45 protein-coding genes (1 of these 45 cut by a window edge) are annotated in these 57,055 nt (G+C 74.0%); 22 read left to right on the top strand and 23 right to left on the bottom strand.

What is annotated here, in order from left to right; translation table 11 throughout:
* Positions 1-45 precede the first annotated feature (45 nt).
* Positions 46-1,395, top strand: a complete 1,350-nt coding sequence (locus ACGFMM_RS18260) for an FAD-dependent oxidoreductase (RefSeq protein ID WP_393647371.1) — start codon at positions 46-48, stop codon at positions 1,393-1,395.
* Between the two features lie 113 nt (positions 1,396-1,508).
* Here ACGFMM_RS18260 and ACGFMM_RS18255 read toward each other — a convergent pair whose 3' ends face one another.
* Positions 1,509-1,910 (bottom strand): RidA family protein, encoded by a 402-nt coding sequence (locus ACGFMM_RS18255; protein ID WP_393647370.1) that lies wholly within the window; start codon positions 1,908-1,910, stop codon positions 1,509-1,511.
* A gap of 98 nt (positions 1,911-2,008) precedes the next feature.
* Between ACGFMM_RS18255 and ACGFMM_RS18250 the strand changes: the two genes are divergently transcribed.
* Positions 2,009-3,010 (top strand): helix-turn-helix transcriptional regulator, encoded by a 1,002-nt coding sequence (locus ACGFMM_RS18250; RefSeq protein WP_393647369.1) that lies wholly within the window; start codon positions 2,009-2,011, stop codon positions 3,008-3,010.
* Between the two features lie 24 nt (positions 3,011-3,034).
* Here ACGFMM_RS18250 and ACGFMM_RS18245 read toward each other — a convergent pair whose 3' ends face one another.
* Positions 3,035-3,379 (bottom strand): ArsR/SmtB family transcription factor, encoded by a 345-nt coding sequence (locus ACGFMM_RS18245; RefSeq protein ID WP_393647368.1) that lies wholly within the window; start codon positions 3,377-3,379, stop codon positions 3,035-3,037.
* A 126-nt stretch (positions 3,380-3,505) separates the two neighbouring features.
* On the opposite strand from ACGFMM_RS18245, the gene ACGFMM_RS18240 reads away from it, so the two are divergent.
* Together ACGFMM_RS18240 and ACGFMM_RS18235 are read left to right on the top strand one after the other, a co-directional pair.
* A complete protein-coding gene (locus tag ACGFMM_RS18240) occupies positions 3,506-4,585 on the top strand; it encodes an NADH:flavin oxidoreductase/NADH oxidase (protein ID WP_393647367.1) in 1,080 nt (359 codons plus the stop codon).
* A gap of 87 nt (positions 4,586-4,672) precedes the next feature.
* Positions 4,673-5,818, top strand: a complete 1,146-nt coding sequence (locus ACGFMM_RS18235) for a WD40/YVTN/BNR-like repeat-containing protein (RefSeq protein ID WP_393647366.1) — start codon at positions 4,673-4,675, stop codon at positions 5,816-5,818.
* Positions 5,819-5,891: 73 nt separating this feature from the next.
* Here ACGFMM_RS18235 and ACGFMM_RS18230 read toward each other — a convergent pair whose 3' ends face one another.
* Complete coding sequence (locus tag ACGFMM_RS18230; RefSeq protein WP_393647365.1) at positions 5,892-6,569, bottom strand: uracil-DNA glycosylase; 678 nt, start codon at positions 6,567-6,569, stop codon at positions 5,892-5,894.
* 63 nt (positions 6,570-6,632) lie between these two features.
* Here ACGFMM_RS18230 and ACGFMM_RS18225 point away from each other — a divergent pair, with 63 nt between their 5' ends.
* Both ACGFMM_RS18225 and ACGFMM_RS18220 read left to right on the top strand, forming a co-directional pair.
* Positions 6,633-7,625 carry an N-acetylglucosamine kinase gene (locus ACGFMM_RS18225; protein WP_393647364.1) on the top strand — a complete coding sequence of 331 codons (993 nt, stop codon included), beginning with the start codon at positions 6,633-6,635 and terminating at the stop codon, positions 7,623-7,625.
* 95 nt (positions 7,626-7,720) lie between these two features.
* Complete coding sequence (locus ACGFMM_RS18220; protein ID WP_393647363.1) at positions 7,721-8,638, top strand: sirohydrochlorin chelatase; 918 nt, start codon at positions 7,721-7,723, stop codon at positions 8,636-8,638.
* Positions 8,639-8,711: 73 nt separating this feature from the next.
* On the opposite strand, the gene ACGFMM_RS18215 is transcribed toward ACGFMM_RS18220, so the two are convergent.
* Positions 8,712-9,977 (bottom strand): lactonase family protein, encoded by a 1,266-nt coding sequence (locus tag ACGFMM_RS18215; protein WP_393647362.1) that lies wholly within the window; start codon positions 9,975-9,977, stop codon positions 8,712-8,714.
* A gap of 63 nt (positions 9,978-10,040) precedes the next feature.
* Entirely contained in the window at positions 10,041-11,546 is a 1,506-nt protein-coding gene (locus tag ACGFMM_RS18210) for an FUSC family protein (RefSeq protein WP_393647571.1), read from the bottom strand.
* A gap of 386 nt (positions 11,547-11,932) precedes the next feature.
* On the opposite strand from ACGFMM_RS18210, the gene ACGFMM_RS18205 reads away from it, so the two are divergent.
* The 6 genes from ACGFMM_RS18205 to ACGFMM_RS18180 all read left to right on the top strand — a co-directional run bounded on the left by ACGFMM_RS18205 (position 11,933) and on the right by ACGFMM_RS18180 (position 20,456).
* Complete coding sequence (locus ACGFMM_RS18205; RefSeq protein ID WP_393647361.1) at positions 11,933-12,262, top strand: hypothetical protein; 330 nt, start codon at positions 11,933-11,935, stop codon at positions 12,260-12,262.
* Between the two features lie 119 nt (positions 12,263-12,381).
* Positions 12,382-14,658, top strand: a complete 2,277-nt coding sequence (locus tag ACGFMM_RS18200) for an FUSC family protein (RefSeq protein WP_393647360.1) — start codon at positions 12,382-12,384, stop codon at positions 14,656-14,658.
* A 51-nt stretch (positions 14,659-14,709) separates the two neighbouring features.
* Positions 14,710-15,348, top strand: coding sequence for a LysE family translocator (locus ACGFMM_RS18195; RefSeq protein WP_393647359.1), 639 nt, complete (start codon positions 14,710-14,712; stop codon positions 15,346-15,348).
* 117 nt (positions 15,349-15,465) lie between these two features.
* Positions 15,466-15,717 carry an EF-hand domain-containing protein gene (locus ACGFMM_RS18190; RefSeq protein WP_393647358.1) on the top strand — a complete coding sequence of 84 codons (252 nt, stop codon included), beginning with the start codon at positions 15,466-15,468 and terminating at the stop codon, positions 15,715-15,717.
* 82 nt (positions 15,718-15,799) lie between these two features.
* Positions 15,800-16,276 carry an Lrp/AsnC family transcriptional regulator gene (locus ACGFMM_RS18185; RefSeq protein ID WP_393647357.1) on the top strand — a complete coding sequence of 159 codons (477 nt, stop codon included), beginning with the start codon at positions 15,800-15,802 and terminating at the stop codon, positions 16,274-16,276.
* A 58-nt stretch (positions 16,277-16,334) separates the two neighbouring features.
* Positions 16,335-20,456 (top strand): HEAT repeat domain-containing protein, encoded by a 4,122-nt coding sequence (locus tag ACGFMM_RS18180; RefSeq protein WP_393647356.1) that lies wholly within the window; start codon positions 16,335-16,337, stop codon positions 20,454-20,456.
* A gap of 4 nt (positions 20,457-20,460) precedes the next feature.
* On the opposite strand, the gene ACGFMM_RS18175 is transcribed toward ACGFMM_RS18180, so the two are convergent.
* Together ACGFMM_RS18175 and ACGFMM_RS18170 are read right to left on the bottom strand one after the other, a co-directional pair.
* Positions 20,461-21,213 carry a hypothetical protein gene (locus ACGFMM_RS18175; RefSeq protein ID WP_393647355.1) on the bottom strand — a complete coding sequence of 251 codons (753 nt, stop codon included), beginning with the start codon at positions 21,211-21,213 and terminating at the stop codon, positions 20,461-20,463.
* A gap of 127 nt (positions 21,214-21,340) precedes the next feature.
* Positions 21,341-21,622: a hypothetical protein gene (locus ACGFMM_RS18170; protein WP_393647354.1), complete on the bottom strand. Its 282-nt coding sequence runs from the start codon at positions 21,620-21,622 to the stop codon at positions 21,341-21,343.
* Positions 21,623-21,778: 156 nt separating this feature from the next.
* Between ACGFMM_RS18170 and ACGFMM_RS18165 the strand changes: the two genes are divergently transcribed.
* Together ACGFMM_RS18165 and ACGFMM_RS18160 are read left to right on the top strand one after the other, a co-directional pair.
* Positions 21,779-22,945 (top strand): PP2C family protein-serine/threonine phosphatase, encoded by a 1,167-nt coding sequence (locus ACGFMM_RS18165; protein ID WP_393647353.1) that lies wholly within the window; start codon positions 21,779-21,781, stop codon positions 22,943-22,945.
* A 77-nt stretch (positions 22,946-23,022) separates the two neighbouring features.
* Complete coding sequence (locus ACGFMM_RS18160; RefSeq protein WP_393647352.1) at positions 23,023-23,991, top strand: tellurite resistance/C4-dicarboxylate transporter family protein; 969 nt, start codon at positions 23,023-23,025, stop codon at positions 23,989-23,991.
* A 30-nt stretch (positions 23,992-24,021) separates the two neighbouring features.
* Here the strand turns inward: ACGFMM_RS18160 and ACGFMM_RS18155 are convergent, their stop codons facing one another.
* Positions 24,022-25,761: a hypothetical protein gene (locus tag ACGFMM_RS18155; protein WP_393647351.1), complete on the bottom strand. Its 1,740-nt coding sequence runs from the start codon at positions 25,759-25,761 to the stop codon at positions 24,022-24,024.
* 11 nt (positions 25,762-25,772) lie between these two features.
* On the opposite strand from ACGFMM_RS18155, the gene ACGFMM_RS18150 reads away from it, so the two are divergent.
* Positions 25,773-26,306 (top strand): exo-alpha-sialidase, encoded by a 534-nt coding sequence (locus ACGFMM_RS18150; protein ID WP_393647350.1) that lies wholly within the window; start codon positions 25,773-25,775, stop codon positions 26,304-26,306.
* On the opposite strand, the gene ACGFMM_RS18145 is transcribed toward ACGFMM_RS18150, so the two are convergent.
* The 4 genes from ACGFMM_RS18145 to ACGFMM_RS18130 form a co-directional block, all read right to left on the bottom strand.
* Positions 26,228-28,141: an ABC transporter ATP-binding protein gene (locus ACGFMM_RS18145; RefSeq protein WP_393647349.1), complete on the bottom strand. Its 1,914-nt coding sequence runs from the start codon at positions 28,139-28,141 to the stop codon at positions 26,228-26,230. The two genes, ACGFMM_RS18150 and ACGFMM_RS18145, sit on opposite strands and share 79 nt — an antisense overlap.
* Positions 28,138-28,644 (bottom strand): hypothetical protein, encoded by a 507-nt coding sequence (locus ACGFMM_RS18140; RefSeq protein WP_393647348.1) that lies wholly within the window; start codon positions 28,642-28,644, stop codon positions 28,138-28,140. The genes ACGFMM_RS18145 and ACGFMM_RS18140 overlap by 4 nt, the downstream gene beginning before the upstream one ends.
* Before the next feature lie 14 nt (positions 28,645-28,658).
* A complete protein-coding gene (locus tag ACGFMM_RS18135; protein WP_393647347.1) occupies positions 28,659-29,189 on the bottom strand; it encodes a MauE/DoxX family redox-associated membrane protein in 531 nt (176 codons plus the stop codon).
* A 74-nt stretch (positions 29,190-29,263) separates the two neighbouring features.
* Positions 29,264-29,449 carry a hypothetical protein gene (locus tag ACGFMM_RS18130; protein WP_393647346.1) on the bottom strand — a complete coding sequence of 62 codons (186 nt, stop codon included), beginning with the start codon at positions 29,447-29,449 and terminating at the stop codon, positions 29,264-29,266.
* 246 nt (positions 29,450-29,695) lie between these two features.
* Between ACGFMM_RS18130 and ACGFMM_RS18125 the strand changes: the two genes are divergently transcribed.
* Entirely contained in the window at positions 29,696-30,136 is a 441-nt protein-coding gene (locus tag ACGFMM_RS18125; RefSeq protein WP_393647345.1) for a S26 family signal peptidase, read from the top strand.
* Positions 30,133-32,037 (top strand): BTAD domain-containing putative transcriptional regulator, encoded by a 1,905-nt coding sequence (locus ACGFMM_RS18120; RefSeq protein WP_393647344.1) that lies wholly within the window; start codon positions 30,133-30,135, stop codon positions 32,035-32,037. Before ACGFMM_RS18125 ends, ACGFMM_RS18120 begins: the two co-directional genes overlap by 4 nt.
* Before the next feature lie 60 nt (positions 32,038-32,097).
* On the opposite strand, the gene ACGFMM_RS18115 is transcribed toward ACGFMM_RS18120, so the two are convergent.
* Positions 32,098-32,952, bottom strand: a complete 855-nt coding sequence (locus ACGFMM_RS18115) for a DMT family transporter (protein ID WP_393647343.1) — start codon at positions 32,950-32,952, stop codon at positions 32,098-32,100.
* Between the two features lie 109 nt (positions 32,953-33,061).
* Between ACGFMM_RS18115 and ACGFMM_RS18110 the strand changes: the two genes are divergently transcribed.
* Positions 33,062-34,165: an AI-2E family transporter gene (locus ACGFMM_RS18110; protein ID WP_393647342.1), complete on the top strand. Its 1,104-nt coding sequence runs from the start codon at positions 33,062-33,064 to the stop codon at positions 34,163-34,165.
* 22 nt (positions 34,166-34,187) lie between these two features.
* Here the strand turns inward: ACGFMM_RS18110 and ACGFMM_RS18105 are convergent, their stop codons facing one another.
* The 4 genes from ACGFMM_RS18105 to ACGFMM_RS18090 form a co-directional block, all read right to left on the bottom strand.
* Positions 34,188-34,616 (bottom strand): heme-binding protein, encoded by a 429-nt coding sequence (locus tag ACGFMM_RS18105; protein ID WP_393647341.1) that lies wholly within the window; start codon positions 34,614-34,616, stop codon positions 34,188-34,190.
* Between the two features lie 99 nt (positions 34,617-34,715).
* A complete protein-coding gene (locus ACGFMM_RS18100; RefSeq protein ID WP_393647340.1) occupies positions 34,716-35,939 on the bottom strand; it encodes an MFS transporter in 1,224 nt (407 codons plus the stop codon).
* A gap of 205 nt (positions 35,940-36,144) precedes the next feature.
* The gene (locus tag ACGFMM_RS18095; RefSeq protein WP_393647339.1) at positions 36,145-36,561 is read right to left on the bottom strand and encodes a VOC family protein; all 417 of its coding nucleotides are present in this window, start codon (positions 36,559-36,561) and stop codon (positions 36,145-36,147) included.
* A gap of 102 nt (positions 36,562-36,663) precedes the next feature.
* On the bottom strand, positions 36,664-37,005 hold the full coding sequence (locus ACGFMM_RS18090) for a GNAT family N-acetyltransferase (protein ID WP_393647338.1): 342 nt from the start codon (positions 37,003-37,005) through the stop codon (positions 36,664-36,666).
* Positions 37,006-37,131: 126 nt separating this feature from the next.
* On the opposite strand from ACGFMM_RS18090, the gene ACGFMM_RS18085 reads away from it, so the two are divergent.
* Positions 37,132-37,614 carry a carboxymuconolactone decarboxylase family protein gene (locus ACGFMM_RS18085; protein ID WP_393647337.1) on the top strand — a complete coding sequence of 161 codons (483 nt, stop codon included), beginning with the start codon at positions 37,132-37,134 and terminating at the stop codon, positions 37,612-37,614.
* A 2-nt stretch (positions 37,615-37,616) separates the two neighbouring features.
* On the opposite strand, the gene ACGFMM_RS18080 is transcribed toward ACGFMM_RS18085, so the two are convergent.
* From ACGFMM_RS18080 to ACGFMM_RS18060, 5 genes are all read right to left on the bottom strand, one after another.
* The gene (locus ACGFMM_RS18080) at positions 37,617-39,635 is read right to left on the bottom strand and encodes a sigma-70 family RNA polymerase sigma factor (protein WP_393647336.1); all 2,019 of its coding nucleotides are present in this window, start codon (positions 39,633-39,635) and stop codon (positions 37,617-37,619) included.
* Between the two features lie 185 nt (positions 39,636-39,820).
* Positions 39,821-40,333, bottom strand: coding sequence for a hypothetical protein (locus tag ACGFMM_RS18075; RefSeq protein WP_393647335.1), 513 nt, complete (start codon positions 40,331-40,333; stop codon positions 39,821-39,823).
* 10 nt (positions 40,334-40,343) lie between these two features.
* Positions 40,344-49,406 (bottom strand): DNRLRE domain-containing protein, encoded by a 9,063-nt coding sequence (locus ACGFMM_RS18070; protein ID WP_393647334.1) that lies wholly within the window; start codon positions 49,404-49,406, stop codon positions 40,344-40,346.
* A 179-nt stretch (positions 49,407-49,585) separates the two neighbouring features.
* Positions 49,586-51,613: a prolyl oligopeptidase family protein gene (locus ACGFMM_RS18065; protein ID WP_393647333.1), complete on the bottom strand. Its 2,028-nt coding sequence runs from the start codon at positions 51,611-51,613 to the stop codon at positions 49,586-49,588.
* Between the two features lie 17 nt (positions 51,614-51,630).
* Positions 51,631-52,773 carry a monodechloroaminopyrrolnitrin synthase PrnB family protein gene (locus tag ACGFMM_RS18060; protein WP_393647332.1) on the bottom strand — a complete coding sequence of 381 codons (1,143 nt, stop codon included), beginning with the start codon at positions 52,771-52,773 and terminating at the stop codon, positions 51,631-51,633.
* Between the two features lie 92 nt (positions 52,774-52,865).
* Here ACGFMM_RS18060 and ACGFMM_RS18055 point away from each other — a divergent pair, with 92 nt between their 5' ends.
* Positions 52,866-54,338, top strand: coding sequence for a PLP-dependent aminotransferase family protein (locus tag ACGFMM_RS18055; protein ID WP_393647331.1), 1,473 nt, complete (start codon positions 52,866-52,868; stop codon positions 54,336-54,338).
* Here ACGFMM_RS18055 and ACGFMM_RS18050 read toward each other — a convergent pair.
* The gene (locus ACGFMM_RS18050) at positions 54,319-54,798 is read right to left on the bottom strand and encodes an Lrp/AsnC family transcriptional regulator (RefSeq protein WP_393647330.1); all 480 of its coding nucleotides are present in this window, start codon (positions 54,796-54,798) and stop codon (positions 54,319-54,321) included. The two genes, ACGFMM_RS18055 and ACGFMM_RS18050, sit on opposite strands and share 20 nt — an antisense overlap.
* Before the next feature lie 139 nt (positions 54,799-54,937).
* Here ACGFMM_RS18050 and ACGFMM_RS18045 point away from each other — a divergent pair, with 139 nt between their 5' ends.
* Together ACGFMM_RS18045 and ACGFMM_RS18040 are read left to right on the top strand one after the other, a co-directional pair.
* Positions 54,938-55,906 (top strand): DMT family transporter, encoded by a 969-nt coding sequence (locus tag ACGFMM_RS18045; RefSeq protein WP_393647329.1) that lies wholly within the window; start codon positions 54,938-54,940, stop codon positions 55,904-55,906.
* Positions 55,899-57,055, top strand: the 5' portion of a protein-coding gene (locus tag ACGFMM_RS18040; protein WP_393647328.1) for an aromatic amino acid transaminase. It continues 43 nt past the right edge of the window; only the first 1,157 of its 1,200 coding nucleotides appear in the window; the start codon lies at positions 55,899-55,901; its stop codon lies off the right edge, out of view. Before ACGFMM_RS18045 ends, ACGFMM_RS18040 begins: the two co-directional genes overlap by 8 nt.

The following is a 57,055-nucleotide window of genomic DNA, read 5'->3' as shown; positions in this document are numbered from 1 at the left end:
GCTCGCGGTGCGATCCTGGAAACCCCGGCGGGAAGGAGACGTTCCGTGCTTCGCGTCGCAGTCGTCGGCTCGGGTCCGAGCGGGGTGTACACCGCGCAGGCCCTGGTCCAGCAGGACCTGGTGCCCGGCGTGCACGTGGACGTCCTGGACCGGCTGCCGTGCCCGTACGGCCTGGTGCGCTACGGAGTCGCCCCCGACCACGAGAAGATCAAGTCGCTCCAGGGCACCCTGCGCGCCGTCCTGGAGGACGAGCGGATCGGCTTCCTCGGCAACGTCGAGGTCGGCGCGCGCGGGCTGACGCCGGCCCGGCTCCTGGAGCTGTACCACGCGGTCGTGTACTGCGTGGGCGCGGCCCGCGACCGGCGGCTCGGGATCCCCGGCGAGGACCTCGCCGGCAGCCGGTCGGCGACCGAGTTCGTCGCCTGGTACAGCGCCCACCCCGACGCGGCGGGCGACGGCTTCGGGCTCGGCGCGCGCTCGGCCGTGGTGATCGGCGTGGGCAACGTGGCCGTCGACGTGACCCGGATCCTGGCCCGCACCGGGCACGGGCTGCGGCCCACGGACGTGCCGCAGGGCCCGCTCGCCGCGCTGGAGCACAGCGGGGTGCGCGAGGTGCACATGGTGGGCCGGCGCGGCCCCGGGCAGGCCAGGTTCACCACCAAGGAGCTGCGCGAACTGGGCACGCTGCCGGGTGTGTCGGTCGCGGCGGACCCGGCGGACCTGGCGCTCGACCCCGCGTTCGCGGACCCCTCGGACCTGCCGGCGGTGAACCGGCGCAACGTGGAGGTCCTCCGCGGCTGGGCGGCGCAGCCCGAGGGCGGCGGGCGGGGGCGGCGCATCCGGCTGCGGTTCTTCCTGCGGCCGGCGGAGCTGCTCGGCGAGGACGGGCGGGTGACCGGGGTGCGGTTCGAGCGCACCGAGCCGGACGGCTCCGGGGGCGTGCGGGGTACCGGCCGGTACGAGGACGTCGAGGCCCAACTGGTGCTGCGGGCCGTCGGGTACCGGGGACTCGCCCTGCCCGGGCTGCCGTTCGACGAGGCGCACGGGACCGTGCCGCACGACGCGGGGCGGGTGCTGCGCGACGGGGTCGTCTCGCCCGGGGAGTACGTCGCCGGGTGGATCAAGCGGGGCCCGACCGGGGTGATCGGCACCAACCGGCCCTGCGCCAAGGAGACCGCGGCCTCGCTGCTCGCGGACGCCCCGACGCTGGCGGCGCGGGAGGCGGCCCCGGACCCGGTGGCCGCGCTGCGGGCGCTCGGACACGAGCCGGTCGCCTGGACGGGCTGGCTGGCGATCGAGCGCGCGGAGGCCGAACTGGGCCGCTCGCTGGGCCGGCCGCCGGTGAAGATCCCGGACTGGGACGGGCTGCGGACGGCGGCACGGTCGGCGGCGTAGCCGCGGCGGCGGGAGGCTCTGTATGTGCCGTCGCCCGGCCGCCTACCGCCTGCGCCGTCCGGCGCCTCGCGGGCGAGCGGTGCGCGCTCGCCCGCGAGACGGACCTCCCCCCGTCAGGGCCGGGCGGCGAGGGCCTCCACCTCGAACAGCACGTCGGGCGTGGCCAGGCTCGCGACGCCGATCAGGCTCTGCGTGGGCGGCTTCGCACCCCAGTGCTCCTGGACGGCGCCGGCGATCGGCCCCAGCTTGCCGACGTCATGGTTCACCACGTACGTCCGCAGTTGGACGACGTGACTGAAGTCGAGCCCGTGCGCGGCAAGGGCGACGCCGATGTTGTGGAAGGTCCGCTTCACCTGCTCGCCGAAGTCGGCCGAGACGACGGCGCCGTCCGGGTCCGATCCGTACTGGCCCGCGATGAGCACCAGTTCCGTCCCGGCGGGGACGGTGGCGGTGTGGCTGTAGCCGAACGGGACCGGGTCGTGCAGGCCGTCCGGATTGACAAGGTCGTGCGCCATGCGGGTCACCTCTCGTGTACGACGGATCTGTGTGGTGCGGCTCCAGCCTCGCAACGAATCACGACATCCCACGTCACGTATTCCCGTAGAGTTTTCGCATGCGCGCCGATCGGCTGGTCTCGCTGGTGCTGCTGCTGCGGCAGCACGGGCGGCTGTCCGCGCCCACGCTGGCGCGCGAGCTGGAGGTGTCCACCCGCACCGTGCTGCGGGACATCGAGGCGCTGTCCGCGGCCGGCGTCCCGGTCTACGCGGAACGCGGCCGGCACGGCGGTTTCGCGTTGCTGCCCGGCTTCCAGACCGAGCTGACCGGACTGAACCACGACGAGGCGCTCGCCCTGCTGGTCGCCGGATCGCGGCGCGGCGCGCAGGCGTTCGGCCTCGGCTCGGCGCTCGCCTCGGCCATGCGCAAGGTGGTGGACGCGCTGCCCGAGAGCGATCGGGCCACCGCGGCCGGGGCGGCCCGGCGTCTGCTGGTCGACCCGGACACCGACCTGCTCGCGCGCCGGCTGGTTCCCGAGGAGCTGCCGGACGCCGTCGTGGCCGAGGTCCGGCGCGCGGTGCTCGCCGGGCACAAGCTGCGCATCCACTACGCGGCGGTGGACCAGACGGCGAAGTGGCGCACGGTGGACCCGATCGGCCTGGTCACGGCGCGCGGCCAGGGCTACCTGCTGGCCACGCGGTCCGGCGCGGACCGCACCTACCGGCTGTCCCGGATCCTGGCCGCCGAGGCGCTCGCCGAGCCTGCGCAGCGGCCGGAGCGGGTCGATCTGGACCGGGCCTGGCAGGAGCGCAGCACACGGTTCCGGACCGGCGGCGAGCAAGTCGCCGTGCTGGCACGGCTGAACCCGGTGCGGCGCGGGGAACTGGTGGGCACCGCGCTGGCCGTCCGTACCGAGGAGACCGACGCGGACGGCCGGCTGCGCCTCGAGGTGACCTTCCAGGATCCGAGGCACGCCCAATGGGCGTTGTGGCAGCTCGCCACGGACGCGGAGGTCCTGGCCCCGCAGTGGCTGCGCGACTCCCTGCGCGACCGCGCCGTCGCGCTCGCCGCCTGCTACGGGGTGGCGGAGTCCGGAAGCGCGGAGTCCGGAAGCGCGTAGTCCGCGAGCTGGGCGGCGGCGCCCCTAGGAGGCGACGCGGGCGTCCTGGGCGGTGGCCGCGGTGAGGACGCCGTCGAGCAGGCCGGGGAAGAGCGCGTCGAGGTCGGCGCGGCGCAGGTCGCTCATCTTCGCCGTGCCGCGGTAGCCCTGCTGGATCACGCCGCTCTCCCGCAGGACCCGGAAGTGGTGCGTCGTCGTCGACTTGGTGACCGGCAGGTCGAAGTGGGAGCAGCTCAACTCGCTCCCGGTGTCCGCCAGTTCGCGCACGATCCGCAGCCGGACGGGGTCCGAGAGCGCATGCAGAACGGCCTCCAGGCGGATCTCCCCGCGAGTGGGGTGCTCGAGGGCGCGGGGGTCGGCGGCGGTCACGGCGGCTCCAGTTCGTCCGGGGTCGACGGCTTCATGGTACGAGACTCCTCGTAGTTTGACAGACGTCGTACTACGATGTCTATCGTATGAAGCGTCGTCGAGACCCCTCCCGAGATGGAGTCCTCCATGAGCGCCGCCCTGTTCCAGCCGTACACCCTCCGTTCGGTGACCGTCCCGAACCGCGTCTGGATGTCCCCGATGTGCCAGTACTCGGCCGAGGTGTTCGGACCGAACGCCGGCGTCGCCCACGACTGGCACTTCGCCCACTACGCGGCGCGCGCCGCCGGCGGGACCGGCCTGATCCTGGTCGAGGCCACCGCCGTCACCCCCGAGGGGCGGATCAGCCCGGCGGACCTCGGCATCTGGAACGACACCCAGGTCGCCGCGCTGCGCCGGATCACCGCGTTCCTCAAGGAGCACGGCACGGTCCCCGGCATCCAGATCGGCCATGCGGGCCGCAAGGCCTCGACGGACCGCATCTGGAAGGGCTCCGGCCCGGTCGGCACGGCCGCCCACGGCTGGCAGCCCGTCGGTCCCAGCCCTCTGGCGTTCGCCGAGGGCTACCCGGTGCCCACCGAACTGACCACCGTCGAGATCCGGCAGATCGTGACCCGGTTCGCCGACGCCGCCCGCCGGGCCCTCGACGCCGGCTTCCAGGTCGTCGAGATCCACGGCGCCCACGGCTACCTCGTCGGCGAGTTCCTCTCCCCGCACTCCAACCGGCGCACCGACGAGTACGGCGGCTCCTTCGAGAACCGCACCCGCTTCGCGCTGGAGGTCGTCGCCGCCGTCCGCGCCGTCTGGCCGGAGGAACTCCCCCTGTTCTTCCGCATCTCCGCCACCGACTGGCTGGACGAGAACGGCTGGACCGCCGACGACACCGTCCGTTTCGCCGCGCTCCTGAAGGACCACGGAGTGGACCTCCTCGACGTCTCCACCGGCGGCAACGCCCCCGCGGCCCGCATCCCGGTGGGCCCCGGCTACCAGGTGCCGTTCGCCGCGCGTGTCAGGAACGAGACGGGTCTCCCCGTCGCGGCGGTCGGCCTCATCACCGACCCCGCCCAGGCCGAGAAGATCCTCTCCAACGGCGAGGCCGACGCGGTCCTCCTCGGCCGCGAGCTGCTGAGGAACCCGTACTGGGCCCGCCAGGCCGCCCGCGAGCTCGGCGGCGAGATCCGCACCCCGGACCAGTACACCCGCGCCTGACCCTCGCGACCGCGCGGCACGACCCGCGCGAGAGCGCCGGAACACGCCCGCGACCTGCGCGGACGCCCGGCCGGGACGCCGTTGTCAGTGGGCGGGTGCAGACTTGCCCGTATCCACGACAACGGCGTCGTTCCGGAGGTTTCGGCAATGTCCGACGTACTGCTCACCGTAGGCACGCGCAAGGGTCTGTTCATCGGCCGCCGGCGCGGCGGGCGATGGGACTTCGACGGTCCCCACTTCAACGCGCAGGCCGTGTACTCGGTCGCGATCGACACCCGCAGCGGCGCGCCCCGCCTGCTCGTCGGCGGCGACAGTTCGCACTGGGGCCCGTCGGTCTTCCACTCGGACGATCTGGGCACGACGTGGACCGAGCCGAAACAGCCGGCCGTCAAGTTCCCGCTGGACACCGGGGCTTCGCTGGAGCGCGTCTGGCAGCTGCAGCCGGCCGGCCGCGACGAGCCGGACGTGGTGTACGCGGGGACGGAGCCGGCCGCGCTGTTCAAGTCGGTCGACGGCGGCGAGTCCTTCGAGCTGGTCCGGCCGCTCTGGGAGCATCCCACCCGCTCCAAGTGGGTCCCCGGCGGCGGTGGCGAGGCGGTGCACACGGTGATCACCGACCCCCGGGACCCCGAGTCGGTGACGGTCGCGGTGTCGACGGCGGGGGTGTTCCGCTCCCGGGACGGCGGCGCGAGCTGGGACCCGTCCAACAAGGGGGTCTCGGCGGTCTTCCTGCCCGACCCCAACCCCGAGTTCGGCCAGTGCGTGCACAAGGTCGCGCGCGACGCCGTCGACGAGGACCGGCTCTATCTGCAGAACCACTGGGGCGTGTACCGCAGCGACGACGCGGGCGCGAGCTGGTCGGACATCGGCGCCGGGCTGCCGTCCACCTTCGGCTTCGCCGTCGCCGCCCACCCGCACCGCGGGGACACCGCCTACGTGTTCCCCATCAACGCCGACGAGGACCGCGTCCCGGCCGGCCGGCGCTGCCGGGTCTACCGGACCTCCGACGCCGGCGCGAGCTGGGAGCCGCTGTCCGCCGGGCTGCCGCAGGGCGACCACTACGGCACCGTGCTGCGCGACGCGCTGCGCACCGACGACGCGAACCCGGCCGGCGTCTACTTCGGCAACCGCAACGGCGAGGTGTACGCCAGCGCGGACGACGGCGACACCTGGCAGCTCCTCGCCGAGCACCTGCCCGACGTGCTCTGCGTCAGAGCGGCGGTGATCGGCTGAGGAGCGCCGCCCGCACGGTCCGCGCGCAGGGTCCGCGGGGGCGGACGGGATCCTCCAGGACAGGCGTGATCCCCTACGGCAGGCGCCAGTCGATGGGCTCGGCTCCTTGTCGCGCCAGGAGTTCGTTGGCCCGGCTGAACGGGCGCGAGCCGAAGAAGCCGCGGTCCGCGGACATCGGCGAGGGATGGGCGGACTCGATCGCCGGCAGGTCGCCGAGGAACGGCCGCAGATTGCGGGCGTCCCGGCCCCACAGGATCGAGACCAGCGGCTTGCCCCGGGCGGCCAGGGCGCGGATCGCCTGCTCGGTGACCTCTTCCCAGCCCTTGCCGCGATGACTGTTGGCCTTGCGCGGTTCGGTGGTCAGCGACCTGTTCAGCAGCAGTACGCCCTGGGTGGTCCAGGGGGTGAGGTCGCCGTTCGACGGACGGGGCAGGCCCAGATCGGAGTTGAGCTCCTGGTAGATGTTCTCCAGGCTGGGCGGCAGCCGGCGCACGTCCGGCGCCACCGCGAAGCTCAGGCCGATCGGCATCCCCGGCGTGTGGTACGGATCCTGACCCACGATCAGTACCCGTACATCGGCGAAGGGTTGTTGGAAGGCGCGCAGGATGTGCTGCCCCGCGGGCAGATACTGCCGACCCGCGGCGATCTCCGCCCGCAGGAAGTCGCCCATCGCCGCGATGCGGCCCTCGACGGGACGCAATGCCTCAGCCCAGCCGGGCTCCACCAGTTCGTTCAACGGTCGTGCTGCCACGGCGCGTCACTCTACCGGCCCACACCGACACAGCCCGACCGCGCCGGGGATAGGGTGCGCGGCGTGGACAGTGCCGTGAGCGAGTGGGTGGTCGGGGTCGATTCGGGCGGTTCCGGGCTGCGGATCGCCTGCGCGGACCTGGCGGGCCGCGGGCCGGCGGAGACCGAGTCGACGCGCGAGCCGGTTCGCACCGGGCCTCGGGGAATCGACGCCGGTCATCTGCTGGAGCAGCTGCTGCCGGTCGTGGACGGCTTCCTGGGACGGCACGGCGGCCGGGTGGCCGCGGTGGCGGTCGGCGCCGCCGGCATGGCGACGCTCGGGGACGCGCTGCGGGCCGAGCTGCCCGGCGCCCTGGAGAAGGCGCTCGGGGTGCGCCGGCTGGTGCTGGCGGCCGATGCGGTCACCGCGTACGCGGGCGCGCTCGGGCAGCGGCCCGGGGCGGTCGTGGCCGGCGGGACGGGGCTGGTGGCGCTCGGCACCGATCTGCGCGGCTGGCGGCGGGCGGACGGCTGGGGCCATCTGCTCGGGGACTGCGGCAGCGGCGCGTGGATCGGCCGGGCCGGCCTGGAGGCGGCGCTGCGGGCGCACGACGGGCGGCGGGGCGGTTCGCCCGCGCTGCTGGCCCGCGCCGAGGAGCGGTTCGGACCGGCGGCCGGGCTGCCGGGCGCGCTGTATCCGCGTACCGACCGGCCCGCCGTGCTGGCCTCGTTCGCGCCCGACGTCGCGCGCTGCGCCGCGGACGGCGACCCGGTGGCGGCCGACGTGCTGCGGCAGGCGGCGGCGCACATCGCCGAGGCGGCGGCCGCGGCGTGCCCGGCGCCGGGCGACGAGCGGGCGGGCGGTGTCGAAGTCGCGCTGACCGGTGGGCTGTTCAGGCTGGGCGAGCCGCTGCTCGGCCCGCTGGAGGAGGAGCTGGCGGCGCAACTCCCGCACGCCCGGCGGGTGGCCGCGGCCGGCGATCCGCTGTCCGGCGCGGTCGCGCTCGCCGTGGCGCTGGCAGCCGGAGAGCTCCGGCTGCCGATGGACCCGAGACTGCTGTACGTACCCGAGCATTGACCCCGTAACAGGCAGGTCGGACAAACGCGGGCATCCGACGCCCAGTCGCACCTCACCGAACAGCCCGACGGTCAAAACCAGTAGCATGCGGCGCCATGAGCTCCCCCACTGGGCCCACTCCCGGGCTGCCCGTACGAATGCCGCGCCCCCGCCAGACCGGGCGGCACCGCCGACCCGAACCCGTGGCGGCGCCCGAGGGCGCTCCGACGCTTGTCCTGGCGGTTCCCGGCACGCCCTCACCGGCCATACGCTCCCTGGCCGAGGAAGTCGTCAGCATCGCCCGCTCCGAGCTGCCCGGCCTGGAGGCCGCGATCGGCTACGTGGACGGCGACGACACCGAGTACCCGACGCTCGGGACGGTCCTGACGCACGTCTCGGCCCTGCGCGCCCAGCGCTACGAGCTGGCCATGGCCGCGGGCCGCGAGGTCAGCGCACCCGACGGCCCGCCGGCGGTCGTGGTCCCGCTGCTCGCCGGCCCGGAGAGCGCGCTGATGCGCCGGATCCGCGAGGCCGTGCTGAGCAGCGGCTCGGGCGCGGAGCTGACCGATGTGCTCGGCCCGCACCCGCTGCTCGCCGAGGCGCTGCACGTGCGGCTCTCCGAGGCCGGTCTGGCCCGCGCCGACCGCGCCCGGCTGTTCACGGTGGCCACGGCCGCCGACGGCATCATCCTGGCGACGGTCGGCGGCGAGGAGGCCGTCCAGGCCGCCGGCATCACCGGCATGCTGCTCGCCGCGCGGCTGGCCGTCCCGGTGATCGCCGCCGCGCTGGACCAGGAGGGCTCGATCGCCTCCGTCGCCGAGCAGCTGCGCGGCGCGGGCTCGGCCCAGCTGGCGCTGGCCCCGTACCTGGTCGGCCCGGAGCTGGCCGAGGGCCTGCTCGACGAGGCCGCGAAGGAGGCCGGCTGCGCCTCCTCGGAGCCGCTCGGCGCGTACCCGGCGATCGGCAAGCTGGTGCTGTCGCAGTACGCGGCGGTCCAGGGCATCACGCTGCAGCAGGGGTCCCCGGCCCTCTGACGTCCACCGCACGACTGCCGCAGGGCCCGCGCCGGAAGTCTCCGGTACGGGCCCTGCGGCGTTCGTCGGCGCGTCAGGCGAGGACCACGCAGGTCGCCGCCGACACCGGGAGGGCGCCGGCACGGGCCGGGAGGCCCGTCGCCGGGTCGAGGTCGAACCAGGTCACGTCGCCGGAGCGCTCGTTGGCGACGTACAGCCGCCGCCCGGCGGGGTCCAGCGCCAGGTCGCGCGGCCAGTGGCCGCCGCACGGCACGGTGGCGACGAGCTCCGCGGCGTCCCCGGCGGCCGACAGGGCCAGGACCGCGAGGGCGTCACGGCCGCGGACCGCCACCCACGCGAACCGTCCCTCGGGGGCGACGACGATCCCGGACGGGTACCCGGGCGTCGCGAGCGCGGTCTCCCCCAGCGGCTCCAGGACGCCCGCCTCGGCGTCCCAGCGGCAGACGGTGACGACGGGGTCCAGCTCGTGCACGACGTACGCGTACGCGCCCGAAGGGTGGAACGCGAGATGGCGGGGCCCGCTGCCGGGTCGCAGGCCACACTCGTGGTGGAGCCGCAGGGCTCCCGTCGCCGGGTCGAGCGCGCAGACGCGGACGGAGTCCGTACCGAGGTCCACGGAGAGGATCCAGCGTCCGCCGGGATCCGCCACCACCTGATGCGCGTGCGGCCCGGCCTGCCGTTCCACGACGGGCCCGGACCCCTCGTGCCGCAGGACCTCCACGGCGGCGCGGGGCGAGCCGTCGGCGGCGAGCGGCAGCACGCTGACGCTTCCGGACGTGTAGTTGGCGGTCACCACGTGACCGGCGGCCACGCACAGATGGGTGGGCCCGGCCCCGCGTACGGGCGCGGCCGCGCCGAGGAGGCCCGGCGCGGCCCCGGAGACGTCGAAAGCGGCCACCGCCCCGTCGTCGGCCTCGGAGACGGCGTACAGGACGGCGTCGCGTCCGCCGGCGAGGAAGGACGGGTCCGCGACGGCGTCCGTCGCACCGGTCTCCTTCAAGGCCCCGGTGCCGGGGTCGACGTCGGCAACGACGACGCCCCGGCCGCCGGCCGAGGTGAACGATCCGATGAACGCCCGGACGGCGCCGGGCCGGGGTGGCGTGTGGGCGGCCGGTGCGGGCGCTCCGGCGCGCACCGCCGAGCCCGCGTCGGTCACGGGGCGGTCTCCCGGAGCGGTACCGGCGGCCGTACCGTCCTCGCCGGCGGCGCGGGCCGCGCCGCCCGCCATCGCCGCTTCGCCCGCCCGGCCTGCGGCGGTCGGGCGGTCGCCGGCGGACTCCTGCCCTCCGCCTGCTTCCCGCTCGCCGTCGGCCCGCCCTGCCGCGTCCTGGTCCGTCACAGCCTCTCCCCTCCGTGCGCCCGGTCTGCGGGCGACGGTAGCAGGCGGTCTAGACCAACGGGGTCAGGCGGCGACCCGGGGGGCGCGGGGCGAGGAGTTCAGCGGGGTCGCCAGCTCGGCCAGGGCCTTCTCAAGGCCGTGCAGATGGGCCAGGGCGGGCTCGCCCCGGTCCTTTGCGGCCTGCCCGTGGGCGGGGGCGGTCTCGTCCACGCGGCAGCAGCCCAGCTCGTCGGCCGTCAGGGCCTCCACGGCCTCCTCGACGCGCCAGCAGGCCGCAGCCAGGCGAGCGTCGTGCGCGGCGGAGGGGTCGGCCGCGACGGCCACCAGGCCGCGTACCTCGCGGGCGCAGTCGTCGAGCAGCTCGATCACGTGGCGGGCGCGGGCCTTGCGGGCACGGAACGGATTCAGCGGGTGCAGCAGCGGGGCGAGCGCCATCCGCACCCGGACCAGCAGCTGCTCCAGTTCGGCCGCGTGCGGGGCCGGGTCACCCTCGCGGTCGCCGGCCAGCCGGGCGATCGCCTCGGCGGTGGCGGCGTGCATGCTGTGCAGCGCCCGCTGGATCCAGGCGTGGTTGGTGGCGTGCGTGGTGATCGGCAGCACCAGCGCCACCGCCAGGGCGGCGCACACCGCGCCGACGCCCGTCTCGGCGAGCCGCAGCACCAGCAGCCCGGTGTCGAGGACGCCCAGCAGGCCGTACAGCGAGCTGGCCATGACCGTGACCGCGAGCATCATCCACGAGTACGAGACGGCCGCGGTGTAGAAGATCCCGAACACGCAGACCGCGACGAGAATCGCCGTCGGCGCGGGAGCGCCGTGCAGCGGGATGGCCATCAGCAGGCCGAACACGATGCCGACGACGGTGCCGAGGACCCGGCGGAAGCCGCGGACCAGGGTCTCGCCGCGCGAGGTCGTGTTGACGAAGATCCACCACACGGTGCCGACGGCCCAGTACCAGCGCTCGTCGGAGAGGAACTGCCCCACGACCAGCGCGACCGCGGAGGCGGCCGCGGCCTGGACGGCCTGCCGGGTGGTGGCACGGGCCAGGCCCGTGCCGGGCAGCGCCGGCGGGGCGGCCGCGGGCGGGGTACGGCGCTCGATCGGCCAGAGGACGAAGCGCGTCGCACTGGACGCGACGAGCGCCAGGACCACGGCCGCGTACAGCTCCGGGAGCTGGGCGGGCACGGCGTGCAGGAACTGCGTGCTGAAGAAGTTCATGAACGCGAAGATCCCGAGGGCATGGCCCCGGGGCCCCCAGCGCCGGGCGTAGACGCCGCAGAACACGACGAGCACGAACGCGGCGTCGCGCAGCTGCGGGAGGCCGTGCAGCGCCGTGGCCAGCGCCAGGACGGGGAAACCGGCCGCCGGAAGCAGCGCGGTCGTGACCGCCTGGGCGCGCACGCTCGCGTCGGTGACGGTGAACAGGGCGAGCAGCGCGGCGAGGCCGGCGACGATCGAGGCGACCAGCGACAGTCCCGCCGCCTGGGCGGCCCCGACGGAGAGGACGACGCCGAGCACGGCGCGCAGCGCGGTGCGCAGTCTCAGGAACCCCGGGTCCGGAGCCACGAACATCTTCTTCACGGCGGTGCGCCGCCCCCCTTGCAGTGGTGCGCGCCGTCCCGCTGCCGCCCGGGGTGGTGGGCCGCGCACGGACACGACGAAGGCACCGCGGTCCGGAGGCGGCGTCGTTGCCGTCCGGCGCTGCGGCGCCAGGAAGTGGTTGGATGCCCCGAGGATAACGGCGGGGACACAACTGGCTCAACACGAGCGTGGACCGCTGGGCCAATGGCCCAGCGGATGCCTGCGCCGTCCGGCCACGAGTGGGCCATTGGAATGCGTCGGGCGGCACGGCGGCGCGTGCGGGCCGGACGGCGCGGGGCGCGCTTATCCTCGACATTGAGCGGCGCGCCGAATGCGGACGGACGCCGAACCCCCGGGGTCTGAACGGCAGGTGGGCCATGATCATCAGCCATGTCTTCGACGGCGACGGCGTCCTGCGCGTCACGATCCTCAAAGACCTCGACATCACCAATCGCGCGGCCGCCGCGCTGCAGATCGAGGCGCTGGTCTCGGCCCACCGCCCGAGCTCCGTCACCGTCGAACTCCCCGCCGGCACGCCCTCCCCGGCCACCCTCAGCGCCCTCGCCCGCGCCCAGCGGATGTGCCAGAGCCTGGCGATCCCGCTCACCGCCGGCGGCCCGGACGCGTCGGAGCCGCCGCTGGAGGGCATCGGCACCCGGAGCCCGGGCACACGACGGCTGACGTTCGGGGCACGGCAGGACAGGTGACGGCGCGGGCGGCCCAGCGGTGACGGCGCAGGCTGTCCAGCCGTACGCGGCGCACGCCGTTACGCCTGGGCGGGGGACGCCCGCGCGCGAGGGTCGCCGGTCCGGGTGATGCTGGTGGCATGGCCGGTGTCCCGAAGGCGCCGAGCGGGCCGGAGACGCCCCGGGCGTCGCGGCCCGCGGTGCCTGCCGGGTACCGCCGCGCGGCCCGCGGGGCGGTGCGCGTCACGGCCGCCGCGGGCGGCGGCTTCTACCTCTTCCTGTACGGCTCCGACTCCGTCACCGCCGCCACGTACGCGCTGTTCGCGCCGATCGCCCTCGGCGGGCTCTCGCGCATCCCCGGCACCGGGCGGCAGCGGGCCGCCGTGATGCTCCGGGCGGCGCCCTGGTCCTGGGCGCTGATCACGCTCGGCACGTTCCTCGCGGTGCGGACGTGGAGCGCGGTGGTGGGGATGCTGGTCGTCGGGTTCGCGCTGGCCTTCCTCGCGGTGTGCGGTCCGCGGCCGGCCGGGGCGGCGCCCGGCCTCCAACTGCTGTACATCCTGCCGTGCTTCCCGCCGTACGATCCCGGCTCCCTCGGGGAGCGGCTCGGCGGTGCGGCGGTGGGGCTCGGCCTGCTGATCCTGGCCGAGGCGTTCCTGTTCCCGGAGCCGGCCGCGCCGTCGTACGCGGAACGCGTCGCGGCGGCCGCAGGGCTCGCGGGGCGGTGCGCACGGGCCCTGGGCGCGCCGCCGTACGCGCTGACCGCGGAGGACGCGCGGGCGGCGCACGCCGCGGCGCAGTCACTGCGGCCGTCGCAAGTGCCGGAACAGGCCCGGCCCGCCGGGCCGGGCCTGCGGGACCGGGCCCTGGCGCACGCGGGCCTCGCGGCCCGCGCGGTGCTGAGCCGGCTGGCGCAGCTCGGGCCGCCGCCCCCGGGCAGCCGCCCGGCCGGGCCCGACGTGCCCGACGTGCTCGACGCGGTGGCGCGGGTGACGGAGCAGACGGCCTTGCGCCTGACGGACAGGCGGACGGGGAAGCCGGGCGGCGCGCAGGCGGACGGGCGGACGGACGCCCCCGGGCGGTGGCACGAGGAACTGGGCAGGGTCCGGACCGAGCTGGTCGCCGAGCCAAACCCCGCGTCCGGAGCCGGCGCCGCCCCGGCGCTCCGGCGGCGCGCCTCGCTGCTCGCCGTCGTGGACGCCACGCTGGCCCTGTCGATGGCCGCCTCGCTCGCCGTGCGCGGGCGCGCCGCCGGGGCGGTCGCCTCACCGGGCCGCTTCTGGTACGCGTCCAAGCGCGCCCCGGAGCTCTGGTGGCACCGGCTCGCCGGCAACGTGGGCCAGCGGTCGGTGCACTTCCAGAACGCGGTGCGGATCAGCCTGGCGCTGGCGGCGGCCCGGCTGATCGCCGGGGTGGACACGCTGCCGCACGGTTTCTGGGCGCTCCTCGCGACGCTGACGCTGACCCGGACCACGGTGACGGAGACACGGGTGACGGTGCGGCAGGCGCTGACCGGGACGCTGTGCGGGGCCGTGGTGGCGGCCGGGCTGCTGATCGCGGCGGGCTCGGACACGACGGTGTACGCGGTGATCATGCCGTTCGTGATGCTCTGCGCGTTCACGGTGGGCCCGGTCAAGGGCGTGGGGTGGGCGCAGGCGCTGTTCACGGTGGTCGTGTCGCTGGCGTTCGCGCAGTTGGCCCACTCGACGTGGCAGCTGGCCGAGTTCCGGATCCTGGAGGTGCTGGCCGGCAGCGCCATCGGGGCGGTGTTCGGGCTCCTCGCGTGGCCGCGGGGCGCGCACGACGAGCTGCGGCGGTCGGGCGCGGCGCTGGTACGGGCGACGGCGGAGATCGTGGTGGCCACGGTCGCGGCGGTGGTCGCGGGCGGGGTCCGCGAGCCGCGGGCCACCGCGCCGGGGCACCGGTCGCTGCAGCACAACCTGATCCTCGCGGAGTCGGCGTTCGCCCAGTTCCAGAGCGAACCGGACGGCGCCGGCCACGGCGGCGGGCCGGCGCAGGCCGGGGCGGGGCCGGCCGCGGAACCGGACTGGCAGGCCGGCCTGATGATGGGCCACCACACCCTGTGGGGCTCGGACCGGCTGCTCGTACCGCCCCCGCCGCCCGCCGGACCGGACGGGCCGACGGTGGCGCCTCCGCTGGGCCGGGAGGCCGCGGCGGGGCTGCTGCGGCTCGGCGACCGGGTCGCGGGGCGGATGCTGCTGGTCTCGGCGGCGGCCGACCCGGGCGGCGACACCCCCGAGACCCCGGTCCAGCTCCGCGACCCGGCCGTCGCGAGCTTCGAGGCGGAACCGGCGGACGCCTCACCGGCGTACTACGTGGCCGTGTCGTGGCTGGACGGCCTGGTCTCCGACCTGGAACGCATCACGGGCGGCGGACGGGGCGGCGACGCGACTTAGGAGCCCGATACGCCGGGCGCCAAGAACACGGCGTCGCATAGGGTCTCGGCCATGGAAACCGGTACCGCGCTCTGGTCGTTCGCCCTCGTCGTCGGGCTGCTCACCCTCACGCCCGGTCTCGACACCGCGCTCATCCTGCGCACCTCGGCGGTCGGCCACCGCCGCCGCGCCTGGGGCGTGGTCCTCGGCATCCAGGCCGGCACCCTCACCTGGGGCGCGCTCACCTCGCTGGGCGTGACCGCCCTGCTGACCGCCTCCCAGCTCGCGTACGAGCTGCTGCGCTGGGCGGGCGCGGCGTACCTGGTGTGGGTGGGCGCGCGCATGCTGTACGACACGGTGCGCCGCGGCCTGCCGGACGTGCCGGACGAGTACGCGCCGGACACGGCCGCCGACTCGCTGGGCGCCGGTTTCCGTCAGGGCGCCCTGACGAACCTGCTGAACCCGAAGGTCGGCGCGTTCTACGTGGCCGTCCTGCCGCAGTTCATCCCGCCGGGCGAGGGCCACTTCACGATGGGCCTCCTGCTGACGTCCGTCCACATCGCGCTGGGCCTGGTCTGGTCGGCCGCCCTCATCGCCTGCGCCCGCGCCTTCCGCACCTGGCTCAGCCGTCCCCGCGCCCGCCTCGTCATGGACCGCGTCACCGGCACGGTCATCGCCGGCTTCGGCATCCGCCTGGCCCTGTCGGACTAGGCTTTCGGGTGGGGTGGGAGAGGTGTGGGGCGTGGTTCGCAGCGGATCACGTGTGAACCTCACGCCGCTGGGGCGCGTCCTTCCCGACGAGCCCGTGAAACCCGAAAGGAACCCCCGATGAGCGAGAAGGCCCGCAAGCTGTTCGACGCGCTGGACCTCGACAGCGACGGCACCCTCACCCGGGTCGAGGTGATCACGGCGCTGCGGTCCAAGGGTCCGACGCTGGCCGCGCAGGGGATGCTGCCGTTCTGGGGGCTCGGCGACCCCGACGCCGCCTCCGCGCTGTTCGACGCGGCGAACCAGGACGGCGACGACGTGCTGAGCTTCGAGGAGTTCGCCAAGGAGATCGACCGGCGCTTCGGCTGGTGAGCCCGCGTCCGCGCGGCGTCCCCGCTGGGCCATTGGTACGGTCGAAGGGCCGGAAACCTGGCCATGAGGAGGACCGCGCACCGTGGCCGTCGACACGCTGGACACCCGCATCCTGCGGCTCCTGATCGAGCAGCCGCGCACCAGCGTGCGCGAGTACGCGCGGATCCTCGGCGTCGCCCGGGGCACCCTCCAGGCCCGTATCGACCGCATGGAGCGGGACGGCGTGATCACCGGGACCGGCCCCGTCCTGTCCCCCGCCGCCCTCGGCCACCCGGTGCTCGCCTTCGTGCACATCGAGGTGACGCAGGGGCGTCTCGACGAGGTCGGCGACGCCCTCGCCGCCGTCCCGGAGATCGTCGAGGCGTTCTCGATCACGGGCGGCGGCGATCTGCTGACCCGGGTCGTCGCCCGCGACAACGGGCATCTGGAGGACGTGATCCAGCGGCTGATCAACCTGCCCGGTGTGGTCCGCACCCGCACCGAGATGGCCCTGCGTGAACGGGTCCCGCACCGCCTGCTCCCGCTGGTCGAGGCGGTCGGCCGGGACGCCGGCACATGAGCCCGGTCCCGTCGAAAAGCTCGTGTCGCCCCTGCGGCGTGGATCGTACGATCCCGGGGTGATCGATCCCCCGCGCCCGTCCTCGTCCGGCCTTCCTCCCGTCACCCCCGAGCAGGCGCTGGCCGTGGCCGGGACCGACGCGGAGACGCTTCCCGACTGGCGGGAGTGGCCCTCCGAGGTGCTCGTCCCGGCGGTGCGCGTCGCGCTGCTGCGCGCCGAACTCGCGCGGGACCCCGGGGTCTTGGGGCGCGAGCAGCGCGGGGAGGCGCTGTATCAGGCCGTCCGGTCCACGGACCTGGGCGCGGTGCGCGGGCCCGCCGGGCTCGTCGAGGGGCTCGCGGGCAGCGGGGACCCCGTCCTGGAGGGCGAGGCGCTGCGGCTGGCCCGGGAGGGACTGCGGGCGCAGGTGCTCGGCCCGGAGCGCGTGCGCGGGGTGCTGCTCCGGCTGCTGGACTCGGCCGCAGCGGCCGTCGTAGCGGGCGCCCTGGCCGAACTCACCGAACCCTGGGCCGCGTTGGAGCCGCTGCCGGCGGCCCGGCCGGCCGCCCTGCTCGACGGGCCGACCCCGATCGCGGAGGCCGCGCTCGCGGCCGCCGCCGCGCACGGCCACGGCGAACTGCTGCTCCGGACCGCGGCGGACCGGGACCGGCCGGGCCTCGTACGACAGCGGGCGCTCGCGCAGTACGGGGAGACCGCTCGGCGGGACGACGTGCCGGGCGTACTGGCCCTCGCCGCCGAGGATCCGCTGCTGCTGGGCGCGGCGGCCGTGGACTGTCTGCGCGCCCTGCACCGGCGCGGCCACTTCGCCACCGACGCCGACGTCCCGGCCGTACTCGCCCTCGCCCTGGCCGACCACGGCATCCCGGCGCGCGCGGTCGCGACGGTCCTGTACACAAGCCGGCACACGCTCCTCCGCCTGCTGCTCGACACCGCACCGGACGACCCGAGCCTGCCGCGCCGCCTCGACCTGCTGGTGGCGCTCGACGCGCAGGGGGCGACCGGCCTTCCGGCCGCCGCGGAAGTCGCCGCGCTGCTGCCGACGGCCCCGGCGCCCGGCCCGTTCCTGGCCGCGCTCCGCGCCCTGCGCGCCCCCGAGACCGAGGCCGCGGTCCTCGCCGTCCTGCCGCAGGCACCGGCCGACGCCCTCGACGCGCTGGAGGCCGTCGGCGGCGAGCGGACGGTCCGGGTCCTCGCCGAGGGCCTCGGGCTCGACACGGCCGAACCGTCCACGATCGGACCGGAGTTGCGCGCCGTGAGCGACCGGGCCCTGGAGCTCCTCTGGCTCCTGACCACCGACCCGGACCTCCGCCGCCGCATCCTCGTCCGGCTGGACCCGAACCGGCTCCCGGAGCGGATCGCCGCGGACCTCGGCGGCCCCGACGAGCACGAACTCGCCGTTCTGGCCTCCCACCTGGACCCGGACAAGCCGGTCGCCGCGTTCCGCCGCCTCGCCGCCCACGGCGGCCCGGGCACCCTGCCCGTACTCGCCGACCTCCTGCTCCGCATCGCCGGCGAACCGGCTCCGGCCGGGGAGTCCCCCGTGCCGCCGGAGGCGGTGGAGGCGCTGTGCGGCCTCGGCCGACGGCTGCACGCACGCGGACGCATCCGCCCGGCGGCACTGCTGGACGCGGCCGACGCCGAGGCCGCCGGGCAGGCGGTCGCCGCCGACCTGGTGCTCGGCCTGGTGGAGCGGGACGGGGTCGGCGCCGCCGAACAGGCCGTACTCCTCCATGTCCTGCTCGGCCTGCCACGCGCACCGCAACAGCCGGTCCGCGCCCGTGTGCACCGACTGCTGCGCCACCCCGACCGCCATGTGCGCAAGCACGCCGTCGCGCTGCTCGCCCGGGACGCCTCCGGCGACGGGGTCGAGGCCGTGTCGGCGGGGCTGCTCACGCTCACCGGGCCGGCGCAGGACCCGGAGACCGTACGGCAGACCCTGGCCGCCCTCGGGGCGGCCGGGGCGCGCTGGGCGGCGGGGGCGGTCGCCGACTGCCTGGACCATCCGGTCATGAGCGTCCGCAAGGCCGCCGCCGGGGCTCTGGCCACGGCGGGGACCGCGGAGGCCGTGCCCCACGTCCTGCGGCACCTCGGCCGCAGCGACAACCCCGGCCTGCGGCGGCTCCTCGTCGGGGCGCTGCGCGCGCTGCTCGGCGACGCCTTCGGGGCGACCGTCGAGGCGGCCGCGCGCCGCGAGCCCGACGAGCGCGTCCGCGCGCGTCTGGTCTCCGCGACGTCCCGAACCACGCCCGATCCGTGCGACCTCGACCGGCTGGCGGAGCAGGGGTGGGATCCGGAACGCGCACTGAGCCTGATCGAGCGTCAGTCCGGGAGGCTTCGCTCATTCGGGATGCTTCGCCTACGGGTGTACCTCTCCGACTGGCTGGCGCTGGCGGCCCGTTCGCCGGACATCCGCCGCACCGTACTGCGTCACCTGCTGACCGAGATCTGCACCGCTCCCTGGCAGCCCCACGAGCGGGCCGCGTTCGCGCGCTCCCTCCCGGTGCTGCTCGACGGCCTCGCGGAGTCGGAGGGCGAGGAACGGGACCGGCTGATCGAGGCGGTCGAGGCGGTCGCACCGGAACTGCCGGAGACCGCCGCGGTCCGCGTCGCCGCCGCCGTACGCACCCTGCCTCCCCGGCCCCCGGGCCGCCGCTCGACGCTGCCCCTGCTCGGGCTGTGCGGCGCTGTCGTGGTCCGCGCCGACCTCGACCGCGAGCTCGCGTCCACGGCCCTCTCCCCCACCCCCGACGCGGCGCGGACCCGGCTGCTCCGGGAGGCGTTCGGGGTCACCGGGACGGACGGCGGCGCCCCGTGGCGCGACGAACTCGCCGCCGCCGCACGGAGCGTGGCGGACCTGGCCGCGTTCCGCGCCCGGGCGGACCTCGGCTGCTCCCGGGCGCTGCTCGTCGCGCTGATCGACGTACAGGCCGACGCCTCGCCCGCCGTCCGGTCCGCGCTCCTCGACTGGATGACGGACCTTCAGCCGCTGGGGCTCCCGGCCTGGACGCTCGCCGAGGCGGCCCAGGCCCCGGTCGACGATCTCCGGCAGCCGAGCCCCGCCGACCTCAACCAGCCCCGGTCCGCGGCCCAGCGCGAACGGCTGCTCGCCATGCTCGCCTCGGACGTGCCCGAACAGCGGGACACCGCCGCGCGCACACTCCTGACGTGGCCCGAGCCGGAGACGCGCGCTGCGGTACTCGACCTCTGTCTGCGCGGCACCGTCGGCGTCCCGCAGGGGCCTCTCCTGTCGGAGCTGCGCCGCGCCGTCACCGAAGCCGACCCCGGTTCCCTCCTCGAACCTCCGATCCGGGCCGAGCGGCTCGCGGCCCTCGTCTCCGGCCTCGACGACCGCCGGTCGGCACCCCTGCTGCCGGTACTCCTCCACCTGTGGGAGCACGGTCCGGCGGCCGCCCGCGGCCCTGCCGCGGACGCCTTGCGGCGACTGCCCGCGGACCTCCTCGCCCTGCACCTGGAGGCGCGGATCACCGCCGGGGCGACGGGGCTGCTCGCCCTCCTCGCCGACCGCCCGCTCCTGCGTACGCCCGCGCTGAGCCGCCTGCGGGAGCGGCACCCCGACGCGCGGCTCGTCCTCGTGGACGGCCCGCTGCGCGGCCCGGAAGCCACCGCGCAGGACGCGGACGCGCTGCGGACCCTGCGCGAGCGCGCCCCGGTCGCGGACGTGCGGCCGCCGTCGCGCGAGGAGCTGGTCCTGCGACTCCGGTCCGACGACGGGAAGGAGGTCCGCCGCGCCCTCACCCATGTCACCGAGCACGCCACAGCCCTGGAGCAGCCGGAACTCACCGCCCTGCTGCGCGGCGTGCTCACCCACGCCGACACCGCGACGCGGCTCCACGCGCACCGCGTCTCGCGCGCGCTGCTCGACCGCGAGACCCATCTCGGGCTCACCGAGGTCCTGCTGGACGACCCGCAGCCGAACGTCGTGCGCAGCGCGGTCCGGGTGCTCGGACAGGCCCGCTGGCAGCCGGCCGTGCCCGCGTTCACCGTGCTGCTCGACCACGGGCACGCCACGGTACGGCGGGCCGCGGAGGAGGCGCTGGTCCGCGTCGGCCCGGCCGCCGTGCCGGTGCTGCGGCGCGCCGAGTCCCGCGCGCGGCCGGACCGCCGCGGTCGCTACACGAAGCTGCTGGCCCGCGTGGCGGAACAGGAACCGCCGCACTGAGCCGTCACGTCGCCGGACCCGGCTCGGCGCGCAGCAGCCGCAGGAACGCCTTCAGGCCGGCGATGATCTCCTCGTTGTCGCCGAGCCGGTCCACGGTCGCCTCGAACTCGCGGGCCAGGGAGGTGATCCGCCGGTCCGTGTCGTCCGTGCGCGCGTACAGGGAGGCGCTCAACGCGTCGACGGTGCGGCGGAGTTCGGCGAGCGTGCGGTACTGCTCCTCGGTCTTGGCTTCGAGGAGTTCCATGCCGGCGAGGAGGCGGGCGACCTCCGCGCGCACCTCCACGACGTCGTCGCGCGGGTAGGTCACGTCCTTCAGCAACACGCCGAGCCTGCGGCGCAGTTGGCCGAAGTACGCCCCGGCGGGCCGGAAGAAGGTGCTGAGCAGGAAGAATCCGGCGAACCAGTAGCCGGTCGCGTTCCCCGTCGCCCAGGTCAGCGCGACGACCAGTCCCGCCGTCACCACATGTCCGGCGATCGCCGCCCGCAGCGTCGCGCGGGCGATCCGCGCGGCCTCGGCGTCCCGCGCCTCCGGGACGTCCAGCCCCTTCTCCCGGCTGATCGCGATCTCGGCCAGCACCGTGTGGGCACGGAAGTACAGGTTCCACGGCAGCGTCAGCAGCACGAGCAGCCACAGCAGCGCGACCACCCCGGCCGCTGCGCCCAGCACCACGCCGGCCGGCGCGCCGACCGCGTACGCGCCCACGAGTACGCCCGCGACCCCCGCAACCGCGAGGACCGCCCCGAGCACCTTCCCCATGTCCGCCCCCTCACCTCGGGCCCCAGCGTGGGGCCCGGACCGCGCGGGCGGCATGAGTACGGATACTCAACTCGCGCGTGCGTGCTCTCGTCCTCGACCGTGGGCCGGCTCTCGGGGACGGTGCCGGTCAGTAGTGGCGCGGCGACATCACCTGCGGCTCCGCGTCCGGCGGGGCGGTGAGGAAGCACCGGGGCATGCCCGGGCCCGGGGTGACGTGCACCGCGACCGGGGTCGGCGGGTCGGTGGGCAGTTCCACGTCGACGACGACGGGACGGTCGTGCAGGGTGGTGGCGTGGCCCGTCTCCTTGCCGTCGACGAGCACCTCCACCACGGACGTGTGTCCCGTCTGGACGGTGACGCTCACGGAGTGACCGGCGTGGTCGACGTGGAAGTGATGCCGTCGTCTCATTTGCTCCTCCGACCGCACGGGACCGCCGACGCCCCTTCTTCAGCGTAGGAGGCCGGAGCCCGGCGCGCAGCCGAGTTCCGCGGGCCGCACGGCGCCGCGCGATGTGCAACGGTATGTCGGTAAGCCCGTACGCCCACCCTCCTGTATGCAAGTGCCATGGACCCCTCGCAGCGACTCGACTCCCCGCGCTTCCCGCGGCGCCGCGCCGCTCCCTGGCTGCTCGGGTTCTCGTTCGCGCTGATCGCCGTGGTGACGGTGGTGGACATCCTGGCCCCGCCCGAGGTCCATCTGGGGCCGTTCCTGGTGGCCGCGCCGGCCCTGACCGCGTCGTTCGCGGGGGCGTGGACGACGGCGCTGGTGGGCGCGGTGGCGGTGCTGGCGCAGGTCGTGGTGGCCGTCGTGCGGACGAGCCTGACCGACCTCAACCACACCTACCAGATCCTCGCCCTGATCCTGATCTCCGTGGTGGTCACCTTCTTCGCCCATCTGCGCGAGCAGCACGAGAGCAAGGTGTCCCGGCTCCGCTCGATCGCCCAGGCCGCGCAGGGAGCGGTGCTGCACCCGTTGCCGCGCCGCTCGGGGCCGCTGGGCATCGCGTCGGTCTATCTGGCCGCCGAAGAGGAGACGCTGATGGGCGGCGACCTGTACGCGGCGACGCGCACGGCGTCGGGGACCCGGCTGCTCATCGGGGACGCCCGCGGCAAGGGGCTGGACGCGATCAGCGAGGCGTCGCTGGTCATGGGCGCGTTCCGGGTGTCGGCGGGACGGGCGGGCGAGCTGCCGGAACTGGTGGCGAGCCTGGAGGCGGGCGTCGGCACGGCGCAGTACGCGGGCGGCGGGGCGGCCGACGGGGACACGGAGGCGGAGTTCGCCCGCGAGGAGGCGTTCGTGACCGCGCTCGTCCTGGACATCCCGGACGACGAGCTGGTGGTCCGGGTGGCGAACTGCGGCCATCCGCCGCCGCTGATCCTGCGGGAGGGCCGGGTCGTGACGCTCACCAGCAGCGCGCCGAGCCCGCCGCTGGGCATGACCGCGGTGCTCGACCCGGACGTCGTCGTCGAGTCCTTCCCGTTCTGTGTGGGCGACGTGCTGCTGCTGTACACGGACGGGGTGGTCGAGGCCCGAGACCGGACGTCGCGGGCGTTCTACCCGCTGACGGAGCGGCTGCCGGCCTGGGCCGGGGACAGCCCCGGCGAGCTGCTGCGCCGGCTCTCCGAGGACCTGACCGGCTATGTCGGCGGGCGGCTCGGCGACGACGCGGCCCTGGTCGCCGTGGAGCGGCGCGCGCCGGCGGCCGCGCCCTTGGCGCACGGGACCTCCTGAGCCGCCCGCCCGGCGGGCCTCACCCGAACGGATCGCGGATGCGGGCGGGGAGCGGGGCGGGCGGGTGCGATGGAGCCATGAACGAGGGTGCCGTGAGCGGGCGCGAGCCCTGGTGGTCGCGGCTGCCGCCGGTGGCCGGGGCGGCGGTGATGGCGTCGGCGATCCTGTCCGTCGGGCTTCAGCCGGCCGGTTTCGAGGTGCTGTCGGTCGTGGCGCTGTGCCTGGCCGGCGCGCTGTGGCTGCTGCTCGCGGCCGCGTTCGCGACCCTCGCGGTACGGGACCGGGGGCAGTGGTCGGCCCGGGCGGACACCCCGCCCGCGCTCACCGCGGTGGCCGCGACGACCGTGCTCGGCGTCCGGCTGGCGCTGCTGGGCTGGACGGCGGCGGCGACGCTGCTGCTGGTGCTCGCGGCCGCGGTCTGGCCGTTCCTGCTCACGGGGGTGCTGCGGCACCTGCGCCGCGGGGCGCCCGGGGCGGTGTTCCTGGTGTGCGTGGCGACGGAGGGTCTGGCGGTGCTCGCGGCCGTGCTCGCGCCGGACCTCGGGGACTGGCCGGCGTGGACGGGCCTGGTGCTCTTCGTCCTCGGCCTGGCGCTGTACGTGGACGCGCTGGTCCACTTCGACCTTCGCCAGGTCCTGACGGGCTCCGGCGACCACTGGGTGGCGGGCGGCTCGCCGGCGATCTCGGCGCTCGCCGCGTCCAAGCTGGCGGCGTCGGGCGTGTGGTCGGGAGCGGCCCGCACGGCGCTGGAGACGACCGCGTTCGTGCTCCTCGGCCTCAGCCTCGCCTGGTACGCGGTGCTGCTGCCGGCGGAGGCGCTGCGCCGCCGTCCCGCGTACGACATCCGCCGCTGGGCGACGGTCTTCCCGCTCGGGATGACGGCGGTCGCCGCCCTGTCGACGTCGGCGGCGACCGGCGTCGCCTGGCTGGACACGCTGGGCCGGATCCTGCTGTGGATCGCGGTGGCGGGCTGGCTGATCACGCTCGTCGCACTGTTCCGGAGCAGACGGCGGACAGCGGGGGCACGGGCCACCTCGGCACTGTGAAGGTGCAGGGACAGTGGCCGTTCGCCGGGGTCAGAGGCCGAGGGGCGGGAGTTCGCTCTTGGGGTCGGTGGCGTCCTCGCGCAGGGAGTCCTTCAGGGCCGCGCGCAGGGTGCGCCGGGCGACCAGCCGGGCCTTCGGGACGTCGGCGAGGATCTCGTACCGCTCGCCGTACGCCTCCGGGAGCGCGGGCAGCCGGAGGGCCGCGAGCGCCGCGTCGAGGGGGCCGCGGTCCGTGTCAGGGGCGCGCAGGGCGGCGGTGACGCGCTGCCGGTCGCCCTTCGGGAAGGCGGCGACGAGTGCGGCGGCGGCCTGGTCGGCCTCGTCCTGGGCGGGGATGCCGTCCGCGCCGTGCCAGTAGTGGCCGGCGACGAGCGCGCGCTTGTGGACGAGACTCAGGCCGTACCGGCCGGCGACCCGGGACACCACCAGCACCGGCCAGGGCTCGCCCGTCGTGAACGAGCGGGCGAGCCGGACGAGATCGCCCTCGCCGAGCAGGGTCCGGCGCAGCCCGGACCGACCGCCGCGCTTCCCGGCGGCCGGTTCCTGCGAGGGGGCCGGCTCCACGAGGGTGATGCCGGTGCCGAGGAGCGGCGCCATGCGGTACGTGACGCCGGTGAGCGCCACGGCCTCGGTGACCTCGCGCATCGTCGCCGGGACGAGGGCCAGTTCGTGGCGCGCGCCGCCCGCGTCGACGGCGGCGGCGTCCGGCTCGGGCGGGCTCACCGTGCCGCCGAAGAACGGGGTGTCCTGGGCGACCTGGCCGCGCGCGCCCGTGCGGAACTCGAAGAAGGCGGCGGGGCCGCCGAGGTAGGCCCAGGGGTGGCCGGTGGCGTGCCGGCCGATCGCCCGGAACACCTCCAGGATCTCGGCGGCGGGCCGGCCGTCGCGGATCAGCGCCCAGGCAAGGTGGTTGCGGACCGCGGCCAGGCGCCGGTCGCCGGCCGGACGGGTCGCGGACAGCGCGCGGGCCTCGGCGACGGCCCGGTCGACGCGGTCCTGGGCCAGGGGGCCGTACTTGGTGGTCTCGTCGCCGTCGAGGCTCTCGTCCAGGGCCAGTTCGGAGAGCGCGACGACGGGCAGGCCGCGCAGCGGGTGCCCGGCGGGGCTCGCGGCGGCCGCGCGCTCGGCGAAGGCGAACATCTCCTCGTGCGAGCCGTGCCACTTGGCGGCGAGGTACTGCACGGCGCGCGCGTGCGCGGCCCAGTTGTACGGGTCGAGGGCCAGCGCGCTCGCGAGGTGGTCGTCGAAGGTCTCGCGCGGCGCGGACGCGCCGGTGTCGTGGGCGAGGACCGCCGCCCAGGGGGTGGGGTCGCCCTGGTTGAGCGCGACGGCCTCCTCGAGGACGGGAACGGCGTCGGCGAGCAGTGCCCGGAACCCGGCGAACTGCTCGGCCGAGACCTGCGCGGCGCGCGCTCCGGTGCGCACGGCCCAGGCCTGCGCGACGGCCGCCTCGGCCCGTACGAGGGCCACGTCCCGGTCGCCGGGCCTGCGGGCCCACCAGTCCTCGAGCCGGCCCGGGCTCTCCAGGAGCGTCTCGGCGAGGTCGCGGGCGGCAGCGCCCCGGACGTCCCACCGGCCCTCCGCGCGGGTCTGCGCGAGCAGTTCCTCGGCCGGTTCGAACCGGCCGCGCCGTACGGCCTCGCACGCCGCCCGCACCTGCGGGTCCGGCGCGTCGAACTCCACCTCGTCGTCCGCCGGCAGCCCGGCCCCGGTCGCCCCGAAGTGCCGCAGCATCCGGGGCAGCCCCAGCAGTCCGGGCAGACGTGGCATCGAGGCTCCTCATGAGGCGGGGTACGAAACGGTCGGGCCAGCGTACGAGCCCCGTCCCGCACCGGTACGGGCGGGGCGGCGGGCGCACCTGGCGGATCGGCTTCGTGGACGCGTCGTACGACGGCTTCGTCAACGCCAACGAGTCCGCGACCGCCGAACTCCCCGACGGCGGGCTGCACTTCCACGCCCGCGACCAGCACGGCACGAGCCCGGGCAACCACGCGGACGCGTACTCCGCCGACGACGGACGGAGCCTGGCCCGCCCGTACGCGCCGCAGCCCGCCCTCGACGCGATGCCGGTCGTGCAGGCCGGGCTGCTGCGGCTGCCGGGGCCGGACGGGCCGCTCCTGTACTCGGGCCCCTCGGCGCCGGACCGACGCGTCGCGCTCGCGCTGTGGGCGAGCCGGGACGGCGGCCGGACGGCGACCCGCACGCTGACCCTGTCCGCGCGGCCGGCCGCGTCGCCCTACGAGTCGATCGAGTTCCGCCGCGTCCCGCTCGCCACCGCCGCCGGAACCCCTTCCACGGGCGCCCCGTCGGGCTGATCCACGTACCCCTCGGCCTGTACGGTGAACAGCCGCTCGTAGACCCCGCCGGCCGCCATCAGCTCGTCGTGCGTGCCGCGTTCGGTGATCCGGCCGCCGTCGAGCACGACGATGGCGTCGGCCTCGCGGACGGCGCTGAGCCGGTGGGAGACGAGCAGGCTGGTGCGCCCGGCGCGATGGGCGCGCAGTCCGGCGTGCACCTCGTACTCGGCGCGGGCGTCGAGGCCCGCGCTGGGCTCGTCGAGGATCAGCAGGTCCCGGTTCTGCCGGACCAGCGCCCGGGCGAGGGCGAGCCGTTGCCACTGACCGCCGGAGAGGACGGTGCCGGCGGTGGGGTCGTCGTCCTCGGTCTCGCCGTCGGCGAAGAAGATCCGGCTGAGCAGGGTGTCGTACCCCTGCGGCAGCGCGGCCACCAACTCGTGCGCTCCGGCCAGTTCGGCGGCCCCGCGGACGCGGTCGTGGTCGTCGAGGCGGTCGAGGTCGCCGACGCCGATGTTCTCGCGGGCGGTGAGGTCGTAGTTCATGAAGTCCTGGAACAGCACGCCCATGCGGCGGCGCAGTTCGCCGGGGTCGATGTCGCGCAGGTCGGCGCCGTCCCAGCGGACCGAGCCGCGCACCGGGTCGTAGAACCGGCACAGCAGCTTGATCAGGGTGCTCTTGCCGGCCCCGTTGAGGCCGACGAGGGCGACCGATCGGCCGAAGGGGATGAACAGGTCGACACCCTTCAGCACCCACGGATGGTCGTCGTGGTAGCGGAACCACACGTCGCGCAGTTCGATGCCGTGCCGCAGCGCGGGCAGCGCACCCGGCTCCCTGGCTGCCGGCGGCAACGCGGTGAGGTCGTCGGGGAGTTCGGTGACCTCGACGTGGTACGCGAACAGCAGCAGCGCCTCGTGGGCCTGGGCCAGTCCGGCGACCAGACCGACGAGCGCGGCCTGCACTCCGGCGACCGCGGCGACGAAGGCGGTGACGTCGCCGGCGGTGAGCCGGCCGGCGAGCGCCGCGTCCACCGCCCAGACGAGACCGCCGCCGGCCACCGCGGCGGACAGCGCGCCGAGCGCGCCCTGCACGGCGGCCTCCTTGCGGTCCAGACGGCGCTCGGCGCCCTGGATCGTGGACAGTTCGCCCAGCATGCGGTCCTTGAAAAAGCCGCCGAGGCCGTAGAGCCGTACCTCCTTGGCGGCCTGCTCCTCCGTCATCAGCGCGGAGTAGAACAGCTCCTTGCGCATCGCCGCCGAGGTCGCGGCCAGCATGCCCACCCGTCGCCGGGACAGCGCCAAGCGGCCGAGGAGCACGGGCACGGCGGCGAGCAGCACGACGACGGCCATGACCGGACTGAGCACGAACAGCGTGGCGAGCAGGCTCAGCAGCGCCACGACGTTGCGGCCGGTCTCCGCCATGCCGCCGGTCACGGGCGAGAGCGAGCCCCCGGACGCCTGGGCCGCCATCCGCAGCCGGTCCAGGTGCTGGGGGTCCTCGAAGCGGGCCAGGCCGTGGAAGCCGTTGACCGCGGTGTGCAGCCGGTCGCGCAGCACCCGGTCGAGGCGCCGGCCGAGCTCGCCGCGCAGGTACTCGCCGAGGTGCGGCAGCAGCGCGCCGAACAGGCCGACCGCGCCGAGCCCCGCCGCGTAGCCGAGGGCGTGATCGCCGCGGCCCCCGGTGAGGTCGTCGACCAGGAGCTTGGTGAGCCAGGCGGTGGCCGGCGGGACGAGTCCGGCCACCACGGCGACCGGCAGGTGTCCGGCCCAGATCCCGGGCGCGGCCTCCCAGCAGGCGGCCCACGCGGTCCGCAGATGGCGCAATGCGCGCCGTCGGCCGGCCGCCGGGACGGTCACAGGGCGGGAGTCGCGGCGGGCAGCTCCGCCACGGCGATGCCGGCCCGGAGGATCACGCCGTCGCCGTCGACCTGGAGGAAGGTGGGGAAGGCCCTGATGTCGACGGCCTTCATCAGCAGGTCGCCCTCGTCGCCGGTGACCACGGTCGGCACGCCGGCGAGGAGCCCGGTCAGCTCGCTTGCGGGGCTGCCGACGACGACGGCGGAGGCGTCGCCGGCCGCCGCGGCGGCCACGAACTCCGGGGCCTGCTCGTGACAGGCCTCACAGCCGACGGAGAAGAAGCCCACGGTGCGCGCGGCGCCCCCGGTGTGCGCAGCGAGTTCGGGGACCCGGCGGCCGACGAGCTCGTTCGGGTCGTAGGCGTCCATCGGTCCGGCGGAGCGGGCGAGCTGCTCGAACCTGCTCTCGTGCTCGCGCAGCCGACGCAGCACGGCGAAGAGCACGAGCAGCTGGAAGACGCAGAGCGCGGCGACGAGCACCAGCGCGACGACGAGATAGGCCATTTCCTTGACTCCAGTCAGCGAGGGGTCGGCACGAGGGCCAGCAGGTCGTCCATGCGGACAACCATCAGGGCCCCGATCGCCGCGGTGCAGGCGGCGAGCGCCAGCCCGCCGGGGTGCACGGCGCCGGGTGCGGAGGCCGCGGCCAGGGCGGCGAGGCCCACCGCCGCGACGGCGGCGAGCAGCGCGTTGCGGATGACGTGCGGCAGGCCGAGCGGGGCGCTGGTGGCCCCGAAGCAGCGGCAGGGCACGAGGCGGCCGCCGCGCCGGGCGGCGAGGATGCCGGCGACGAATGCCGCGAGCACCGCGATCGCGAGGGCGAGGCCCGCGCCCGCGGTGGCGGGGACGGCGAGCAGCACGGCGGTGAGCGCCTCCGCGGCGACGGTCGCGGCCGCCGCGGGGGTGGCCAGGCGGCGGGGGAAGAGGCGCAGCGCGGCCAGGGAGCCGGCGAAGCCGGTGAACGACGAGCGCCTGCGGGTCTTGCCGACGACCGCGGCGAGGAAGACGAGGACCAGCAGGAGGCGGGCGGCGAGCCCGATGTAGTACACGCGTCAGCTCCTCGGCGCACGGTTCCGTGGGCTCCGGGGCCGCGGGGCCCCGGAGCGCCTCGTGGGGTTGCTGCTCAGCACTCGCCCGAGCGGTAGCACGCGCCGCAGCTGCTGATGCCGCCGACGACGTGGCACAGCTTGCGGTAGTAGAACGGGCCGCTGCAGTAGCAGAACTTGTAGAAGCTGGTGTCGGCCTGAGCGGTGGCGCTCGGCGCGAGGCGCTCCAGCACCTTGTCTCCGAGCTTCCTGACAGCGTTCACGTCTGCCCCTTCCGTTGCTGGTCGGTAGGTGGAAATCGATGCGGTCAGGACCCTACGAGCGGGGCGTACAGCGGGCCGTACAGCGGTGCGTACACCGGGGATACAGCGGCTGGACGGGTAACTGTGGTGCAGGGATTGACACTTGTGGCGGATGGGACGGAGGATTCCTGCTCACTCGAAGATCCCTGAGGAAGATCCCTGAGGAGGCTTCAGTTGCGCGGGGGATGGTTGTGCGCAGGAGCGGGCGTGCTCGCCGTGGGGGCCGCGGTCGCGGTCGTCCGGATCCGCACGTCCGTGGTGGTGGTGTCGGTGCGGGGGGACAGCATGGCGCCGGCGCTGCGGGACGGTGACCGGGTGGTCGTACGGCGCCGGCCGCTGGCCCGGGTGCGCCGGGGCGACGTCGTGGTGCTCAAGCCGCCGCCGACGTCGGAGCGGGAGGACGCGTACGGCACCGACCGGCACGGCGCGGCCTGGAACGTCAAGCGGGTGACGGCGCTGCCGGGCGATCCGGCGCCGGAGGGGACCGCGGGGGCCGGACCGGACGAACTGGTTCCGGCAGGCGCGCTGGTGGTGCGGGGCGACAACCCCGACAGCATCGACTCACGCCACCGCGGCTACTACCCCGGCGACGAACTGCTCGGGACCGTGGTGCGGCGGCTCGGCGCGCCCCGGACGCCCGCCGCATGAGCGAAGACGGCGGCACGGCGGACGGCGACTGTCCGAGAACCCGTGCGGTGGTGTTCCGCGCGCTCGGGCCGCTCGAACTACGGGTGGCCGGGGAGCCGGTGGAGATCGGCGCGGAGAAGCAGCGGGTGCTGCTGTCGCTGCTTCTCGCGCACGGCGGGCGGGCGGTGCCGGTGCCCACGCTGATCCGGGAGATCTGGGGCGACGAACCGCCGCGCTCCGCGGTGGCCAATCTGCGGACGTACGTGATGAAGCTGCGGCGGCACCTGCGGCCCACCGGCGCGCGGCTCGCGACCTCGCGCGCCGGGTACGTGCTGCGGGTCGACGACGCGGACTTCGACATCCCGTGCTTCCGGGGGCGGGTGGCGCAGGCGCGCCGTGCGGCTGCCGAGCAACGGCTGCCCGAGGCCGCGGAGTTGTACGGACAGGCGCTGGACCTGTGGCGCGGGCTCCCTCTGGAGGACGTCGGCCAGGGGGCGGCGCTGCGCGCCTTCGCCCAGCACCTCACGGAGGCGTACCTCAGCGCCGTGGAGGAGCACGTCGAGGTGGAATCGGCGCTGGGCCGGGAGGGCAGGGTCGTACAGCGGCTGCGGCACGTCGTCGCGCTGCACCCGCTGAACGAGAGGCTCCGGGGCCGGCTGATGCTGGCGCTGTACGGCAGCGGCGACGCGGCCGGGGCGCTGGACGCGTTCGACGAGGCGCGCACGGCGCTGAGGGACGAGCTGGGCATGGATCCGGGCGAGGAGCTGCGCCGCATCCATCGGGCGGTACTGCGCCGGGACCCGGCACTCGGACGTCCCCCGGCGGGGGCGGGCGGCGGAGGCGGGACCGAGGCGGGAAGCCTCATTTCGGCGACTCCGCGTCAGTTACCCCCTGAGAGCACCGTGTTCGTGGGGCGGCACCACGAACTGGCCCTGGCCCGTGCGGCGCTCGCGACGCCCGGTCCGGCCGAGACGGTGAGCGCGCCGACGGTCGTCCTGCACGGGCAGGGCGGCTTCGGCAAGTCGGCGCTGGCGCTGCGGCTGGCGCACGAGCTGGCGCCGCTGTACCCGGACGGGCAGCTGTACGCGGATCTGGCCGCCCCCGCCCCGGACGGGCGCCCGCCGCGCCCGCACGACCTGATCGCCGGCTTCCTGCGGGCGCTCGGCGTACCGGCCGCGCAGGTCCCGGACTCCCCCGCCGAGGCGGTCCGCCGCTACCGGTCGGCGGTGGCCGGGCGGCGGCTACTCGTGGTCGTCGACAACGCCCGGGACGCGGCCCAGATCCGCCCGCTGATCCCGGCGAACACCGCCTGCGCGGTCCTCGCGACCGGCCGCTCCAGCCTGCCGACGCTGCTCGCGGACCGGATCGCGGTCGGGGCGCTCGACGAGGCGGCGTCGGTGCGGCTGCTGGCGCTGACGGGCACGGGCGAGCGGTTCGTCCGGGAGCGCGCCGCGGCCGTGGAGCTGGCCCGGCTGTGCGGCGGGCAGCCGCTGGCGCTGCGGATCGCGGGGGCGCGGCTGGTGGCCCGTCCGGAGTGGTCGCTGGCCGGCTTCGCCGACCGGCTGCGGGACCGGGCGCACCGGCTCGACGAGCTGCGCGCCGAGGGGGTGTCGGTGCGGGCCTGCATCGCCGAGAGCTACCGGCAGCTGCTGCACGCGCCGCTGCCGGGGCGGGTGCGCTCGGTGCGGGCGTTCCAGCTGCTCGGGCTGTACGACCGCGCCGAGTTCGACGTGACCGACGTGGCGGGGCTGCTGGGCACGGACGTGTACCGGGCGGCCTGCGCCCTGGACGGGCTGGTGGAGGCGCAGCTGGTGGAGCCGGTCACCGAGCGGGTGTTCCGGATGCACGAGCTGATCCGGCTGTACGCGGTCGAGGTCGCCGCCCCGGGCTGTGTGCTGCGCGCGGCCCCGTCGGCGCTGTGAGCTTTCCGGTCGGGCGGCGCACAGCCGCCCGGTCGGGCGGTGCAGGCAGCCGTTCCGTCGTCAGGCGGCGCTGGCCCCGCCCCGGGCCAGGGCGAAGACGCCGAAGACGATCAGGGCGAGGCCGGCCAGCTGGGGCAGCAGCCACCAGCCGGACCGGACGTGCTCCTCGTACAGCAGGATGCCGAGGGCGAGGCTGATGGTGGCGTCGCCGAGGGTGAGCGCGGGCTGGGAGGCGACGAGCGGGCCGCCCTGCATGGCGTGTTCGAGCAGCAGCAGGGCCGCGATGCCGGTCACACAGAACGCGTAGGTCTGCCAGCTGGTCAGGAACCCGCCGATGCCCTGGTCGTCGAGGATGTGCATGGCCGCCTTCATCAGGGCGGCGGTCAGCGCGTAGCAGATCGCCGTGGCCGCCCCGAGGCAGCCGGCCCGGGCGCGGCCGGCGGGCCGGCGCAGTCCGGCGGCGGCCAGCGCCACCACGGCGACGCAGCACACGACGAGCGCCGGCACCCAGCGGTCGAGCGGGACGTGGGTGCGGTTGCCGGCGGGCGAGGCGGCGACGAGGGCGACGCCGAGCCCGCCGACCACCGCGGCCACGGCGAGCCAGAGCGCGGACGGCAGTTTCTCCCGGGCCATCAGGGAGGCGATCAGCAGCGCGAGCGGCAGTTCGAGCACGAACAGCGGCTGGACGAGCGAGAGCGGCCCGGTCGCCAGGGCGGCGGCCTGTCCGACGCCGGCGGCGATCACCGCGAGGATGCCGCCCAGCCACAGCGGGCGGCGCATCAGGTCGAGGATCAGTCCGGGCCGGAACCCGTCGGACTGCGGCACGGTGAGCGCGGCGCGGCGCTGCAGCACCGTCGCCAGCGCGTTGCTGAACGCGGCGAACAGCGAGAACACGACCGGCAGCACGACGCCCATCCCCCGATCCTCGGCCGTGCGCGGCCGGACCGCCCATCGGCGGCACCGGTCGGGCGAATATGAGGCCCGGGGCGTGGCGCGGAGCGCCCCGGGTGGTACGTCGTCGGTCATGCAGCCCGCCCCGCCACCGCAGGTGGTCCCGTTCCTCCGCACGGCCGCCGCCTACGCGTGGCGGGTGCTGGTCGTCGGGGCGCTCGTGTACAGCCTGTTCGCCGTGCTCGGGCGGTTCCACGAGATCGGCGTGGCGGTGTTCCTGGGCCTGGTGATCACCGCGCTGCTGCGGCCGGTGGCCGACATCGTCGCCCGGGGGCTGCCGCGCCCGCTGGCCGTGGCGCTGACCCTGCTGGGCGGGATCGCGTTGGTCCTGGGCGTGCTGGCGCTGGTCGGCGAGGCGGTGGCGAACGACCGGACGACGCTGGTGCGGGAGTTCCGCCAGGGGATCGAGCGGATCGAGACCTGGCTGGAGCGGCCGCCGTTCCGGCTGAACCCGGAGGCCCTGTCGGACGTCCAGGAGAGGATCGGGCGGTTCCTTTCGAGTCATCGTTCGACGCTGGTGAGCGAGGCGGTGAGCGGGGCGCACAAGCTGGTGGCGGTGCTCACCACGCTGGCCCTTGCACTGTTCAGCTCGGTGTTCTTCATCCATTCCGGGGACCGGCAGTGGGCGTGGTTCACCGGGCAGTTGCCGGTCTCGGTGCGCGACCGGGTGGGGATCGGGGGCCGGGCGGCCTGGCGCACGTTCACGGGGTACACGCACGGGATCGTGCTGGTGGCGGCGGTGAACGCGGTGCTGGTCGGCGTGGCGCTGTGGCTGCTCGGTGTGCCGCTCGCTGTGCCGCTGGCGCTGCTGGAGTTCATGGCCGCGTTCGTTCCGCTGATCGGGTCGCCGATCGCGCTGGCGGTCGCCGCGGTGGTGGCGCTGGCGTCGAAGGGTCCGCTGGTGGCGGCGATCGTGGTGGGGCTGATCGTGGTCATCGGCCAGATCGAGGGGCATCTGCTGCATCCGCTGGTGATGAGCTGGGCGGTGCGGCTGCATCCGCTGGTGGTGGCGATCTCGGTGATCGCCGGCTCGATCGCGGCCGGGGTGGTGGGGGCGGTGGTGGCGGTACCGCTGGTGTCGGTGGTGTGGGCGGTGTACATCGCCCTGCGGGAGGCCCGCAGGGCGACGGAGGGTGAGGCGGGCGCCGGTGAGGCGGGTACGGGGGTGAGTGTCTGAGACCCGCTGGGACCCGCCGGGCTCAGGCGAGGACGCCGAGGGCGGCGGTCGCGAAGCCGTGGTCCTGCTCGGGTGCGCCGCCTCCGACGCCGATCGCGCCGATGAGCCGGCCGTCGCGGCGGACGGGGACGCCGCCGGCGATGAAGAGCAGCGGACGGTCGAGAGCGGTGGGCAGGCTGTGGAACGGCCCCTCGGGCTTGACCAGGTCGACGAGGTCGGCGGTGGGCGCGTTCAGCTGGAGCGCCGTGTACGCCTTGCGGGTGCTGGTCTCGCCGGCGATGAGCACGGCGCGGTCGTCGCGGCGGAAGGCCAGGAGGTGGCCGCCCGCGTCGAGGACGGTGATCGCGACGGCGACGGAGGCGGTCTCGGCCGCGTCGCGGGCGGCGGCGATCAGGGCCTCGGCGTCCTGGACGGTCAGCGGGGCGACGGCGGGGGCGGTGGTGACGGTCATGGTGCGTGCTTCCTTGCGAGGTACGAGGTACGAGGTACGAGGTACGAGGTACGAGGTACGAGGTACGAGGTACGAGGTACGAGGTACGAGTACGGGCGGTCAGTGGTGGGCGGCGGCCGCGACCGGGGCCGGAGCGGCCTCGGGCGTCCCGGTGGCGACGATCCGGGACCGGGCGGCGCGGGTGCGCCGGTCGAGGTACGCGGCCAGGAAGGCCAGCAGCAGGGCGGTGCCGGAGAGCAGGGCGCCGACCCGGTTCGGGGCGGTGTAGCCCAGTCCGGCGGCGATCACGACCCCGCCGAGCCAGGCGGCGAGGGCGTTGCCCAGGTTGAACGCGCCGATGTTGGCGGCCGAGGCGAGGGTGGGGGCGGCGGACGCCTGGTCCAGGACCCACTTCTGCAGCGGCGGCACGGTCGCGAAGCCGAGGGCGCCGATCAGGGTGAGGGTGATCGCGGCGAGGACCTTGTGGTGCGAGGTCGCGGTGAAGACGAGCAGGGTCGCCGACAGGGCGGCCAGGCTGACGAACAGCAGGGGCATCAGGGCGCGGTCGGCGAACCTGCCGCCGAGCAGGTTGCCCAGGAACATGCCGATCCCGAAGAGGACGAGCAGCCAGGTGACCGCGCCCTCGGCGTAGCCGGCGACCTCGGTCATCATCGGGGTGATGTACGTGATGGCCGCGAAGACGCCGCCGTAGCCGAGGACGGTCATCGCCAGGGCGAGCCAGACCTGGACGTTCCGGAAGGCGGCGAACTCCGCGCGGACGTTCGCGGTCTCGGGCCGGCCCTGCTCGGGCACGAGCTTCGCGACGCCGAGCAGGCCGACGACGCCGAGCACGGCGACGAGGCCGAAGGTGACCCGCCAGCCGAGCGCCTGGCCGATGTACGTGCCGCCGGGGACGCCGACGATGTTGGCGACGGTGAGCCCCATGAACATCAGGGAGATGGCCGAGGCCTTCTTCTGCGGCGCGACGAGGTCGGCGGCGACGACGGAGCCGATGCCGAAGAAGGCGCCGTGGGCCAGCGAGGCGACGACCCGGCCGGCCAGCATCAGGCCGAAGGTCGGCGCGAGGGCGGAGAGCGTGTTCCCGACCACGAACAGGCCCATGAGGATCATGAGCATCTTCTTGCGGGACGCCTTCGCGCCCAGGACGGTCAGGATCGGGGCGCCGAGCACGACGCCCAGCGCGTAGCCCGTCACCAGCCAGCCGGCGGTCGGGATCGAGACGCCGAAGTCGCCGGCGACCTGGGGCAGCACGCCCATGATCACGAATTCGGTGGTGCCGATCCCGAAGGCCCCGATGGCCAGGGCCAGGAGCGCGAGTGGCATGACGACGCACCTTCCAGAAATGCTTGCGTGGGGGAGTTACAGATGAAGACAATACTTGCACGCGCGCATTACTTGCAAGCGGAGGCTATCCGCGTCGGAAGGCACGGAGTCGGGGGGCACACAGAAACGCATCGGCCGCTTCCGGCCTCCACAGGGAGGCCGGAAGCGGCCGATGCGGCTCGCGAACGGAACGAAGGGGTGCGGGTCAGCCCTGCTGGGCGTTGATGTTGACCATCCAGGTGACACCGAAGCGGTCCACACACATGCCGAACACGTCCCCCCACATCTGCTTCTCCAGCGGCACGGCCACCGTTCCGCCGCCCGAGAGCCGCTCCCAGTAGCGGCGCAGCTCGGTCTCGTCCTCGCCGCTGACACTGATCGACATGGTGTTGCCCGGCTTGAACTCGTTGCCCGGCGGGTTGTCCCCCGCCATCAGCGCGAAGCCGGCGGTGGTCTCCAGCATGGCGTGCATGATCTTGTCGGCGTGACCCGGAGGCACCTCGTCGCCGAACTCCGCGTACGTGTGCACCCTGAGGGTGCCGCCGAACACCTCCTCGTAGAACTCCATGGCCGCCTTGGCGTCGCCGTCGAAGGTGAGGTAGGGGTTGAGTTTCGAAGGCATGGATGCCGCCTCTCATGGCGTGACAGGGCACGGCGGCCCGGTCATGGCCCGCCACGGTCGAGCCTGCGCGACCGCCGCGACCCCCGCAACGCGGGACCCGGGTCAGCGCCCGAGGACGCCGCCCAGCCACTGCAGGACCTCGGGCGTCACCGGGTCCGTGATGTCGGCGAACCCGTCGTGCTCCTTCAGGAACTTCGCCACATACGGGCAGACCGGCACGATCCGCAGACCGGACGCACGCACATGGGTGAGCGCCTCCTGGACCAGGATCCCGGCCAGCCCCTGCCCGGCGTGGGCGTCGTCGATCTCGGTGTGGAAGAAGACCCGCTGCCCGTCACGGTCACGGTAGGCCGTGAGGCCGGCGCGCTCGCCGCCGACGACGATCTCGTAGCAGTGCTCGGCGTCGACGTTCCGGACGAGAGGGGCGGTGGCCTGCTGGGTCATGACGCACCTTTCAGATAGTTTTAATTTCAACAACTATCGATGATCATAGCCCCTGTACCCGTGATATGCACGGGCGACGACGAAAGGGCCGCCGGAACACCGGCGGCCGGCGAGAAGGAGTGCACAGTGAGCGGCAGCGCGGGAGCGTCCGAGAACGGTCGGGTCTACCTCGACAAGCAGAGCCCGACGGCGTACCACGCACTGGTCCAGACGGCCGAGGCGGTCCGCACCGCCTCGGCGGCGGCCGGGCTCGACCGCATCCTCGTGGAGCTGGTCAACCTGCGCGTCTCCCAGATCAACGGCTGCGCGTACTGCCTCGACGTGCACACCCGGGCGGCGCTGCGGGCCGGCGAGACCGCGCAGCGCCTGGCCGTGCTCGCCGCCTGGCGCGACACCGAGGTGTTCACCGACCGCGAGCGGGCCGCTCTCGCCCTGGCCGAGGCGGCCACCTCCCCCGCGGACGAGCTCGCGCAGGAACGCGCCTACGCGCAGGCCCGGAAGGTGTTCGGGGACGACGAGCTGTCCGCCGTGCTCTGGGTGGCGATCACGATCAACGCCTTCAACCGGGTGTCCATCCTGAGCAAGCACCCGGTCCGCGCGCGCTCCTGAGGTCAGCGCGCGCCGAAGACCTGCGTCCAGTACGGGCCGCCGGCGTTGTGGATGCCGATGCCGATCTCCTTGAAGGAGCAGTTGAGGATGTTCGCGCGGTGGCCCGGGCTGTTCATCCAGGAGTTCATGACGTCCTGCGGGGTGCGCTGGCCCATGGCGATGTTCTCGCCGTACGTGGACCAGCGGTAGCCGGCCGCGGTCACCCGCTCCCCCGGGCCGTCGCCGTCGGGGTTGGTGTGGTCGAAGAAGTCCCGGGCCGCCATGTCCTCGGAGTGCCCCTGTGCGGCCCTGTCGAGCAGCGCGTTCCCGGTCACCGGGCCGCAACCGGCCTTCGACCGCTCGGAGTTCACGAGCGCCACGACCTGCTGGGCGGCGGAGCTGCTGCCGCCTCCGCCGCTGGTCGCCTCGCGCGTGGGACGCGGCCGCGGTGGCTGCGTGGTGGGGCGGACGGAGGGCTTGACCTTGGGCTTCGGTTTGGCCGAGGGGGTCGCGGTGGGCGAGGGCTTCTTGGTCGGGGTGGGCGAGGCGGAGGGGGTCGGCGACGTCGGGACGGCCGAGGAGGCGGACGCCTCGGCGGGCGCGACGGAGAGCCCGGACCCGGTCGACGGCGTGTCCGCGGCGTCGACCGTCGTCACGTCCTCGTCCCGGCCGCTGCCCAGGTAGAAGGACCCGCCGGTGACCGCGACCACGGCTATGCCGGCGGCGACCACGGCACGGCGACGGTCGCGCCGCCGCTGCTCCGCCTGCCTGCGCCGGGCACCGCGCCCGCCCCGGCCCCCGCCGACGGGCGACGGCACGGCCGCGGTGCCGGACGCCTCCGGAGCGGCCTCGTAGGACTCGCGCGCCACGCCGGTCTCGTACGGCTCGTGGACCGCGCCGGCCTCGTACGGCTCGTACAGCGCGGCCGACTCGTACGACGCGTGGGCCTGGCCCGACTCGTGGGGCGCGTACGCCTGGCCCGCCTCGTACGGCTCGCCGCTCCCCTGGGCGGCGTAGAACTCGTGGGTCTCACCGGCTCCGTACGGCTGGTACGCGGCATCGGACCCGTACGGCTCATAGGCACCCGCCCCGTACGTGTCGTACCCCGCGCCGGCCCCGTACGTGCCGTACCCCGCGCCGGATCCGGAAGCCCCGTACGTGTCGTACCCCGCGCCGGATCCGGAAGCCCCGTACGTGTCGTACCCCGCGCCGGGCCCGGTCGCCCCGTACGCCCCCGCGAGCCCCAGCCCCGACGCCCCCTCGCGGACCGCCGCGAGCAATACGGCCGCCGGCGGGACGAGCAGCAGGCCGGCCAGCAGGCCCTCGGCCGGGACGAGGCCGCTCCACAGGCCCGCGCAGCGGGCGCAGCCACGGGCGTGCCGGGATATTCGCTTGCGCCACAGCGCCGAGGGGCGGCCGTCCCAGCCGCCGAGCTCGTAGTGCAGCGTCGGGCACGGCGGGTTCTGCGCCACCGCCCGGACGACGATGCGGGCCGCCTCCAGCTGCTCCTTCATCCGCTGCACCCGGACCGCGGTGTGCGCGGTGGACAGGTCGAGGGCGACCGCGACCTCGTACCGGGTCAGCTGGCCGGCGCACTCCAGCCACCACAGCGAGAGCAGCGCGCTGTCGTCCGGCTCCAGCCAGCGGGTGGCCTCGGCGGTCTCCCGCCGCTGCCCGGAGAGGTTCAGCCGGACCACGGTCAGGTCGACGAAGTCGCCGCCGGGCTGGGCCAGTTCGCGGGCCTCGTCGAGGACGCCGGTGCGCAGGCCGGTCTGCCGGTCGTGCCAGTGGCTGCGTATCGCGTTCATGGCGATGGCCACCAGCCAGGAGCGGAAGCTGTCCGGGGCACGCAGCGTGCCGAGCCCGTCGAGGGCCCGCAGCATGGTGTCCTGCACCACGTCGTCGACGTCGTGGCCGCCGTTCAGCGCGCGGCCCACGATGTTGTACACGAGGGGCAGGTAGGCGCCGACAAGCTGGTCCCGCGCCCACGGGTCGCCGGCCTGCGCCGCCCTGACCAGATCCGTGCCGTGCTGTCCGCTCATCCCTGACTCACCCTGCCTGTCGCGCCTGCCGTCGTTCCCTGTGTCTGGGAGACCCCGGCGGTCCGGCCGGATAACGGAAAACGCCGAGAAATCTCGTGGAGGTCTCGACGGAGCATACGGAAGGCGCCCGGCCGGGGTTCGCCGGCCGGGCGCCTTCTTCACGTGATACCGCTCTCAGTGGCGGCTCAGGCGCGCAGGCGCCCCAGGTGTTCCAGCAGCTCAGGCCACTGTTCGTCCGGGCCGGCGCCGGTCAGCCGGAGATGGCCGGGGCCCGCCACGGACTCGAGGAAGAAGGCGGTGAAGTCGTCGGCCGCCTTCTCGAAGACGGGCGACATCCACCATTCGACCCCGGTGTCCGGGAAGTACCAGACCGCCCCGGATGCCCGGTCCACGAAGAACGGCTCGTCGGAGATCACTCCGGCGCAGAGCCACTTCTCCCGCCCGAGCGTCACCGCGGCGCCCTCCACCGGGTCGCAGTAGAACTGCATCCCGGCCAGCGCGCCGCCGGCGAAGACCGTCACGTCGCCGCAGGTCGCCCCGTCGCACACGGCGAGGAACTCCCGGACGGCGGGCGGGGTCTCCGGGTCGAGCGACTCGGGCCGTGCCCCGGCGGGCAGCGCGTTCATCATGCGCCACTCGTCGCGCTCGGCGAGGGCGGCGCGCAACTCCTCCACCGCCCGCCGGAGTTCGGCGTTCATCATGCGCTCCCTACCATTCGATCCTGATCTTGATCGGAGTGAAGTCGTCCAGGTTCTTGATCTGCGGCCAGATCTGCTGCGTGCCGATGTGCCAGTTGGTGTAGCGGTCGAGCATCTTGAGGTTACCGGCCGCGTCGGGGCCGCCGAGCTGGAGCTCGTGGACGTGGTCGGGGTCCATCCGGTTGAGGATGCGGTCCTTCAGCTTGTCGGCGAAGGCCGGGTTGGTGGAGCCGTACTGGTCGTACACCCGCTTGATCAGATCGCCCTTGTAGTTCTTGGTGATCTGCTTGTTGCGGGCGACGGGGTTGGGGGCCTTGAAGAGCTTGCCCTGGTCGCTGAGCTTCTGCAGGGCGGCGGCCTTCTTGGCGAACTCCACCTTGGACATGCCCTGCTGGTACTTGACCGTGATCTCGACCGGTCCGCAGTTCGCGTTGTGGACCAGCAGGCTCTGCCCGCCGGCGTCCACGTAGTACGTGTGGACGCCGTCGACGGTCAGGTTGTGGACCCGCTCGGTGCGCTTCTCGTGGGCGACGGCGGTGACCTGGATCCAGGTGCCGCTGGAGGCCCGCAGCCACGCGCCGGGGGTCAGGTCCGCGGCCTCGGCCCAGCGGCCGACGTCCGGCAGCCAGTAGGTGTGCGCCTCGGTCGAGGTGATCTTCCCGATGCGGTTACCGTCCCGGCCGTCGACGTCGACGGTCAGGGTGACGAGGTCCTTCGGGCCCTTGCTCGCGAGCGTGGCGCGCACCTCGCGGGCGCGGGTGTCGCCGGACTCGACGTCGGTGGCGAGCACCTCGTCGCCCTCGCGGAGCGCCTCGATGGCCTTCGTGGAGCCGTCGGCCAGCACCACCTTCGTGCCGGGCACGAAGCTGTTGGTGCACTTCGGGGCTTCGGGTTCCTTCTTGGGTGTGACGCCGGGCGTCTCGCCGTCGGCCTTCCGCGCGGTGCTCGCCGCGTCGCCGACGTCGTCGACCTTGTCGACGGTCTTGCGGACGTCGTTGGCGCTGTCGACCGCCTCGACGCCCTTGGCCACGTACTTGCCGGCCTTGATCGCCGTCGCTCCGTAGCCGACCAGCGGGATCGCCGACGCCATGGACAGCGCCGCGTCGGCGTAGTTGCCCTCGGCGGCGTACCAGATGCCGTTGGCGACGTCCGCGACCTCGCCGACCACCGGCACCATGCCGACGACGTCGAGCGCCGCGTGGCCGATGTCGGACAGCGAGAGGCCGAAGAGGTGGCCGTCGAGCTCCACGAAGGAGATCGGGTTGCCGCCGGCGAAGGCGTACCGGTTCCCGGTGAAGGGATCGGTGGCCAGCGACATGTCGGACAGGGCGCCGCCGTACGAGTCACGGGTCGTGAAGCGGTTCAGGCCCGGGTCGTAGTTGCGGAAGCCCATGTCGTACGTGCCGGAACCCTTGTCCCAGCGGGACGAGTTGAACCGGAAGGCGTTGTACGAGTCCTTGTCGGGCTGCGCCGCGTCGGGCTTGTCGGCACCGGTGAACTGGGAGGCGTCGTCCTTGCCGTACGCGGTGTAGCCGTACGTCGCGCGGGTCCTGCCGTCCTCCTTGGTGATGGCCTCGATGTCGCCGCGCGGGCTGGTGGTGTACTGCGAGTACTCCCGGCCGCCGCCGTCCTTGTGCTTGATCTGGGTGGCCTGCTGGCCGGACGGCAGGTACTGGTACGACTTGTCGGCCTTGCCGTTCAGCTCCTCGCGCAGCACCTGGTTGTCCAGGCCGAGGTAGGTGAACGCGGTGGTCTTGGCCTCGGCCCCCGAGGTGGCCTGGGAGACGGTCCGGTCGAAGGGGTCGTACGTGTAGCTGGTGGTGACCGCGCCCGCGCCGGAGCCGGTACGGGCCTTCACCTGGCGGTCGAAACCGTCGTAGGTGTACTTCTGCGAGGTCTCGCCGCCGATGCTGACCGTGTCGAGCCGGCCGAGCGGATCGTAGTTGTAGGTGGAGGAGACGCCTTCGGCAGTGGCGCTCAGCAGCCTGTTGCGGTCGTAGCGCTGCGTGGCCGTGATGCCGTCGACGGTCTGCTCGATGACGTTGCTGTTACGGTCGTACGTGTAGGACTCGGTCGCCGTGGAGTCGCCGGTCTTGTCGACCTTGACGATCCGGTCCTGGGGGTCGTACCCGAAGGTGTACGTGTTGTCGATGGTCGCCGCGTTGTCGTCGGCGTTCATCAGCGTGAGCACGTCCTTGGAGCGGTGGCCGTTCGGCGTGTACTCCAGGTCGTGCCGGGCGACGACCGCCCCGCCCGTGGTCTTCTCGACGGACTGCTTCACCGAGCCGTCGAGGTAGTAGGACAGGTCGAGCGTGTTGCCGTTGGGCCTGGTCTGCTTGAGCAGCTGCCCGCGGGCGGTGTAGGTCAGCGAGGTGATCTGCTGGTCCGCCGCGGTGGGCGAGTCGGCGTTGGTCACCTTGGAGACCAGGTTGCGCGCGTCGTACTCGATCTTCGACCAGGTGAGGTCGTGGGTCGAGGTGACGGGGTTGCCGTTGACGTCGTAGGTCAGCGCGGTGGTGTTCTTCACCGTGCCGCCGGCCAGCTCCTCGACCTTGGCGATCCGGTTCCCGCCGTCGTAGGCGATCCGGTAGGTGTCGATCTTCGCGCCGGAGGAGTTGTCCTTCACCTCCACCATGGCGCCGTTGGCGTCGTACGCGTAGGTGAAGTCCTTCTTCTCCGTGTCCGCTTCACCGGTGTTCGAGCGCACCAGCTTCACGGTGTCGGCGAGGACCGTCCCGTTGGCCTGGTCGGTGACGCCGACCTTGTGCGGACCGTCCTCGGCGAAGGAGTAACTGCCGAGGGAGACCCAGGCGCCGGCGTTCTGCGTCTGGTCGACGGTCTTGACCGTGCTGCCGCCGGAGTGGGCGACGGTGAACTTGGCGTCGCTCGCCGCGCCGGTCATCCGCGGATGCCGGACGAACACCTCGTAGGTGCCGTCCTGCGGGATGTGCAGCTGCCACGAGAACTCCGAGGCCCCGGTGCCGGCCGGGTGGGAGAAGGTGTCGTAGCCGTACTGCAGCTCGGACTGGGTGCGGGACCAGTTGCCCTGCGTCGCCGTGTTGTTGAAGTCCGAGCTGTCGACGAGCACGACCTGCCGGCCGACGGGCACACCGTCGTCGGAGCGGGCGCGCTGGTTGCCCGAGGGGTAGAAGTCCCAGGTCATGGTGCGCTGCTGGGAGCCGCCCGCCGAGGTCATGGTGTTCTTCGTCTGCTGGCCGAGCGCGTTGTACTCGTAGGACGTCGTGATGTCCCACGGGTCCTTCGCGGTCCGGGTCCAGCCGTTGTCGAAGTACGTGTACTCGGTGACGTTGCGGACGGTCTGGCCGCTCGACGGGGGCGCCGAGACGGACTGCAGATTGCCCACGGAGTCGTAGCTGTAGAGCGTGGTGTCGGGCGTGTTGTAGCGGGCGTCGTCCTTGTCGAAGGGCGAGCGCTCCTCCTTGACCCGGTTCAGCTCGTCGTAGACGGTCTCGGCCGTGAAGTCGTCGGCGTCGTCGGTGGTCTCGACGCCGCGCGGCGTGATCGTCTTCGTCCGGTTGCCGGCCTCGTCGTACGCGTACTTGGTGCTGCGGTACGTGACGGTCCCGGACGCGTCCTTGCCGAACGGCACCTTGGACTCGACGAGCGCGCCGCGTTCGTCGTACGTGGCGAGCGCCTCGTTGCCCTCGGAGTCGGTCTTGCCGAGGGTCAGGCCGTCCCGGTCGTAGCGGACGGAGGTGGCGTTCCCGAGCGGGTCCGTGGTCCTGACGACCCGGTGGTTCAGGTCGTTGGTGAACGCGGTGGTGTAGTCGTCGGGGTCCGCCGAGGCGTTCTTCTTCGGGTCGACGACCTTCACCACGTTGCCCACGCTGTCGTACGCGGTGGTGACCCTGCCGCCCTCGGCGTCGGTGGTGGCGACCGGCTGGTAGATCGCGTCGTACGTGGTGGTCGTCGTGTGGTCGCCGGCCGTCGGGGTCTCGTTGCCCCTCGGGTCGGTGATGGTCAGGACGTTGCCGACCTTGTCGTACGTGGCGGTGGTGCGGCGCACCGGATCGGTGGGCGCGTCACCGGGCATCGCCGCCTCGGTCAGCTGGTCGGCCTTGTCGTAGACGGAGGTCGACACCGTGCCGTTCGGGGCGGTGGTGCGGGTGATGTTGTCGTTGGCGTCGTAGAGCGGGGCGGGCGTGGTGATGAAGTCCCCCGCGGCCTGGTCCTTCGGCTCCTTCTTCTCCAGCGGACGGGCGAAGGTGTCGTAGACCTGGGTGACCTCGGCGCCCCGGGCGTTGACGACCTTCTTGACGTTGCCCCGTTCGTCGTACACGAACGTCGAGCGGTTCGAGGCGGCGTCGGTGATGGTCGCCGGGTAGCCGACCGGGGTGAAGTCGCTGTTGACGGTCGCGTGCCCGTTGGCGTCCGTGGACTTCGTCAGCTGTCCGTACGTGTCGTACTCGGACGTCGACGTGTAGTCGTCGGGCGTGGGCGTGGCGAGGCCCTTGGGGTCGGTGACCGAGGTGAGGTTGCCCCGGGCGTCGTAGCCGAACTGCCAGGTGCGGCCCTCCGGCGACTTCTTCCGGAAGAGGTCCGCGATATGGCCGTCGAGACCGGTGGAGTAGGTGTACGTCCGGGCCGCGGTGCCGTTCTTGTTGGCCTCGGCGTCCCTCTGCTCCAGCGGGTAGCCGGTCTTCTGGTCGTAGACCCAGGTGGTGACGGCCCCGTTGGCCTCCTCAAGCCGGGTCACGTTGTTGTCGGCGTCCCAGTTGAGCTTCGTGGTCTCGGACTTGGCGTTGGTGAACCGGCCGACGCGTCCGTAGCCGTCGAGCAGCTGGGTGGCGGTGTGGTTCTCGGCGTCGGTGACCTTGGTCTCGATCGTCGAACCGGCGCTGCCGTCGGGGTCGGTGTACACGAAGCCGGTGGCGCCGCCGAGGCGGTCGGTGACCGTCTGGGTGCGCCAGTGGAACTTCGGGTCCTCGTGCTCGTTCGGGTAGTAGTAGTCGAGTGAGGTCGCGTTGCCGCGCGGGTCGGTGACCTTGACCAGCTTGACGTTCTTGTTGCCCTGCGTGGCGTCGTACTCGAAGGCGAACACCTTCGGCTGGGCGGTGCCCGCGCCGTCGGTGAGCTTGGTGAGCAGCCCCTTGTCCGAGTACTCGAAGGTGAGCTTGCGCTGCGAGACGTCGGTGATCGACTTGACGTGGTCGATCACCTTCGCGCCGGCGCCGTCGGCCTTCGTCCAGTAGTCGAGGGTGAGCGTCTGCCGGCCGGCCGGGTCGGTGATGTAGCGCAGGAACTTGACCGGCTTGTTGTTGGACTTGCGCTCCTCGTAGGTGAACGACTGGGTGTTGCCGTTCTTGTCCACCGTCGAGGTGATGTAGCCGTCGCAGTCGAAGAAGAACTGCGTACGGTCGGGGCGGGTCAGCGACCAGGCCTGCGGATCGCCGTCCTTGTCCGGGCTGCAGTCCGTGCCCGCGCCCTGGCGGAGCAGGTAGTGCACGCCGGCCGGGGCCTTCCACGTGCCGTCGGCCTGCTTGCGGAAGACGTGCGAGGTGCCGTCGCCGTCCGGCAGGGTCACCTCGGTGGGGTGGGGGTTGGGATGGAAGTCGAGGCCCGTGCCGAGCCGCAGCGGTGAGGCGGCCTGCGCGGACCAGCCGTGGCCGAGGACGGTGTCGGAGGTGTCGAGCGAGTTGTACGCGAGCCGCAGGAAGGTGGTGAGTCCGCGGCCGGGGTTGTTGAAGGCGTTGTACTGCCAGACGGCGTTGCCCGCGTACACGTTGTTCATCAGCGTGCCGCCGGCGCCGGTGTTCTTCCCGCTGTACGAGAGGAACTTCTCCATGCCGAGCTGGTCGGAGGTGGGGTCCTCGACGCGGATGTTCTGGGCGAGCGCCGGGATCGACTCGGTGGCCGACAGCCAGGTGCCGGCGACGGTGTCGCGCAGGTCCCACTTGAGGACGTAGTCGAGGCGCTTGTTGCCGGAGTCGGAGTTGATCGGCGTCCGCAGCGCGGCCGGGACGGTCACCGACTCGCCCGGGTACAGGTCCCGGGGCAGGGCGGTCTGCAGCTGGTTGCCGCCGGTGGTGGCGTCGGTGCCGTCCGGGAGCGACCAGGTGTAGGAGAGCTTGCGCTCGGCGGCCCGCCACACCGAGGTGGTGGTGTTGGTCAGGGTGACGTCGACGGTGTAGTCGTCGCCGGGGATCATCCGGGCCGGGGTGTACGGCGCGAAGTACGTGGAGTCGGTCGACTTGTCGATGTATGTGACGACCAGCTGCGGCCGCAGCTGCGGCTCCTCCGCCTCCGACGACAGGAAGACCGTCCGCTCCTGCGGGCCGGTCGCCGACTCGTCGCGGAGCCGGAGCGCCACGCCCTTGTTGTTCGCCGGGTCGGTGACCCAGCTCTGGGCGAGGGAGGTCACGTACCAGCTCTGCCGGGCCGGGTCGTTGGTGACGGTGCCGACGGTGTCGGCGACGACCCCGTCCATGTCGCCGCCGGGCGTGGTCCACGCGGTGCCCGCGGCGGAGTTGTTCCAGGAGGCGGCGGTCTCGTCGAAGTCGCGGGTCAGACCGTGCGCCTCGTAGATCGCGCCGGCGGTGTCCGTGGTGGTGGTGAAGCCCCACAGGTCGAGCTGCGCCTCCAGGACGCGGGAGGCCGCGGGGATGCCGGTGAGCGGGAACTTCAGCAGGGCGCGGGTCTTGCCGTACGTGCCGCTGTTGTTGCCGACGGACAGCCACGGCCGGGTGAGGCCGGAGTCGGAGAGTGTGTCGTGGCCGGTGGCCGGCTGGGTGGACGACAGGGTGGTGTCGGCGCCGGTGCCCTGGAGGACGACCGTCGTACGGCCGGCCTTGGGCAGTTTGACGATCTGCGTGGGCGCGGGGACGATCTGGCCGTCCTTCGTCTTCACCGCGACCATGTAGTAGAAGACGTTGCCGAAGGAGTCCGCCGAGTCGGCGGGTGTCGGCGTCGCCGTCGAGTCCGTGAACGCGGTCAGGTCCTTCGACACCGGCGCGACCAGGGTCTGCGCGGACGGCGTGAAGGTCTGGAACACGCTGCGGTGGACCTGGTACTCGACGAAGTCGTCGCCGTCGGCGGTCGACGGGTCGGCGTACGCGGACCAGTCGAGCTCGGCGCCGGTGGCGTGGATGACCTGCGGCGCGTCCAGCGTGACGCCGGGCCGTCCCCAGGTGAGCACCAGCTTCGGGAAGTTGGCGGCCTCGCCCTTGTAGGCGAACTCGGCGGCCTCGTACCGCGGACCGCCCTTGGGCGCGCTCGCGGACTCGTCGCCGGCCTTCACCACGAAGCCGTTGTTCGTGTACGTGCCGTCGATCCACTGCTGGACGGTCTTCGTCACCGGGAAGGTGTGCCAGGTGTTCAGCTCGCCCGGCTTCTTGGTGACCACTCCGCCCTTGGTGAACCGGACCGCGTCCGCGATGACCGAGGTGGTGGCGGACGCGGGGCCGTCGCCGAGGACGATCTTGCCCGCGGTGCCCGCCTTGAACGGGTGGGTGCCGAGCGGCTTCCACACGCCGCCGCTGCCGGACTGCTGGTCGACCGTGTACGCCCTGCTGCCGCCGTCGTACGTGACGGTGTACGGCGCGGCGCCGGCCCGGTCCGAGGCGGGGACGTAGTGCGCGTCGACCTGGTACTGGCCGTCCTCGGGAAGGTTCGGCTGCCAGGTGTAGGTGTCCCCGGCGACCGCGTCCTTGTTGTACAGGTAGTCCTGATTGACCGCGTACTGCGTGAACGCGGTGTTCCCGGAGGCCGGCCAGGCGCCCTTGGCGGCGGTGGTCCCGGCGTCGCCGTCGTCGACCACGACCGAGGTGCCGGACAGTTCGCCGGTCAGGCCGTTGGCGTTGTTCCAGGTCGCGCCGGTCTCGGTCCAGGCGCCGGTGGCGCGGTGGGCCTCCAGCCGGACCTCGGTGTCGCCGGTGGTGTGGGTCTGGTCGTAGTAGAGCTTCAGCTCGGCCGAGTCGAGCTTGGTGCCCGCGGGCACACCGGACAGGCCGAAGTACAGCATTGCGCGGGAGCTGCCGGCGCTCGTGTTGCCGACGGAGAGCCGCCAGCTGCCGTCGTGGTTCGCCGCCGGGTCGTCCGACGTGATCATCACGTCGCGGGACTGGGTGGTCGTCGGCGAGATCGAGATGGTCGGGTCGACGACCACCGGGTACCGGCGCTCCGGTGCGGCGAGCCAGGCGGCGTCGGGCTTCAGGCTCAGGGCGTACGAGCCGTCGCGGCCGGTGAGCCGCTGCTCGACGTCGTGGCTGGCCGCGGTGCCGTACGCGCCGCCCGTCTCCGGCCGGGCGTCCGTCATGAACGGGGCGGGGATGACCAGTTCGGGGCGGGTGGGGCCGGCGCTCTCGCTGTACAGCGCGATGGAGCCGTCCTTGCGCGACTGGGCGGAGAGGCCGTGGGTGGTGAGGGTGAACTCGTAGGCGGGGGCGCCGGCGGGCCGTCCGCCCAGGACGATGCCCTCCTTCACGGTGCCGTTGCCGACGTCGTAGGTGAGGTCCGTGCCCTTGCCGAGGGCGTCCTTGTAAGTGACGGTGCTGCCGGAGGTCTGCGGGACGAGCTTGCGCCCGCCACCGCCCTTGAGGCCGATGGCGGCCCAGTGTCCGTCGTCGAGTTCGAACCGGACGAGCCGGCCGGCGGTGTCGCCGAACCAGGTGCGGGCGACGTTGGTGGTGTTGGCGTGGGTGAAGCCGGCCCGGTCGGTGGGGGCGACCGTGGTGTCGATGGGCCTCCAGGTCCGCTCCCGGCCCTTGCCGGTGGCGTAGTGGGTGGCCACGCCGGAGACCTCGGACTGGATCCGGCCGTCGGAGAGCTGCCAGTAGCGGGCCTGCGGGGTGCGCCGGTCGGTGAGCTCCTTGACCCGCCGGGGCTTGGCGGCCGCCTTGCCCTTGGGGAGGTGCTCGTTGCTGGGTACTGCGGTGTCGGGCAGCCGGGGCGGGGCGGCGTCCTTCTCGCCGTCGCCGCCGAACCAGCTCTTGATGCCGTCGACGATCGCGTCGCCGTCGGGCGGCGCGGCGTACGCGGGCAGGGGGCTGATCGTCGCGACGACCGCCATCACCCCGCTGACCGCAAGGAGCCTGCGCGCTCGTGGTCCGAACATGGGTCATGTCCCTTCCCCGGCGGCCTGATGGCAGCCGTCAGCGGCAGGTTCTACCGAGGAATGAACAGTGCATGTCAAGCACTGCCGCAAAGCGCCCGTTCACGGCTGACAGGCAGTCAATCAGCCGTGAACGGGCGCAAAGCGGTGCTGCGGCTCGGCCCTGCGGGCTCGAGGAAGGCTCAGCTCTGTGGCGGGCTCAGCTTCTGCCGGAGGAAGGTGTGCACGAGCGCGTCGTTGTGGGCGGTCTGCTCGTTGTCCGAGGCGCCCGCGTGGCCGCCGCCGGTGTTCTCGTGGAACAGCACCTCGTGCCCCAGCTCGCGCAGCCGCGCCGCGGCCTTGCGCGCGTGCCCGGGGTGGACCCGGTCGTCGCGGGTGGAGGTCATCAGCAGCACCGGCGGGTAGCTCCGGTCCGCGGCCAGGTGGTGGTACGGGGACAGCTCGCGCAGGTGCTCCAGGTCGGACGCGTCGTCCGGGTCGCCGTACTCGGCGATCCAGGACGCCCCGGCGAGCAGCTTGTGGAACCGGCACATGTCGAGCAGCGGCACCTCGGCGACCAGCGCGCCGAACAGCTCGGGGCACCGGGTGAGCATCGCGCCGATGAGCAGTCCGCCGTTGCTGCCGCCCTCGGCGCCGAGCATGGCGGGGGTGGTGACGCCGCGCGCCACGAGGTCCCGGGCCACGGCCGCGAAGTCCTCGAAGGCCCGCGGCCGGTTCGCGCCGAGCGCGGCCTGGTGCCATTCGGGGCCGTACTCGCCGCCGCCGCGGATGTTGGCGATCACGTATGTACCGCCCTGCTCCAGCCAGGCCCGGCCGGTGACCCCGCCGTAGTACGGGGTGAGGGAGACCTCGAAGCCGCCGTAGCCGTAGAGCAGCGCCGGGCCGGGGCCGGTGACCGAGCGGTCCGGGCCGATCTCGAAGTACGGGACGCGGGTCCCGTCCTCCGAGACGGCGAAGTGCTGGCGCACCGCGAGTCCGGCCGCGTCGAACCGGGCGGGGGCCTGCTTGAGCAGCTCCGAACCGGCGCCGATCTCCCCGCGGTAGAGCGTGGAGGGCTGCAGGAAGCCGGAGACGTCCAGGAAGTACTCGTCGGAGACGTCGGGGTCGGTGTCGACGACGCTCACCGCGGACAGCGCCGGGACGTCGGCGAGCGGTTCGCGCGTCCAGCCGTCCGCACCGGGCGTGAGCACCTCGATCCGGGTGCTGACGTCGTGCATCGTCTCCAGGATCAGATGGCGGCGGGTCCACGACTGGCCGGCGAGGGCGGTGCGCTCGTCGGGGGTGAACAGCGCCTCGGCGGTGCGGTCGCCGGCGAGGAAGGCGTCGAAGTCGAAGGCCAGCAGCGAGCCCGCCGGGTGGCCCAGCCAGTCGGACTTGAGCAGCACGATCAGGTGCGTGCGGTGGGCGTACGCCTCGGCGTCGTCCGGGACGTCGATCCGGACCAGCTCGCCGCCGGCGGTCAGCAGGTGCAGCTCGGCGTGGAAGAAGTCCAGCGAGCGGCCGACGAAGTCGCGCTCGAAGCCGGGGGTGGAGTCGTGCATGCCCCAGGCGTCCACGTCGTCCTGCTCCGCCTCGAAGACCTGCTCGGCCTCCGTCAGCGGGGTGCCGCGCCGCCAGCGCCGCACCGTGCGGGGGTAGCCGGAGTCGGTCAGCGAGCCGGGCCCGAAGTCGGTGCCGACGAAGACGGTGTCGGCGTCGATCCAGCCGATCCGGGTCTTGGCCTCGGGGACCCGGAAGCCGTCCTCGACGAAGGTCAGTCCGGCCATGTCGAACTCGCGGACCACGACCGCGTCCCCGCCGTCCCGGGACAGCTGGACGAGGGCCCGGTCGTACGCGGGGTGGCGGACGCGGGCCCCGGCCCACACCCACTTCTCGCCCTCGGCCTCGGCGAGCGCGTCGACGTCGAGCAGCACCTCCCACTCGGGCGCGTCCTTGCGGTACTGCTCCGGTGTCGTGCGCCGCCACAGGCCACGGACGTGCTCGGCGTCCTGCCAGAAGTTGTAGAGGTACGCCCCGCGCCGCGTGGTGTACGGGATCCGGTCCGAGGCGTCCCGCACCTCCCGCACCCGCGCCTTCAGCCCGGCGAAGCCGGGGTCGGCGACGAGCGCCGCCTCGGTCTCGGCGTTCCGCTCGGCCACCCAGGCGAGGGCGTCCTCGCCCGAGACGTCTTCCAGCCAGAGGTACGGGTCGTCTGCGCTCTCGGGATGCATTGCTGCATTGTGCCGGATCAGAGCCCGGCCGCCGCCCTCAGCCGGTCGAGCCGGTCCCGCGCCCCGAAGCCGCCGGCCCGCGGCCGGGCCGTCCGCAGGTCGACGAGCCGGGCCAGCTGCGCCACGACCACGTCGAGGGGCGGGCCGCTGGAGGTGAGGTCCCCGGCCTCGGGCAGCAGCGACGCCGGCTTCTGGAGGAAGGGCACGACGAGCCGGTGGTGGTGGAAGGAGGAGACGGCGCCGTGCCGCGTGCACAGGGTGAGCAGCAGCCGGGCGTTCTCGCGCAGCTGGGGCGTGACGGGCCGCTGCTCCGCCTCCCGCAGGAAGTCGTCGAGCAGCGGTTCGGCGCGTACGGCGTCGCGCAGGGCGGGCTGGTCCTCCGGCGGCAGGTAGGGCTGCTTCTCGGTGAGCACGGCCTGGTAGAAGGGGTCGTGCGGGGAGCACAGGCCGAGCAGGAGGTCGACGGCGTTGACCGCCGCGAAGTCGCCCGCGTTCGCGCCCCGGTACTCGGCCGCGCCGACGCGATGGGACTTGAAGTACGGCCGGATGTTGTGGAAGAAGCGGTTGACGTCGAGGTTCTTGCTCAGGGTCGTCCCGAAGTCCATGGCGTCGTCGAGCCCCGCCAGCGCCTCGCGGAGCAGGTACTCGGTCATGGGGCTGGACGCTCCGAGGGGCCCGACGCCGCCCAGGGCGGTGGCGGCGCGGCGGTAGGCGAGGCCGGAGAGCGCGTTGTGGACGATGAAGGTGCGCTCGTCGTCGAACGAGGTGAAGGTGCGGATCCGGTCGCCGACCGCCCGGTTGCAGAACGCCTGGTGGGCGAAGACGAAGCGGGGTGCGACGCCGAGGGAGGCGCCGAGGGCGGTCGCGAGGGGCCAGGCGGACGACTGCGGGCCGTGCGGGGCGTCGACCTCGTGGCGGCGGCAGGCGGCGAGGTACATGCCGACCGAGCCGAGGAGTTCGTAGCGGGTGTCGCGGTCGGCGGCGAGCACGGCGCGGCCGTCGTCCTCGGCGATCCGGCGGACCAGCGCCGCCCCCTCCTGCGCGAGGCGCTGTTCGAGCCGGTCGGCCGCGGCGCCGGCCTCCTCCAGACGGGTGTTGAGGGCGACGAAGTCGGTCCGGAGCCAGTGATCGAAGGCGTCGACGGCTGCGGTGCTGTGCATGGGGCTGGCCTCCACAACTGCGGTACTCGGTCAGGTGCGTGGCTCCATTCGATCTTCCGGTTGGTCCGGCGGCCAGTACCATCGGTGGCCTTGTGGACAGGACCAAAGAGACCGAAGAAGGCGCGGACTTCCTGCAGTTGCGCCGACCCGACGCTCCGGCGGCGGGCCTGACGGCCTGGCTGGTGGACGCGATCCGCGCGGCGGTCGCCGACGGCCGGCTGCGCACGGGCGCGCGGCTGCCGGCGACCCGGGCGCTGGCGGCCGACCTGAAGCTCTCGCGCGGGGTCGTCGTCGAGGCGTACCGGCGGCTCGCGGAGGAGGGCCTGGTCAGCGGGCACGCGGGCGGGGGCACGCGGGTCACGGCGGTGATGGCCGGGCCGGGGCGGCCGCGGACCGGGAGCTCCCCCGCGGCGCGGCTGGGGGCGGCCGTGCCCCGGCTGCCGCTGGGGCCGGCCGCGCCGGCGGTGGAGATCGACCTCTCGCCGGGGCTGCCGGACCTGTCCGCCTTTCCGCGCACCGCCTGGCTGCGGGCCGAACGGCAGGTGCTCGGCGGGGCGTCGACGGCGGAGTTCGCGTACGGCGATCCGCGCGGCTCGCTCGCGCTGCGGCGGGAACTGGCCGGCTGGCTGGGCCGGGTGCGGGGCGTGCGCGCGGATCCGGGTGACGTCCTGGTGGTGGGCGGCGTCGCCCAGTCCCTCGCGCTGCTCGCGCAGACGCTGCGGGCCAGGGGCGTCACGGAGCTCGCGGTGGAGGACCCGGGGTCGCGCGGGGCCGTCGACGCGCTGACGTACTGGGGCGTGCGGCCGGTGCCCGTACCGGTGGACGAACAGGGCCTGGACGTGGGCGAGTTGACCCGTACCGGTGCGTCGGCGGCGCTGCTCACCCCGGCCCACCAGTTCCCGACCGGGGTCGTCCTCGCGCCCGGCCGCCGCCGCGCGCTGCTGGCCTGGGCGGCGGCAGGCGGGCTGGTCGTCGAGGACGACTACGACGCGGAGCACCGCTACGACCGGGCGCCGGTACCGGCCCTCCAGGCGTCCGCGCCGGAGCAGGTGGTGCACACCGGCAGCGTGTCCAAGACGCTGGCGCCCGGCATCCGGCTGGGCTGGCTGATCGCCCCGCGCGCACTGCAGGAGGAACTGGTCGCGGCGAAGCACGCGAGCGATCTCGGCTCGCCGGTGCTGCCGCAGCTCGTGCTCGCCCGGCTTATCGCGGGCGGTGACCTGGACCGGCATCTGCGGCTCACCCGCGGCCGCTACCGGAGCCGCCGGGACGCCTTCCTGACCGCGCTGACCGCACGGCTGCCCTCCGCGCGGGTCCAGGGAATCGCCGCGGGCCTGCATCTGCTGATCACGTTCCCGGAACTGTCCGGGACGGCGGCCGACACGGAGCTCGCGGACCGGGTGCGCGCCGCCGGGGTCCTCACTCATCCGCTCTCCTGGCACCGCGGCCGCCCCGGCCCGCCGGGCCTCGTCGTCGGCTACGCGGCCCATCCGCCGGACCGGCTGCGCGAGGCCGCGCGGCGCATCGCGGCGGAGGTGGACGGGGTCAGGCGCGGCGGCGGGTGAGGCCGCCGGGGCGCGGAAAGACCTTGGACTGCTTGACGCTGCCGAAGGCGAAGCTGGACTCGATCGACGCGATGCCGGGGATGGCGTGGATCCGTGTACGGACCAGGACCTCGTACGCCTCCAGGCTCTCGATCACGACGCGCAGCAGGTAGTCGCTGCTGCCGGCCATCAGATAGCAGTCCTGGATGTGGTCGATGAGGCCGACGTGTTCCTCGAAGGCGTTGACCGCCTCGGCGGTGTGCCGCTCCAGACCGATCCGGACGAAGACGGTGATCGGCAGGCCGTAGGCGACCTGGTCGACCATCGCGGTGTAGCCGCTGAGCAGCCCGGCCTCCTCAAGGCGCCGCACCCGGCGCAGACAGGGCGAGGGGGAGAGACGGACGCGGTCGGCGAGGTCCTGGTTGGACAGCCGGCCGTCCGCCTGCAGCTCGCGGATGATCTGGAGATCCACGTCGTCCATCGTCGCTCCTTGGCAGATTCTGCCCCCACGCTAGGTCTGGTGGGCAGAACTGGCAATCGGCTGCCCCGGCAAAGCTCCTAGGGTTGCGGCTCGGGCGGGGGTGTCTCCGACCTCGTTCCGAGTGGGAGGAAACGTTTCAGTGGTCGCAACGACAACGACGGCGCCGGCCGAGGCGCCGCCCGCGGCCGGCACCCGGCGCGGGATCGTGTCGCCGCGGGCGGCGGGTCCCCTGGCCCTCGGCCTGACGGTCCTGATCTGGGCCGGCTTCGCACTGAGCGCCCGCGCGCTCGGCTCGTCGACCCTGCTGCCCGCCGACGCCGCCCTGATCCGCTTCGGGGTGCCGCTGCTGGTCCTGGCCCCCGCCCTGTGGCGCAGGCGCCGGCAGCTGGCGGCCGTACGGCCGGGGCCGGCCCTCAAGATCGTGTGCGGCGCCGGCGTGCCGTTCTTCCTGATCGTGATGTACGGCGGCTCGCTGACCTCGGCCGCGTACGTCGGCGCGATCGTCCCCGGCATGGTGCCGCTCTTCGTCTCCGCCCTCATGGTGGCGAACGGGCGGGGCCTGCCGCGCGGTACGCAGACCGCGGGCCTCGCGCTGATCGTGGCGGGCGTCGTGGCGCTGGTGTGGCGGTACACCGTCGCGCTCGACCAGGACATGCTGCTCGGCGCGGGTGCGCTGCTCGTCGCCAGCGGGCTGTGGGCGCTGTACACCGTCGGCCTGCGGGAGGTGGGGCTCGACCCGGTCGGCTCCATCGGAGTGCTGTGCCTGCCGTCGTTCACGATCGTCGCGCTGCTGGCGCTGACCGGCGTGCTGCCCATGGGCCTCGGCCGGGCGGCCGGCGGCGACGTGCTGCTGTTCCTCGTCGTCCAGGGCCTGGGCGTGGGGCTGTGCGCGGGCCTGCTGTACGCGTTCGCGATCCGCCGGCTGGGCCCGGAGCGGTGCGCGGTCGTGGGCAGTCTGAGCCCCGTGGCGGTGGTCCTGCTCGCCGTCCCCCTGCTGCATGAATCGCCGACGGTCTCCGTCCTGATCGGCGTCCCCCTGATCACCACGGGCGTCGTCCTGGCCAACCGCCGCGCCCGCACCACCACCGAGGACACCGCCCGTGCTTGAGCTGCTTCCCGCCCCGCCCGTCGACCCGCTGTGGGACCTGACCGCGGAGTACGCCGCCGACCCGCGCCCGGAGCGCCTGGACCTCGTCCTCGGGGTGTACCGCGACGACTCGGGGGCGACCCCGGTGATGGCCGCGGTCCGCGAGGCCGAGACGCGACTCGCCGAGCGGGCGGAGTCGAAGGAGTACCGGGGCCTGTCCGGCAACACGCGCTTCAACCGCTCGATGCAGGAACTGATCCTGGGCGCGGGAATCCCCGCCGAACGTGCCGTGACCGTCCAGACGGTGGCCGGAACGGGCGCGCTGCGGCTGCTCGCCGACCTGGTGCGGCAGTCGTACCCGGGCACGACGGTGTGGATCAGCGATCCCGCGTACGTGAACCACCGCCCGATCCTGGAGGCCGCCGGCCTGAAGGTCCGCACGTACGCCCTCGGCGACGGCGCGGACCTCGTCGACGGTCTGCGCGCGGCGCGCCGCGACGACGTGGTGCTGCTCCAGGGCTGCTGCCACAACCCGACGGGCGTCGACCCGACGCCCGAGGAGTGGCGGGCGCTGGCGGACCTGGCCGCCCGGAACGGCTGGGTCCCCCTGATCGACCTGGCGTACCACGGTCTGGGCGACGGCCTGGAGGCGGACCTGGCCGCGACGAGGATGCTGGCGGCACGCCTCCCGGAAGTCCTGATCGCGGTCAGCTGCTCCAAGAACTTCGGCCTCTACGCCGACCGCACGGGCTGCGCCATGGTCCTGTCGCCGTCGAGGGCCGCCCTCCGGCAGGTCGAGACCACGCTCCAGAACGCCGCCCGCACCCTGTACTCGATGCCCCCGGAGCACGGCGCGGCGGTCGTGGCCACGATCCTTCAGGACGAGGCCCTCCACGCCCTGTGGCGCACCGAACTCGACACCATGCGCACCCGCATAGCCGGCAACCGCGCCGCCCTGGCCGGTCGCCTGAAGGCTCTGGGCAGGGACCTCGAGGCCGCCGCCCTGTCCCACCAGAAGGGCATGTTCTCCACCCTCCCCCTCACCCCCGACCAGATGCGCCGCCTCCGCCGCGGCTTCGCCGTCTACGGCACCGCCGGAGGCCGCATCAACATCGCCGGCCTCACCCCGGCCCACCTCCCCCACCTGGCCGACTCCCTGGCCGCCGTCCT

The sequence above is a fragment of the Streptomyces sp. NPDC048604 genome, from assembly GCF_043199435.1.
Taxonomy (GTDB): Bacteria; Actinomycetota; Actinomycetes; order Streptomycetales; family Streptomycetaceae; genus Streptomyces.
This window is presented reverse-complemented; position numbering and strand designations above follow the sequence as displayed.

Bases quoted from the DNA above. Each gene is read 5' to 3' on its own strand.
- ACGFMM_RS18255 (WP_393647370.1), bottom strand. From the start codon at position 1,910: ATGGCGCACGACCTTGTCAATCCGGACGGCCTGCACGACCCGGTCCCG.
- ACGFMM_RS18250 (WP_393647369.1), top strand. From the start codon at position 2,009: ATGCGCGCCGATCGGCTGGTCTCGCTGGTGCTGCTGCTGCGGCAGCAC.
- ACGFMM_RS18240 (WP_393647367.1), top strand. From the start codon at position 3,506: ATGAGCGCCGCCCTGTTCCAGCCGTACACCCTCCGTTCGGTGACCGTC.
- ACGFMM_RS18220 (WP_393647363.1), top strand. From the start codon at position 7,721: ATGAGCTCCCCCACTGGGCCCACTCCCGGGCTGCCCGTACGAATGCCG.
- ACGFMM_RS18210 (WP_393647571.1), bottom strand. From the start codon at position 11,546: ATGTTCGTGGCTCCGGACCCGGGGTTCCTGAGACTGCGCACCGCGCTG.
- ACGFMM_RS18205 (WP_393647361.1), top strand. From the start codon at position 11,933: ATGATCATCAGCCATGTCTTCGACGGCGACGGCGTCCTGCGCGTCACG.
- ACGFMM_RS18200 (WP_393647360.1), top strand. From the start codon at position 12,382: ATGGCCGGTGTCCCGAAGGCGCCGAGCGGGCCGGAGACGCCCCGGGCG.
- ACGFMM_RS18195 (WP_393647359.1), top strand. From the start codon at position 14,710: ATGGAAACCGGTACCGCGCTCTGGTCGTTCGCCCTCGTCGTCGGGCTG.
- ACGFMM_RS18190 (WP_393647358.1), top strand. From the start codon at position 15,466: ATGAGCGAGAAGGCCCGCAAGCTGTTCGACGCGCTGGACCTCGACAGC.
- ACGFMM_RS18175 (WP_393647355.1), bottom strand. From the start codon at position 21,213: ATGGGGAAGGTGCTCGGGGCGGTCCTCGCGGTTGCGGGGGTCGCGGGC.
- ACGFMM_RS18170 (WP_393647354.1), bottom strand. From the start codon at position 21,622: ATGAGACGACGGCATCACTTCCACGTCGACCACGCCGGTCACTCCGTG.
- ACGFMM_RS18165 (WP_393647353.1), top strand. From the start codon at position 21,779: ATGGACCCCTCGCAGCGACTCGACTCCCCGCGCTTCCCGCGGCGCCGC.
- ACGFMM_RS18160 (WP_393647352.1), top strand. From the start codon at position 23,023: ATGAACGAGGGTGCCGTGAGCGGGCGCGAGCCCTGGTGGTCGCGGCTG.
- ACGFMM_RS18155 (WP_393647351.1), bottom strand. From the start codon at position 25,761: ATGCCACGTCTGCCCGGACTGCTGGGGCTGCCCCGGATGCTGCGGCAC.
- ACGFMM_RS18150 (WP_393647350.1), top strand. From the start codon at position 25,773: ATGAGGCGGGGTACGAAACGGTCGGGCCAGCGTACGAGCCCCGTCCCG.
- ACGFMM_RS18140 (WP_393647348.1), bottom strand. From the start codon at position 28,644: ATGGCCTATCTCGTCGTCGCGCTGGTGCTCGTCGCCGCGCTCTGCGTC.
- ACGFMM_RS18120 (WP_393647344.1), top strand. From the start codon at position 30,133: ATGAGCGAAGACGGCGGCACGGCGGACGGCGACTGTCCGAGAACCCGT.
- ACGFMM_RS18115 (WP_393647343.1), bottom strand. From the start codon at position 32,952: ATGGGCGTCGTGCTGCCGGTCGTGTTCTCGCTGTTCGCCGCGTTCAGC.
- ACGFMM_RS18110 (WP_393647342.1), top strand. From the start codon at position 33,062: ATGCAGCCCGCCCCGCCACCGCAGGTGGTCCCGTTCCTCCGCACGGCC.
- ACGFMM_RS18105 (WP_393647341.1), bottom strand. From the start codon at position 34,616: ATGACCGTCACCACCGCCCCCGCCGTCGCCCCGCTGACCGTCCAGGAC.
- ACGFMM_RS18100 (WP_393647340.1), bottom strand. From the start codon at position 35,939: ATGCCACTCGCGCTCCTGGCCCTGGCCATCGGGGCCTTCGGGATCGGC.
- ACGFMM_RS18095 (WP_393647339.1), bottom strand. From the start codon at position 36,561: ATGCCTTCGAAACTCAACCCCTACCTCACCTTCGACGGCGACGCCAAG.
- ACGFMM_RS18090 (WP_393647338.1), bottom strand. From the start codon at position 37,005: ATGACCCAGCAGGCCACCGCCCCTCTCGTCCGGAACGTCGACGCCGAG.
- ACGFMM_RS18080 (WP_393647336.1), bottom strand. From the start codon at position 39,635: ATGAGCGGACAGCACGGCACGGATCTGGTCAGGGCGGCGCAGGCCGGC.
- ACGFMM_RS18075 (WP_393647335.1), bottom strand. From the start codon at position 40,333: ATGAACGCCGAACTCCGGCGGGCGGTGGAGGAGTTGCGCGCCGCCCTC.
- ACGFMM_RS18070 (WP_393647334.1), bottom strand. From the start codon at position 49,406: ATGTTCGGACCACGAGCGCGCAGGCTCCTTGCGGTCAGCGGGGTGATG.
- ACGFMM_RS18065 (WP_393647333.1), bottom strand. From the start codon at position 51,613: ATGCATCCCGAGAGCGCAGACGACCCGTACCTCTGGCTGGAAGACGTC.
- ACGFMM_RS18060 (WP_393647332.1), bottom strand. From the start codon at position 52,773: ATGCACAGCACCGCAGCCGTCGACGCCTTCGATCACTGGCTCCGGACC.
- ACGFMM_RS18050 (WP_393647330.1), bottom strand. From the start codon at position 54,798: ATGGACGACGTGGATCTCCAGATCATCCGCGAGCTGCAGGCGGACGGC.